40 protein-coding genes, 2 tRNA genes and 16 pseudogenes (1 of these 58 running past the window's edge) are annotated in these 57,671 nt (G+C 61.1%); 32 read left to right on the top strand and 26 right to left on the bottom strand.

The window, feature by feature from the left end; translation table 11 throughout:
* The 7 genes from OKQ63_RS25610 to OKQ63_RS25580 all read right to left on the bottom strand — a co-directional run.
* Window positions 1-141: the 5' portion of an alpha/beta fold hydrolase gene (locus OKQ63_RS25610; protein ID WP_264214698.1), read on the bottom strand. It extends 129 nt beyond the left edge of the window; the window shows 141 of its 270 coding nt (coding positions 1-141); it begins with the start codon at window positions 139-141; its stop codon lies off the left edge, out of view.
* Window positions 142-156: 15 nt separating this feature from the next.
* On the bottom strand, window positions 157-912 hold the full coding sequence (locus tag OKQ63_RS25605) for an SDR family NAD(P)-dependent oxidoreductase (RefSeq protein ID WP_264214697.1): 756 nt from the start codon (window positions 910-912) through the stop codon (window positions 157-159).
* On the bottom strand, window positions 905-2,137 hold the full coding sequence (locus tag OKQ63_RS25600; RefSeq protein WP_264214696.1) for a dienelactone hydrolase family protein: 1,233 nt from the start codon (window positions 2,135-2,137) through the stop codon (window positions 905-907). Before OKQ63_RS25600 ends, OKQ63_RS25605 begins: the two co-directional genes overlap by 8 nt.
* Before the next feature lie 22 nt (window positions 2,138-2,159).
* Window positions 2,160-3,452 carry a TRAP transporter large permease gene (locus OKQ63_RS25595; protein ID WP_264214760.1) on the bottom strand — a complete coding sequence of 431 codons (1,293 nt, stop codon included), beginning with the start codon at window positions 3,450-3,452 and terminating at the stop codon, window positions 2,160-2,162.
* A gap of 529 nt (window positions 3,453-3,981) precedes the next feature.
* On the bottom strand, window positions 3,982-4,578 hold the full coding sequence (locus OKQ63_RS25590) for a TRAP transporter small permease (RefSeq protein WP_264214759.1): 597 nt from the start codon (window positions 4,576-4,578) through the stop codon (window positions 3,982-3,984).
* Window positions 4,579-4,627: 49 nt separating this feature from the next.
* Complete coding sequence (locus tag OKQ63_RS25585; protein ID WP_264214342.1) at window positions 4,628-5,659, bottom strand: TRAP transporter substrate-binding protein; 1,032 nt, start codon at window positions 5,657-5,659, stop codon at window positions 4,628-4,630.
* Between the two features lie 119 nt (window positions 5,660-5,778).
* The gene (locus tag OKQ63_RS25580) at window positions 5,779-6,714 is read right to left on the bottom strand and encodes a LysR substrate-binding domain-containing protein (RefSeq protein ID WP_264214758.1); all 936 of its coding nucleotides are present in this window, start codon (window positions 6,712-6,714) and stop codon (window positions 5,779-5,781) included.
* A gap of 90 nt (window positions 6,715-6,804) precedes the next feature.
* Here OKQ63_RS25580 and OKQ63_RS25575 point away from each other — a divergent pair, with 90 nt between their 5' ends.
* The 6 genes and pseudogenes from OKQ63_RS25575 (at window position 6,805) to OKQ63_RS25545 (ending at window position 12,252) form a co-directional block, all read left to right on the top strand.
* Window positions 6,805-7,869, top strand: a complete 1,065-nt coding sequence (locus tag OKQ63_RS25575) for a carbon-nitrogen hydrolase family protein (RefSeq protein WP_264214339.1) — start codon at window positions 6,805-6,807, stop codon at window positions 7,867-7,869.
* Window positions 7,866-8,984 (top strand): cupin domain-containing protein, encoded by a 1,119-nt coding sequence (locus OKQ63_RS25570; RefSeq protein WP_264214757.1) that lies wholly within the window; start codon window positions 7,866-7,868, stop codon window positions 8,982-8,984. Before OKQ63_RS25575 ends, OKQ63_RS25570 begins: the two co-directional genes overlap by 4 nt.
* Window positions 8,985-9,004: 20 nt before the next feature.
* On the top strand, window positions 9,005-9,922 hold the full coding sequence (locus tag OKQ63_RS25565; protein ID WP_264214756.1) for a fumarylacetoacetate hydrolase family protein: 918 nt from the start codon (window positions 9,005-9,007) through the stop codon (window positions 9,920-9,922).
* A 54-nt stretch (window positions 9,923-9,976) separates the two neighbouring features.
* Entirely contained in the window at window positions 9,977-10,681 is a 705-nt protein-coding gene (locus OKQ63_RS25560) for a maleate cis-trans isomerase family protein (RefSeq protein WP_264214762.1), read from the top strand.
* A 147-nt stretch (window positions 10,682-10,828) separates the two neighbouring features.
* Window positions 10,829-11,316, top strand: a pseudogene (locus tag OKQ63_RS25550) (transposase); the annotation flags it as partial.
* A 227-nt stretch (window positions 11,317-11,543) separates the two neighbouring features.
* A pseudogene (locus OKQ63_RS25545) lies at window positions 11,544-12,252 on the top strand (IS6 family transposase).
* A gap of 353 nt (window positions 12,253-12,605) precedes the next feature.
* Here OKQ63_RS25545 and OKQ63_RS25535 read toward each other — a convergent pair.
* Together OKQ63_RS25535 and OKQ63_RS25530 are read right to left on the bottom strand one after the other, a co-directional pair.
* Complete coding sequence (locus tag OKQ63_RS25535; RefSeq protein WP_264214755.1) at window positions 12,606-12,809, bottom strand: MarR family winged helix-turn-helix transcriptional regulator; 204 nt, start codon at window positions 12,807-12,809, stop codon at window positions 12,606-12,608.
* Window positions 12,810-12,831: 22 nt separating this feature from the next.
* On the bottom strand, window positions 12,832-13,092 hold the full coding sequence (locus tag OKQ63_RS25530) for a MarR family transcriptional regulator (RefSeq protein ID WP_264214754.1): 261 nt from the start codon (window positions 13,090-13,092) through the stop codon (window positions 12,832-12,834).
* An 89-nt stretch (window positions 13,093-13,181) separates the two neighbouring features.
* Between OKQ63_RS25530 and OKQ63_RS25525 the strand changes: the two genes are divergently transcribed.
* The 11 genes and pseudogenes from OKQ63_RS25525 to OKQ63_RS25475 all read left to right on the top strand — a co-directional run.
* Window positions 13,182-14,072 carry an MBL fold metallo-hydrolase gene (locus OKQ63_RS25525; RefSeq protein WP_264214275.1) on the top strand — a complete coding sequence of 297 codons (891 nt, stop codon included), beginning with the start codon at window positions 13,182-13,184 and terminating at the stop codon, window positions 14,070-14,072.
* A gap of 261 nt (window positions 14,073-14,333) precedes the next feature.
* Window positions 14,334-15,179, top strand: coding sequence for a TAXI family TRAP transporter solute-binding subunit (locus OKQ63_RS25520; RefSeq protein ID WP_264214761.1), 846 nt, complete (start codon window positions 14,334-14,336; stop codon window positions 15,177-15,179).
* A gap of 154 nt (window positions 15,180-15,333) precedes the next feature.
* Window positions 15,334-17,703 carry a TRAP transporter permease gene (locus OKQ63_RS25515; RefSeq protein ID WP_264214413.1) on the top strand — a complete coding sequence of 790 codons (2,370 nt, stop codon included), beginning with the start codon at window positions 15,334-15,336 and terminating at the stop codon, window positions 17,701-17,703.
* Window positions 17,700-19,004 (top strand): amidohydrolase, encoded by a 1,305-nt coding sequence (locus tag OKQ63_RS25510; RefSeq protein WP_264214753.1) that lies wholly within the window; start codon window positions 17,700-17,702, stop codon window positions 19,002-19,004. The genes OKQ63_RS25515 and OKQ63_RS25510 overlap by 4 nt, the downstream gene beginning before the upstream one ends.
* Entirely contained in the window at window positions 18,976-19,107 is a 132-nt protein-coding gene (locus OKQ63_RS25505) for a hypothetical protein (protein ID WP_264214752.1), read from the top strand. Before OKQ63_RS25510 ends, OKQ63_RS25505 begins: the two co-directional genes overlap by 29 nt.
* 282 nt (window positions 19,108-19,389) lie before the next feature.
* Window positions 19,390-20,058: pseudogene (gene istA / locus OKQ63_RS25500) on the top strand (IS21 family transposase); the annotation flags it as partial.
* A gap of 48 nt (window positions 20,059-20,106) precedes the next feature.
* Window positions 20,107-20,487, top strand: a pseudogene (locus OKQ63_RS25495) (IS6 family transposase); the annotation flags it as partial.
* Window positions 20,488-20,595: 108 nt separating this feature from the next.
* Window positions 20,596-22,135 (top strand): annotated as a pseudogene (istA, locus tag OKQ63_RS25490) (IS21 family transposase).
* Window positions 22,125-22,587: pseudogene (locus tag OKQ63_RS25485) on the top strand (ATP-binding protein); the annotation flags it as partial. The pseudogenes istA (OKQ63_RS25490) and OKQ63_RS25485, both read left to right, overlap by 11 nt.
* Window positions 22,588-22,693: 106 nt before the next feature.
* Window positions 22,694-23,942, top strand: a pseudogene (locus OKQ63_RS25480) (IS256 family transposase).
* Window positions 23,943-23,975: 33 nt separating this feature from the next.
* Window positions 23,976-24,299: pseudogene (locus OKQ63_RS25475) on the top strand (ATP-binding protein); the annotation flags it as partial.
* 144 nt (window positions 24,300-24,443) lie between these two features.
* Here the strand turns inward: OKQ63_RS25475 and OKQ63_RS25470 are convergent.
* From OKQ63_RS25470 to OKQ63_RS25455, 4 genes are all read right to left on the bottom strand, one after another.
* Window positions 24,444-24,677, bottom strand: a complete 234-nt coding sequence (locus OKQ63_RS25470) for a DUF6429 family protein (RefSeq protein WP_264214751.1) — start codon at window positions 24,675-24,677, stop codon at window positions 24,444-24,446.
* A 135-nt stretch (window positions 24,678-24,812) separates the two neighbouring features.
* Window positions 24,813-25,022, bottom strand: a complete 210-nt coding sequence (locus OKQ63_RS25465) for a hypothetical protein (RefSeq protein WP_264214750.1) — start codon at window positions 25,020-25,022, stop codon at window positions 24,813-24,815.
* Between the two features lie 1,013 nt (window positions 25,023-26,035).
* Window positions 26,036-26,638, bottom strand: coding sequence for a TetR/AcrR family transcriptional regulator (locus OKQ63_RS25460; RefSeq protein WP_264214749.1), 603 nt, complete (start codon window positions 26,636-26,638; stop codon window positions 26,036-26,038).
* A gap of 477 nt (window positions 26,639-27,115) precedes the next feature.
* Entirely contained in the window at window positions 27,116-27,334 is a 219-nt protein-coding gene (locus OKQ63_RS25455; RefSeq protein WP_264214748.1) for a hypothetical protein, read from the bottom strand.
* A 155-nt stretch (window positions 27,335-27,489) separates the two neighbouring features.
* Here OKQ63_RS25455 and OKQ63_RS25450 point away from each other — a divergent pair.
* The 3 genes from OKQ63_RS25450 to OKQ63_RS26215 all read left to right on the top strand — a co-directional run bounded on the left by OKQ63_RS25450 (window position 27,490) and on the right by OKQ63_RS26215 (window position 28,606).
* Window positions 27,490-27,565, top strand: a tRNA-Ile gene (locus tag OKQ63_RS25450).
* A gap of 2 nt (window positions 27,566-27,567) precedes the next feature.
* A tRNA-Leu gene (locus tag OKQ63_RS25445) sits at window positions 27,568-27,654 on the top strand.
* Between the two features lie 775 nt (window positions 27,655-28,429).
* Window positions 28,430-28,606, top strand: a complete 177-nt coding sequence (locus OKQ63_RS26215; RefSeq protein ID WP_350356327.1) for a DUF1153 domain-containing protein — start codon at window positions 28,430-28,432, stop codon at window positions 28,604-28,606.
* A gap of 67 nt (window positions 28,607-28,673) precedes the next feature.
* On the opposite strand, the pseudogene OKQ63_RS25435 reads toward OKQ63_RS26215, so the two are convergent.
* A pseudogene (locus OKQ63_RS25435) lies at window positions 28,674-29,757 on the bottom strand (IS5 family transposase).
* Between the two features lie 2,110 nt (window positions 29,758-31,867).
* On the opposite strand from OKQ63_RS25435, the gene OKQ63_RS25430 reads away from it, so the two are divergent.
* The 7 genes and pseudogenes from OKQ63_RS25430 to OKQ63_RS25400 all read left to right on the top strand — a co-directional run bounded on the left by OKQ63_RS25430 (window position 31,868) and on the right by OKQ63_RS25400 (window position 38,801).
* Window positions 31,868-33,193: a Fic family protein gene (locus OKQ63_RS25430; protein WP_264214747.1), complete on the top strand. Its 1,326-nt coding sequence runs from the start codon at window positions 31,868-31,870 to the stop codon at window positions 33,191-33,193.
* Between the two features lie 194 nt (window positions 33,194-33,387).
* Window positions 33,388-33,549, top strand: a pseudogene (locus tag OKQ63_RS25425) (IS6 family transposase); the annotation flags it as partial.
* 94 nt (window positions 33,550-33,643) lie between these two features.
* On the top strand, window positions 33,644-33,973 hold the full coding sequence (locus OKQ63_RS25420; protein WP_264214745.1) for a DDE-type integrase/transposase/recombinase: 330 nt from the start codon (window positions 33,644-33,646) through the stop codon (window positions 33,971-33,973).
* A gap of 872 nt (window positions 33,974-34,845) precedes the next feature.
* Window positions 34,846-36,132, top strand: coding sequence for a sulfite oxidase (locus OKQ63_RS25415; RefSeq protein WP_264214744.1), 1,287 nt, complete (start codon window positions 34,846-34,848; stop codon window positions 36,130-36,132).
* Between the two features lie 23 nt (window positions 36,133-36,155).
* Entirely contained in the window at window positions 36,156-36,491 is a 336-nt protein-coding gene (locus OKQ63_RS25410; protein WP_264214743.1) for an aldehyde dehydrogenase, read from the top strand.
* Window positions 36,492-36,519: 28 nt separating this feature from the next.
* The gene (locus OKQ63_RS25405) at window positions 36,520-37,350 is read left to right on the top strand and encodes a universal stress protein (protein WP_264214742.1); all 831 of its coding nucleotides are present in this window, start codon (window positions 36,520-36,522) and stop codon (window positions 37,348-37,350) included.
* A gap of 68 nt (window positions 37,351-37,418) precedes the next feature.
* Window positions 37,419-38,801, top strand: a complete 1,383-nt coding sequence (locus OKQ63_RS25400) for an MBL fold metallo-hydrolase RNA specificity domain-containing protein (protein WP_264214741.1) — start codon at window positions 37,419-37,421, stop codon at window positions 38,799-38,801.
* 106 nt (window positions 38,802-38,907) lie between these two features.
* Here the strand turns inward: OKQ63_RS25400 and OKQ63_RS25395 are convergent.
* From OKQ63_RS25395 to OKQ63_RS25385, 3 genes and pseudogenes are all read right to left on the bottom strand, one after another.
* Window positions 38,908-39,590, bottom strand: a pseudogene (locus tag OKQ63_RS25395) (IS6 family transposase).
* 44 nt (window positions 39,591-39,634) lie between these two features.
* A pseudogene (locus OKQ63_RS25390) lies at window positions 39,635-39,745 on the bottom strand (P-loop NTPase); the annotation flags it as partial.
* 22 nt (window positions 39,746-39,767) lie between these two features.
* The gene (locus tag OKQ63_RS25385; protein ID WP_264214740.1) at window positions 39,768-40,370 is read right to left on the bottom strand and encodes a MarR family winged helix-turn-helix transcriptional regulator; all 603 of its coding nucleotides are present in this window, start codon (window positions 40,368-40,370) and stop codon (window positions 39,768-39,770) included.
* Window positions 40,371-40,512: 142 nt separating this feature from the next.
* On the opposite strand from OKQ63_RS25385, the gene OKQ63_RS25380 reads away from it, so the two are divergent.
* A complete protein-coding gene (locus OKQ63_RS25380; protein ID WP_264214739.1) occupies window positions 40,513-41,316 on the top strand; it encodes a sigma-70 family RNA polymerase sigma factor in 804 nt (267 codons plus the stop codon).
* Window positions 41,317-41,364: 48 nt separating this feature from the next.
* Window positions 41,365-42,076 (top strand): annotated as a pseudogene (locus OKQ63_RS25375) (IS6 family transposase).
* A 148-nt stretch (window positions 42,077-42,224) separates the two neighbouring features.
* Here OKQ63_RS25375 and OKQ63_RS25370 read toward each other — a convergent pair.
* Both OKQ63_RS25370 and OKQ63_RS25365 read right to left on the bottom strand, forming a co-directional pair.
* Entirely contained in the window at window positions 42,225-44,042 is a 1,818-nt protein-coding gene (locus OKQ63_RS25370) for a CHASE2 domain-containing protein (RefSeq protein WP_264214738.1), read from the bottom strand.
* On the bottom strand, window positions 44,039-44,563 hold the full coding sequence (locus tag OKQ63_RS25365) for a FecR domain-containing protein (protein WP_264214737.1): 525 nt from the start codon (window positions 44,561-44,563) through the stop codon (window positions 44,039-44,041). The genes OKQ63_RS25370 and OKQ63_RS25365 overlap by 4 nt, the downstream gene beginning before the upstream one ends.
* A 132-nt stretch (window positions 44,564-44,695) precedes the next feature.
* On the opposite strand from OKQ63_RS25365, the gene OKQ63_RS25360 reads away from it, so the two are divergent.
* Both OKQ63_RS25360 and OKQ63_RS25355 read left to right on the top strand, forming a co-directional pair.
* Window positions 44,696-45,388: a Crp/Fnr family transcriptional regulator gene (locus tag OKQ63_RS25360; protein WP_027233715.1), complete on the top strand. Its 693-nt coding sequence runs from the start codon at window positions 44,696-44,698 to the stop codon at window positions 45,386-45,388.
* A gap of 128 nt (window positions 45,389-45,516) precedes the next feature.
* Complete coding sequence (locus OKQ63_RS25355) at window positions 45,517-46,851, top strand: LysM peptidoglycan-binding domain-containing protein (protein ID WP_264214736.1); 1,335 nt, start codon at window positions 45,517-45,519, stop codon at window positions 46,849-46,851.
* Between the two features lie 94 nt (window positions 46,852-46,945).
* Here the strand turns inward: OKQ63_RS25355 and OKQ63_RS25350 are convergent, their stop codons facing one another.
* The 3 genes and pseudogenes from OKQ63_RS25350 to OKQ63_RS25340 form a co-directional block, all read right to left on the bottom strand.
* Complete coding sequence (locus tag OKQ63_RS25350) at window positions 46,946-47,518, bottom strand: hypothetical protein (protein ID WP_264214735.1); 573 nt, start codon at window positions 47,516-47,518, stop codon at window positions 46,946-46,948.
* Between the two features lie 182 nt (window positions 47,519-47,700).
* Window positions 47,701-50,224 (bottom strand): annotated as a pseudogene (locus tag OKQ63_RS25345) (cation:proton antiporter domain-containing protein).
* Between the two features lie 151 nt (window positions 50,225-50,375).
* Window positions 50,376-51,386 carry a hypothetical protein gene (locus OKQ63_RS25340; protein ID WP_264214734.1) on the bottom strand — a complete coding sequence of 337 codons (1,011 nt, stop codon included), beginning with the start codon at window positions 51,384-51,386 and terminating at the stop codon, window positions 50,376-50,378.
* Between the two features lie 331 nt (window positions 51,387-51,717).
* Here OKQ63_RS25340 and OKQ63_RS25335 point away from each other — a divergent pair.
* A pseudogene (locus OKQ63_RS25335) lies at window positions 51,718-52,621 on the top strand (recombinase family protein).
* Between the two features lie 138 nt (window positions 52,622-52,759).
* On the opposite strand, the pseudogene OKQ63_RS25330 reads toward OKQ63_RS25335, so the two are convergent.
* The 4 genes and pseudogenes from OKQ63_RS25330 to repA all read right to left on the bottom strand — a co-directional run.
* Window positions 52,760-53,569, bottom strand: a pseudogene (locus OKQ63_RS25330) (integrase core domain-containing protein); the annotation flags it as partial.
* Window positions 53,570-54,043: 474 nt separating this feature from the next.
* Window positions 54,044-55,207 (bottom strand): plasmid replication protein RepC, encoded by a 1,164-nt coding sequence (gene repC, locus OKQ63_RS25325; protein ID WP_264214733.1) that lies wholly within the window; start codon window positions 55,205-55,207, stop codon window positions 54,044-54,046.
* A gap of 248 nt (window positions 55,208-55,455) precedes the next feature.
* Complete coding sequence (gene repB / locus OKQ63_RS25320) at window positions 55,456-56,463, bottom strand: plasmid partitioning protein RepB (RefSeq protein WP_264214732.1); 1,008 nt, start codon at window positions 56,461-56,463, stop codon at window positions 55,456-55,458.
* Window positions 56,463-57,671, bottom strand: a complete 1,209-nt coding sequence (gene repA / locus OKQ63_RS25315) for a plasmid partitioning protein RepA (RefSeq protein ID WP_264214731.1) — start codon at window positions 57,669-57,671, stop codon at window positions 56,463-56,465. The genes repB and repA overlap by 1 nt, the downstream gene beginning before the upstream one ends.

Here is a 57,671-nt window from a genome sequence, read left to right as displayed (position 1 = left end):
GAATTCGCGGATCTGCGGCTCCCAGTAGGCCTTGCCGTGGATCTCGCCGTGGATGAAAACGACGTCCTTGTCACCTTCGCCCTCGAGCCAGCAGGAAAAATCGTTGCCGTTGGCGCGCACAACTTGAGTCTCGAATGTCATTGTTCTGTCCTTGCGTTACTTGAATTGCGGCCGTGCCGGGCCAAGCCGGTCGATCAGCATTGCCTGAAAGCCTTCCGGGTCCTGGCGCAGGGTTGCAAAAGCCTCGGTTGCCGGGCCGGGGAACAGGTCGTCCTGCCCGGCCTCGACGGCCTCGACGATCATCGCCGCAAGCGCCTCGGTGGTGAGCTTGGGAAGCGCGAGATGCCGACTCATGCCGGTGTCGACGAGCTGCGGATAGATGCCCAGCACGCCGACGCCCAGGGGGGCCAATTCGGCGCGCGCCGCGACCGTAGCCATATGGGCCGCGGCCTTGCTCGCGGAATAGCCCGCCATGCCGGGGCCGCAGACCAGCCCGACAAAGCTGACCACATTGGCGATCTGCCCGCCGCCCCGTGCCACCATGGCCGGCGCGAAATGCTGCATCATTGCCAGCGTGCCAAGGTAGTTGACCGCGATCTCGCTGTGCGCTTCGGCCAGAAGCCTGTCCGAGAACAACCGAGAATTGGCATTCACCCCGGCATTATTGATCAGGATCGTGACCCGGCCGGCATGGCGCCGGGCGGCTTCCGCTACCGCCGCCTCATCGGTGATATCAAGCGCAAGCGGCGTGACACGGGGATCGTCGAAACCCGGTGCCTGGCGGTCGCAGGCGACCACCTCGGCGGCGCCGCGCTCCAGCAGGACCGCGACCAGGGCCCGGCCGATACCGCCGCCCGCGCCGGTCACCAGAACCACCGCATCGCGGATCGCTATGCCGCCCGCGCTATTCATCTGTGCTCTCCGGCCAGTTCGGCATCAGTTCGTTCGACGGCAGGCCGGGATCAAAGACCTTCTTGGCCGTGGCCACGCCGGTGATCGGCAGCCCCTCCGGGTTTAGCAGGCCCAGCTGCACCAGGACGCTGGCCTGGTCCCAGTAGATATGTTCGTTATAGAGCTTGTCGCCGCGGAAATGGATCACGCTGACAAAGGGGATCTCAACGTATTTGCCGGTCGGTTCGACGCCCGGCAGCATCCAGTCCATCATCGTGTCGTGGGTGAAGCAGAGGATCACCTCGTTGACCACCCGGTCGGCCCCAACGGTGCGGGAAATCGGGATGCCCTTGATGTCCGCCGGGTTCTTGGGAATGAAATGGTTGGCGTAGAACCGGCGCAGCAGCTTTTGCCCGGTGCCGCCGGTCAGTGTGGGAATATGGTTGACATAGGGCTCCGCCACCATGGTCTTCATGGTCTCGTCGGCATCGCGGGTTTCGAACTCGCAGGCGCGATGCGCCTCCCACAGCGCGTTCAGGTCATACCAGGGGCCGATCACCTTGCGCAGGACGGCGAGCGAGCGGCTATAGGCCATGTCGGCGGGCGCCTTGATGAAGGTGTCGCGCCCGGGGTTGGCGAACGCATGACCGGCTTCGGGATAGGAATAGATCTCGATCTGGTGGTTGCCGGCAAAACGCTCCGCCAGAGCCTTGACTTCATCCTGCCCCATGAACGGGTCTTCGGCGCCGATATGGAACACCGCCGGCACCGGAATGTCGTCGCCGTCCTTCAGGACGCGATTCAGCCCGACCGGGTAATAGGCGACTGCACAATCCACATGCCCGGCCACGGCGGCACCAACGGCCAGCCGGACGCCCATGCATTGCCCCATGATCCCGATACCGCCCTTGCAGCAATCCAGCGCTTTCAGCGCCGCCACCACATCCGCGATATCTGCCACCGCCTGGGCATCATCGAGCCCCTGGCCCAGTGCCATGGCCCGCTTCATGTCCTCGCCGCCGTGGCTCAATTCCAGCCGCGGTTCCGCGCGCCAGAACACATCGGGGGCCGCCACGACATAGCCTTCTTCGGCATACATGTCGGCAATGGCGCGGATATCCTCGGTGACGCCGAAAATTTCCTGAAGCAGCACCAGCCCGGGGCCGCTGCCCTTTTCCGGCCGTGCCAGATAGGCTCCGAAAGTGCCACCATCCGCCGCCTGAATGTCGATCCATTCTCCAGCCATGCTGAGTTCTCCTGCTATTGGTTCAGTTCAGTAATTCCGGCAGCCAGAGGGCCATGGCGGGCAACAGCACCACCAGGGTCAGTCCGACGATATTTGCCAGAACAAAGGGTGAGACCCCGGCGAAAATCCGCCAGACCGGAACATCCGGGGCCAGGTTCTTGACGATGAAAACATTCATCCCGAGCGGCGGCGTGATCAGGCCCAGCTCAACCACGATGACCACGACAACCCCGAACCACAGCGGGTCATATCCCAGGCTCACGGCAATCGGCGTAAAGACCGGCACCGTCAGGATCATCGCCGCAAGGCTGTCGAACACGCAGCCCAGCAAGAGGTAGATCACGCAGATCACCGTGATGACGCCCAGCGGAGACACGTTCACCGAATTGATCAGCGTGACCAGTTCGGCCGTCAGGCCGGAGATCGTCAGGAAGGTGTTGAAGACCAGCGCCGAGCCGACCACCATCAGCAACGCAGCGGTGGTGAGGACGGATTCGGTCAGGGCTTCGCGGACCGCGGTGCGCGAGGCGGCGCGGCGCAGGGCCATGATGAGGAATGCCCCCGCGGCACCGACACCGGCCGCCTCGGTCGGGGTGAAAACTCCCAGGTACATGCCGCCCAGCACCACCACGAACAGGGTGCCGACGATGGCGGTGCGGCGTGAGGCGGTCAGCCGCTCGCGCCAGCTCACCGGGGCCGCGGGACGGCCCAGCTCCGGACGGAACAGCACGACAAGCCAGGCGGCGCACATGTAGAGCAGCGCCAGAAGCACCCCGGGAACCAGCGCCGCCATGAACAGGCCGGTGATGTCGGTCTCGGTCAGGATGCCGAAAATCACCAGCGGCACTGACGGCGGAATCAGAATGCCCAGCGTGCCGCCCGCCGCCACCGCGCCGCAGGCGAAACCGTCGTTGTAGTCGTAGCGTTTCATCTGCGGCAGCGAGACCCGCGACATGGTGGCCGCGGTGGCGATGGAACTGCCGCAGACCGCGGCAAAGGCGGCGCTGGCACCGATGGTGGTCTGCGCCATGCCGCCGCGGATATGGCCCAGCCAGGCCCGCGCGCCGTTGAACAGATCGTCGGCCAGCCCGGCGCGGTGGATGAAGGCGCCCATCAGGACGAACAACGGGATGACCGAGAACCCGTAGGACGAAAAGGCATCGGTGATCTGCTGTCCCACCACCGAACCAGCGGCGCCAAATCCGCGAAAGTAGCCGAAACCGACGGTGCCAACGGTCAACAGGCCGACGGCCAGCGGCACGCCCAGAAAACACAGGACGAACAGAACGGCAAATCCGATCAGGGCAACAGTCATGCTTGCGGTTCCTCTGCTTCGTCTTTCGCGGTACCGCCGGTGATGCTCTGCCAGGCTTGTTCCAGCATCACGCCGTCGCAGACAGCTGTCATGAATGTCATGAAGAGGATCATCGGGGCGCGCGGCAGTTCGAGATATCCGATAACCCGAGAATCGTGGCTTCCATCGCCGCCCGCCATAGAAACCAGGCCAGGGGCATAGGCGGCGGCCTGATCACATTGACAAGGATGCCGCCGCCGTTCGAGTGGATGCCCTTCCGCCGACCAGCAGTTCGCGCGATATGGGCCACCGTCACCGCCACAGGGCGCTCGGACACGCTACCGCGCGCCGTGGATCATCTCGTTCGACCCGCGAGCGACCGCCCGGAAGTACCGTCCGGCCACGTCGGTGACGGTGACCACCATCATCAGGAACAGGCGATCCTCTGAAACTACGGCACCACGATCATGGTCCGGTCCGGTCCGTCGGCGGCAGGGACGCGTCCATCGGCTTACTCGGCCGCCAGCTGGACAGCGTGTCGCGGTAGAAGTCAAGCGCCGCCGCACCGTCGACACCCTGTACGTGACGCTGGCAACCAGTCCTCGGAGATCAGCAAAGCGCACGCGCAGGTCCGCTTCCATCCTTCGACAGCGTCAGAAACGCACGCCATCGTACCTTCAGCCGCTCTGATGACTCGGTAACTCCCCGGATCGACTGCGCCAAGCAGCCCGGCGTAACATTCACTGAGACCGACAATATGATCGCGTCGCGGTCCGAAGAGGATCATCGGCGCGCGCGGCAGTTCGAGATATCCGATAACTTCCGAGAATTCGTGGGCTTCCATCGCCGCCTGCCATAGAAACCAGGTCAGGAAGGCATAGGCGGCGGCTCCGATCACATTGACAAGGATGCGCCGCAGCCGTTCGAGCGGATGCCCTTCCTGGCCGACCAGCAGTTCAAGCGTGATATGGGCGCCGGACTTCGTCACTGCCGGCAGGGCGCTCGACACGCTTACCGCAAGTGCCATGCGGATCATCTCGTTCGACCCGGTGAGCGACCGCCCGGAAAAGTACCGTCCGGCCACGTCGGTGACGGTGACCACCATCATCAGGAACAGGGCGATCCCCGAAATCCATACCAGGATCATGGTCAGGTTCCGGTCTGTTCGGGCGGGCTGCGGGGACGCGTCCATCGGCTTACTCGGCCGCCAGCTGGGACAGCGTGTCGCGGTAGAAGTCAAGCGCCGCCGCACCGTCGACACCCTTGGCCGTGACGCTGGCAATCCAGTCCTCGGAGATCGGGGCAAAGGCATCGCGCAGGTCCGCTTCCATCTCTTCGGACAGCGTCACGAAACGCACGCCATCGGCCTTCAGCTGCTCGATGACCTCGGAATTCCTGGCATCGACTGCGCCAAGCAGCCCGGCAAAATATTCACCGGAGACCGACATGATCGCGTCGCGGTCTTCTTCGGAAAGCCGGCGCCACTTGCGCTCGTTCATCACCAGCGAAAACGTGCCTGCGGTGCCCAGGCTGCCCATATCGGTGGCGGTCTTGGTATAGGGGGCAAGGTTGAAACCGATTACGTCGATCGGTGTCACCGCCACAAAGGCATCGACCATACCCTTGCTGACTAGCTCGAAGTAGCGGAAGGCAGGACCGGCGACGATGCCGGAACTGACCGCGCCAAACGCTTTGGCCGCGGTGCCGGGGGTCGTCGCGATGCGCGCGGATTTCATCTCCTCGACAGAAGAGATCGGCGCGCCGGTGGTGCCGAACATCATCTGCGGCGGCAGGGCGAAGAGCGACAGGAGTTGCAGGCGGTCGAACTCTTCGGCAACGTCGAAATGCGCCTCATGGGTGCGCCAGAGCGCCCGCGACATCGCCTCGCTGGTGCCGGTCGGACCGGGAACCGCGCCGACCAGAAGGGTTGTCAGGCGGTTCGGAACGACACCGGCGAATTGCACGGTCACATCGGCGATCCCGTCCTGCACCATGTCGAGCTGCTTGGGCGGCGGCGCCAGGCTGGAGGCCGCGAAGGTCACGGTGACCTCGCCATCGGTCGCCTCGGCGACCTTTTCCGCCCAGGGCACCAGCACATCCTTCACCAGAACATGCTGCGGCGGGAAAAAGGTGCTGAACAGCAATTCGGTTTCCGCCCGGGCGGTTCCGGCGAGCAGGCCCACCGCCAGGGAACCGGCGAGCGCGGTTTTCCCAAAGATCTTCTTCATCCGTTATCCTCCCCAAGAGAATGGTGACGCCACATTCTGCGTTTTGCACCTTAACTCTTGCGCAGCACGGTCTATGAAGGAAAGAAACAAAATCTTGGAGAGGTATATTCTTTTTGGTATTATTTTGACGCGTATTGCTGGGCGATTTCGCGGACGATCTCGGCAAAGCGTCCCACCGCGGGGCGCGGTTTCTCATCGGCCAGATACATCCCCATCGGGCCCAGCCCGCCGGTCATCGGCAGGCCCAGCTCGGTCAGCACGCCATGCTGGGTGTAGTAGCGCGCGACGTTTTTTGACATCAGGGTGATCATGTCGGCATTGCGCAGCAGGGTCTCGTTCACGATCACCGATCGCGATTCCAGCAGTTCGTCGGGAAACGGCACCCCGGCATTGACGAACTCGGATTCCATCCGGGTGCGCATCGGCGTGCCCGGCGGCGCCACCAGCCAGGGAAACTTGCCGGCGGCCGCCCAGCTCGGCCGCGCCGACAAGCGAAGCGGGTGGCTGGCCCGCACCACGGCCACCACCTGCTCGTCATAGAGAACCTCGGCATTAACCCCTTCCAGTACCGCTCCTTGAATACGGCCGATGATCACGTCCAGCTCGCGCCGCAACAGCGCATCAAGCAGGGGTACAAGGGTATTCTCGACCACGGTGATCCGCACCTTGGGCGCGCTCTCGCGGAATTTCAGGATTGCCGTCGGCACCAAATCCGACACCACCGCATGCAGCACGCCGATCCGCACCCGCCCGGCCCGCCCGGCGCGCATGTCCTGCAGCACTTCCGAGACATTTTCCGCCTCGCCCAGCACATGTTCGGCAAACAACAGGAATTCGGCGCCCAAGGAGGTGAGGCGCAGCGTCTTGCCACGCACAAAGAGCTGCGCGCCAATGTCCTGCTCCAGCTCGCGCAGCCATTTGGACAGGGCCGGCTGGGTCATGTTCAGCTTGTCGGCCGCTGCCGACTGGTTGCCCGCAACCACGAGGCTAGAGAAGATTTCGAGATGGCGCAGCTTCAGCCTGCGGGTCCAGGAGGCGGATTTTCGTATATCCATTACATTATACCAAGCCAAGAAATAGTTCCTAGAACTAATAGTCCAGATTTGGGACACAGGTAAAGGAACTGAATTATTCATGGTGATCCAATGAACCCCGATACCTTTCTCGGCACATTCACCGCTGCGGCGGTGCAGTCTTCACCGGTGTTTCTGGATGCCTTCGCAACGGCGCAAAAGGCTGCCGGGCTGATTGCCGAGGCAGCAGGCAACGGGGCGCAGCTCGTGGTGTTCCCCGAGGTCTACATCCCCGGCTACCCCTATTGGAGCTGGATCACCGATCCGGTGACCGGCAGCGCCTGGTTCGAGAAGCTGGTGCGCGCCTCGGTGTTCCTGCCGGGGCCGGAAATCGACATCGTCTGCAAGGCCGCGGCGAGCCACGGCGTGCATGTGGTGATCGGGGTGAACGAACGCAGCCCGGTGTCCCTGGGCACGCTGTACAACACGTTGGTGTTCATCGGCCCTGACGGGACGATCCTCGGCAAGCACCGCAAGCTGGTGCCGACCTGGGCGGAAAAGCTGACCTGGACCGGCGGCGACGGATCGAGCCTGCGTGTCCATGACACCGCGATCGGGCCGCTGGGCGGGCTGGCCTGCGGCGAGAACACCAATACGCTGGCGCGGTTCTCGCTGCTGGCGCAGGGCGAGCTGGTGCATGCCGCCAGCTACATCGCGCTGCCGGTGGCGCCGCCCGATTACGACATGGCCGATGCGATCAAACTGCGTGGCATGTCGCACAGTTTCGAGGGCAAGGTGTTCACCGTGATCTCCACCTCGACGGTATCCGAGGAGATCATCACTGCGATGGAGGAAATCCGCCCCGATGCGCGCACCCTTCTGGAGCGCAAATCCGGCGCCTATTCGGGGATCATTGGCCCGGACGGCCGGGAGGTGACCGAAGGGCTGATCGACGCCGAAGGCATCGTCTATGGCGAGATCGACCTGGCGCGCTGCATCCAGCCCAAGCAGATGCATGACATCACCGGCCATTACAACCGCTTCGATGTCTTCGCGCTGCATCTCAACAATGCGCCGCAAGCGCCGCTGACGCTTTCCGCTGCCCCGCGTCCATCGGCCAACGCACCGGAGCCGGAGACCGGCGCGCAGGCGGCCGACACTTCAAACGGATCTGATAAAGCCTGGAGGACGACATGACCACTGTTGACGAACGAGACAACCAGATGGGCCGCGCCCGGGTCAAGGACAACCCGGAGCTGGAAGCCTTCTACGAGGATCTGGCCAAGATCGACACCGGCGCGCTCTGGACCGTGGCCAACGACATCGAACCCTGGGAGCCGACCCCGGCTTCGGCACCGGTGCTTTGGAAATGGGATGAGATCCGGCCGCAGGTGCTGCGCGCCATCGACCTGGTCCGCCCCGAGGATGCGGGCCGCCGGGTGGTCTACCTGCGCAACCCCAAGCGCCGCGACGTCAGCGCCGCCTGCGGCTGGCTGTTCTCGGGCATCCAGACCATGAAGGCCGGCGAGCGGGCCGGCGCGCATAAGCACGCGGCCTCCGCGCTGCGCTTCATCATGGAGGGAACCGGCGCCTACACGATTGTCGACGGCCACAAGATGAGCCTCGGGGCGCGCGACTTCGTGCTGACGCCGAACGGGACTTGGCACGAGCACGGCATCGAGGAAGACGGCTCGACCTGCCTGTGGCAGGACGGTCTCGACATCCCGCTGACCAACGCGCTCGAGGCCAATTTCTATACCGTCCACGAGAACGACTACCAGACCACCAGCCTGCCACTGGACGACAGCCCGGCAACCTATGGCCACCCGGCGCTGATGCCCGAGCTGGACCGCTGGGACAAACCCTATTCGCCGCTGCTCAAGTTCCGCTGGGACCAGACCTACGAGGCATTGCAGAGCTACGCCAAGGTCACCGACGGCTCGCCCTATGACGGCGTGATCATGCGCTATATCAACCCCAAGACCGGCGCCGATCCGATGCTGACCATGGGCGCCAACATGCAGCTGCTGCGCCCCTCTGAACACACCAAGGCGCACCGCCACACCGGCAACGTGATCTATCAGGTGGCCAAGGGCGAAGGCTATTCGGTGATCAACGGCAAGCGGTTCGACTGGAAGGAAAAAGATATCTTCTGCGTGCCGCCCTGGATGTGGCACGAGCATTGCAACACGCAAGCCGGCGAGGACGCCTGCCTGTTCTCGTTCCACGACCTGCCGACCATGCGCAAACTGGGCTTCTATGCCGAGCAGGCGCTCGAAGACAACGACGGTCATCAGATCGTCGAAAGCTAAGCAAATCTGGAAAGACACTCATGAAACTTGTTACTTATCGCAGCTCCGCGGCGAGCGAAGGCCGTCTCGGCGCCATCCACGACGGGCTGATCATTGACGTCGAAGCTCTCGGAACCGTCGTCGGCGAGGATTTCCCCGCCACCATGCTGGACCTGATCGACCAAGGGCCGGACGCCCTTGCCGCCCTGGCACGGGCAATCGCCGAAACCGACGGCAGCCGCCCGGCCGGCATCTCGCTGGCGCAGGAAAACGCCCGCCTGCTGGCGCCGATTCCGCGGCCGCGCAAGAACATCTTTGGCATCGGCCTGAACTATGTCGAACATGTAGCGGAATCGGCGAAATCGCTGGATACCTCGGCCGATCTGCCGGACAAGCCGGTGGTGTTCTCCAAGCCGCCGACCTCGGTGATCGCCGACGGCGAACCGATCCAGCACAATGCCGCCATGACCCAGATGCTCGACTGGGAGGTCGAACTGGGTGTGATCATCGGCAAGCGCGCCACGAGGATCGCCAAGGACGACGCGATGAGCCATGTCTTCGGCTACACGGTGATCAACGACATCTCGGCCCGCGACAACCGCCGCGCCGGCCAGTGGATCTTCTCCAAGGGCCAGGACAGCTATTGCCCGATGGGCCCGGCAATCGTCACCGCCGACGAGGTGGCCGATCCGCATGACCTCACTCTTTGGCTGAAGAAGAACGGCGAAGAGAAGCAGCGCTCCAACACCAAGCACCTGCTGTTCGACATCCCGACGCTGATCGCCGACATTTCCTCGGGCATCACCCTGGAGCCCGGAGACATCATCGCCACCGGAACCCCGGCCGGCGTCGGCGCCGGCCGGGACCCACAGGAATGGATGTGGCCCGGCGACGTGATCGAATGCGGTGTCGACGGAATTGGCGTTCTGCGCAATCCCGTCATCAAGATCGGGGACTGAGCCGTGGCGAATTCCTACAAGATCGGGCAGATCGTTCCATCGTCGAACCTGACGATGGAGCGCGAGATCCCCGCGATGCTGCGCGCCCGCGAAACCATCCTGCCGGAACGCTTCTCGTTCCATTCCAGCCGGATGCGGATGAAGAAGGTCACCCCCGAGGAACTGGCCGCGATGGACCGCGACAGCGACCGTTGCGCGCTGGAACTCAGCGATGCCGATGTCGATGTGATGGGCTACGCCTGCCTGGTGGCGATCATGTCGATGGGCAAGGGCTACCACCGCGAAAGCCAGAAGCGCCTGCATGAGGTCACGGTGGAAAACGGCCATCCGGCCCCGGTGGTTTCCTCGGCCGGCGCGCTGGTCGACGGGCTGCACCTGATGGGTGCGAAACGCATCTCCATCGTCGCGCCCTACATGAAACCGCTGACCCAGATGGTTGCCGATTACATCGAGGCCGAGGGCGTCGAGGTCAGCGATTACGTGGCGCTGGAGATCCCCGACAATCTGGAAGTGGCCGCGCAGGATCCGCTGAACCTGCTGGATATCTACAAGCGCGTGAACCTCAAGAACATCGACGCGCTGGTGCTCTCGGCCTGCGTTCAGATGCCCTCGCTGGCGGCGATCCAGAAAGTCGAGGACGAATGCGGCATCCCGGTGCTCTCGGCCGCGGTCGCGACCACGCACCAGATGCTCAAGGCGCTCGGCCTCGAAGCCCGCGTGCCGGATGCCGGAACGCTGCTGTCAGGAAAATTTGCCTGAACACCTGAGAGCACAGGGGAGCGCGCAGCTGTGACTGCGCGCCATTTCACTGCAAAAAAAGCGGTCAGTTGTTTATCGGCTGACCGAGCTTGAGGACGATCCGGGCGAAGGCGACTTGGACTCTGGTGGCAATCTCACATTAACTTCCCGTGGGTGCGCCAGTCCGGCCTCGGGCCTGCCTACCATGGCCGGATCAGCAAGGCCGGACGCAGCCATGCCCGCGCCATGCTGGTCGAGGCGGCCTGGGCCGCGGCGAAAGCGCCGGGTCCGCTGCGGGCCTATTTCATCCGCATCCGGTCGCGGCGCGGACATCAGATCGCCGCCGTTGCCGTGGCGCGCAAGCTCGCCACGCTGTGCTGGTATATGCTGACGAAAGGCGAGGACTATCGCTGGGCCCGACCCAGCCTGGTCGCCCACAAGTGCCTTGCCATGGAACTGGCGGCCGGTCAGCCGCAGAAGAAGGGCAATCGGCGTGGTGCAACCTATGCCTACAATGTGAAGGAGTTGCGCCACCAGGAAGCCAAGATCGCTGAGCAAGCGGAGAAAAGCTACGAGCACGTCGTGGCGGCCTGGCGGCCACACCCTCCAAAACAGGGCGGGTGTGCGGCCGCCTCAAACCGGCAGGGACTGAATAGGCCGCCCGGTGACGCTTCCAGCCGACACGCCACGCTTCGCCCCGAGGTCGACCGCACTGCCGAAGATTAGAGGAATCCGGCAGAAATGTCTTGTCGATCTCATCCGTGGTGTAAATGATTTTCCGGATCGCCGGATCGAAGGCAAAGAACGGGATTACCTCCTGCCATGCCCGGCGCCGGCACCGTAAAGTTAAAGCGGCTGCCCGCGTAAAATGCGACATGGCGGCATGACCAACGCCCGTCTCTATCGCCGCCACCGTTTCCCGCCCAAAGTGATTGCTTACGCTGTCTGGCTGTATTTCCGGTTTCCGCTGAGCCTTCGGATGGTTGAAGATCTTCTTGCCGAGCGCGGCATCATCGTATCGCATCAGACAGTGCGGGCCTGGGCCGAAAAGTTCGGAAGGGAATTCGCAAAAACAATCCGCCGCCGGTCGGCTGGCAAGCTCGGCGACAAGTGGCATCTGGACGAAGTTGTCGTCTCGATCGGGGGACGCAAGCATTGGCTTTGGCGGGCCGTTGATCAGGAAGGGTTTGTGCTGGATGTCCTGGTCCAAGCCCGTCGCGACCGGCGGGCTGCTCTTCGCCTGATGCGCAAGCTGTTAACCCGGCAAGGCCATCCGCCGCGTGTTGTGATCACCGACAAGCTTCGCGCATACCCAGCGGCAAGGCGTGCGATCATGCCGGGGGGTTGAACATCGCTCGCACAAGGGTCTGAACAACCGGGCCGAAAACTCCCACCAGCCTATCCGAAAGCGTAAACGCATTATGAAACGCTTCAAGTCGCCTCGGCAAATGCAGCGCTTCGTCTCCATCCACGATCCGATTGCAAACCTGTTTCACCTGCCCCGCCACGAGATGACATCCGCAGAATTTCGCGAGCTCCGCACCGCCGCCATGGATGTGTGGCGCGATATCGCTAATCTCCGAGCCGCGTGAACATCGCAGCCAGCCCCAGTTTCGGGCAAGGCCGGTTAACTTTACAGTGCCGCTCAGAGGTTTCTAGCAGCCCACGACCAGATCAACACCGTCTTTCGTCCCCGCCGCTATCAACTTTCCGCTGTCTCGTACCGCCACGCCAGGGCCGATGCTTTCGACCTCTGGAACGGCTATGCTGCCGCAATAAGCGCCTGACACGCCGAGGTCTCGCCTTTCTCAATCACACCCAGACAACTTGGCAATCCCCCTTGACAGACATGACCGGATTGAACGGGGCTGGTGTGCACGGGGACCACACTGGAAATGGCAACTCTGCTGGGAGTGGGTCATCCGACCGGCGGATTTGCGTGATCCTAGTATTTCTCAACGTGAAAGACATTGTCTCTGATCCGCCTGACAAGTCGCATCAATTGTTCAAACTCATCGTCTGAAAGCCCCTCGAAATTCGCCAGATAGACTTGAGCGACAAGGGTAAATGCCTCTTTATATTTCTTCTGCCCGCTCTCGGACAGGATCAAGCGCCGTTTACGGCCATCGCGGGCGCTTGGATCTGGCACTACAAGCCCCTGTTTGATCAGATCATTGGCCCCCCCGGCTGACCTTGAAGCGGTCGAACACGGTTATTTCTGCAAGATCATTGATTGCCATGGAGCCGTTTTCCCGCAGTGCGGCGAGGATGCGCCAGTCCAGCGGTGTCAGCCCGATCATTTCTAGTTTGCGCCCGAGATTGACCTGATTACGTTTCTGGATGGCTGCAAAGTAGTGCATTGGAAAATCGAACAGGCGGAATGCGCCTTCGAACTGTTCTGGATCCTCCAGATATTGCCTCCAAGTCGTCACGCCGCCCCCGGGGTTGCATAGAATCTCCAACAAGTGTAGCGTAAATTAAATGAGTAAACAAGGTGCATCTGCACATTTAGGGGTGAGCTTTGAAAATTACGATACTTGGCAGCGGCGCAGCACTACTTGATCCGGATCGGGGGCATACGTCGATTGCCGTTCAGATCCGGGAAAAGACCTACCTGCTGGACATGGGGACGGGTGCGACCCGGAAGATGATCGAGAGCGCCATCCACCCGCTGTCGGTCGAGGCCATCTTTCTGACCCATCTGCATTTCGACCATACGGCGGACCTACCGGTTTTTGTGATCGGGTCCTGGATGGCTGATCGTCAAGGAGCGATCCCGATCTACGGCCCCCCGGGGACGTCGGAGTCGGTTGCACACCTGTTCGAAGATGGCGCATTTGACACCGATATCAAAGCGCGGGCGAAATACCCGCAGCGGCAGGGCAATCTGGAAGTGCTGCGCCCGGATGTCCACACGATCAAACCCGGCGTGATCTTTGTGGACGACCGGCTGAAGGTCACCGCGATGCCGGTAGACCACATTCCGCCCGAGACTTGCGAATGCTATGGGTTGAAGCTGGAAAGCGAAGGCAAGACCTTGGTGTTCAGCAGCGACACGACCGCGTTACCGGAAATGGTGGATTTTGCCAAAGATGCCGATGTGTTGATCCACGAGGCGACGTTCCACGAAGCCGCCATCGAATTCCGTTCCAAGAACGGCATCGGCACCTTTTCCCATACCAGCCCACGCGAATTGGGCCGGATCGCCCGGGATGCCGGGGTCAAATTCTTGGTCCCAACGCATATCGGCCATTGGGACAGCACCAATCCGATAGTGCGAAATCTGGCATCCAAACATATGCCGGTAGAGGTCATGGGGCCGGACCAGCTAGACAAGGTCGTGGAAAACATTCGCGAGGCCTATGGCGGGCCGGTGCAGATCGCAAAGGATCTGCTGACGATCCATGTGTGAAACCTTAACCGGCAGAATCGGCGATACAACAAATCCAAAGGGAGAAAAGCCAATGCAATCAAAGTTCAAAGCCACTCTGATGGCCTGCGTGTTGGCGGCAGGGCTTGTCCCGGCGCAGGTTGGCGCACAATCTATCACGCTGTCCCTGGAAACCTCGACTCCGACGGGCGCTGGCGGTCTGGTGGCAAGCCATATGGCCGAGGTCGCAGCTGAACGCGGCATTGCCACTATCCAGGTTCAGACCGGTAAGACGTTGACCAAATCGATTCAGCAGGTCGCCGAGGGCCAGACCGACATCGTGAGCACGCCGCTGGTTCTCTATGCGCTCTTGTCGCGGGGCCTTGGACCTTACGGCAAGCTGGGCAAGGAAAAGGGCGCTGCACTGGCCGCCAACCTGCGACTGCTCTACCCTACCACTTCAGCTCGTTCCAGCTATTTGCTTACGAAAGCACCGGGATCGACAGCTGGGACAAGCTGGAAGGTCGCAACGTGTTCAACGGCCCGCCCCGTGGTGGCGCGTTGACTATGGCGCGCACCATGATCCAGTTGACGACCGGGTTGAAGGATGGCGAAAACTATAATGGCAAGCAGGTTGCTTGGGGGCAGGCGGATTCGCTGTTCATGGATGGCAGTGTCGATGCGGCCGTTCGCAACGCGACCTTCCCGGCCGAATTCATGCCGCTTTATTCTTCTGCAGGCCGCATGAACATCGTCTCGGTGCCCGTGGCCACGTTCGAAAGTGAAGCGTTCCAAAAATGGGCAAAGGGCCCCGGTCAATCTCCGATGATCATGGCGATCTCGGAGATGGGTTATGGCGACGATGTGAGTGTCATCTCGGAAGACAATATGTTCCGGGCTGTTGCGGCAACCGGTGGCGACACCGTCCACAAGGACATGCCCAACGATCTGGCAAAGGCGCTAACGGCGGCCTTTATCGAAACCAATTCCGAACTGCTGGCCAAAACGCCGTGGGCGCCGGGCAACCGCTATGGCAAAATCGACAACGAAACCATGGGCATTTGCAATGCCGGAATCAAACTGCACCCCGGTGCGCTCATGGCCTGGGAAGAAGCCGGTTTCGACGTGCCGGATTGCGCCAAGCCGTGATCGGCCGGTTATGAACAACTGAGCTACAAAAAAAAGGCGGTGTGCGTCCCAGTATGCACCCTCTTTGTTTAGTACCGGCGGCACCGTCGCTGTTTAAGACAGTCCATTGTGGAGACCTTGGCAAAGGCTCTACCCTGATGCAGAAAGGCGTGCCATGACGGTTCTTGATGAAGGCGGGCAGTTTAACGAGAGACGGATTACGGTTTGGCTCGGCCTGGTTCTGGTTCTGTTGGTGATGGTCAACAACTTGCCGAATATTCCCGGCCTGCTTGACCTTGTCCGGTCCATTCCGGGCTTCGCCGACATTCAGCAAATCAGCAAATTCGATCCGTCGGTGTTCTTTCCGATGGTCTTTTTCCTGATGATGATTATTGCGCTGACCGTTAGCTCTTTTTCGAGCTCCTGGCGCCTTGAGTCGCGTCCGAAATTCTATTTGGGGGTCTTCCTTGATACGCTGATGTTTGTCACCACCGTGGCGCTCTGTCTCGTATATTGGATCGAGCATCCCGATATCTGCCTGATCGACCAGTTGAACGGTGAACGGGCGCGGTTGATGGCGGAAAACCTGGCGCGCGCCGAGGAGTACCGGGAGTTGTTCGGCACCGACCCCGTCGCAGACATGCCGGAATGCGTGACCACACTGGGCAACTGGATTCTACCGTTTTTCCTAGTTTGCACCGCGGTTTTTTTCCTGTTCATCATCAAGATGTGGGGTTTCCCCATCGTGGTCGTGGCGCTGCTGGCCCTTGCTTATACGGTGATCACCTCGCTGATCTGGTATTTCGGCCTTTCGGACAATCCATACCTGACCACCGCCATCGGATCAGCCATTGAGGAAGAACGCAGCTATTCCACTGCGATCGCGGCGGCGCGCAATGCGATCATACTTGAATCGAACGGTGTTCTGGGCCAGTTCCTGAACATTATTGTCAACACAGTCTTCCCCTACATCGTCCTGGGTGCTCTGTTCGGTGCATCGGCGGGCGGGCAGTCGTTGATCCGGATGGCGGTGGCCGCGACATACCGACTGCGCGGCGGCAGTGCCCATGCGGCCATCGTCGGATCGGCGGCATTCGGGACAATTTCGGGCGGACCAGTGGTCAATGTGCTGGGTACAGGCACCCTGACCATTCCGATGATGCAGAAGGCAGGTTACTCTGGCCGGTTTGCTGGCGGGGTCGAAGCCGCAGCGTCAACCGGCGGCCAGATCATGCCACCGGTCATGGGGGTCGCGGCCTTTGTTCTGGCCTCGCTGTCAGGCGTTCCCTATTCCGAAGTGATCGTGGCAGCATTCCTACCCGCTGTTGCCTATTTCCTGTCCATGTTTCTGACCGTGATGTTCCAGGCCCGCAAATCCGGGATTGAGGCCATTGGAGAGCTCACCGAGGATCAGAAAATCAACCGGCAGGACTTGCTTAACCTCGTGATGATCTTTGTGCCGATCCTGATCATCCTGTTCCTGCTACTGACCGGCAAGGACGAGGTCTCCACTGGGTTTCTGGCTCGTTTGATCGGCTATGATGCAGCTTCTGGCGCGCCGATGCCTTGGATTCTCGAACTGATCCGCAACGGAGCCGGAGACCCAGACAGCACAGGATTTTGGGCGGTTGTCGTGCTGTTCGGCTTGTTGTTCCTTGACCCCGGTGTCCGGGCCGTCCCGGCCAAATTGCTGGACGCGCTGTCGCAGGCGGGGATTCTGGCCGCACGCATGTATCTGTTGCTGATCGCAGTCACGGTGATCGACATCTGCAACAACTTCACCAACTTCACAGGGCTTTTGACAATCGACGTGCTGAACTGGCTGAAAACCGCAGATGTGTTCCAAGTGTTCGGTCTGGAAGTCCATATGGGGGGGTCGGCATATCTAATGTTGGTTCTTGTGGTAGCGATGTGCGTGACCATCCTCCTGGGTATGGGGATGCCCACATTGCCCGCCTATGTGAACGTTATCTTGCTGGTCGGTCCGCTGCTGGTGGCGCTTGGGACCTCGGTGTTCACGGCGCATCTATTTGTGTTCTACTTCGCTGTCGCCTCGGCCATTACCCCGCCAGTGGCCATCGCAGCCTATGCGGCTTCAACCATTTCGAAGTCCGAGCCCATGGCCACCGGCATCGCCGCTGTCCGCGCTGGCATTGTCGTGTTCACCATTCCCTTTGTTTTCGCTTTCTACCCTGAGATTCTACTGATTGACTATGCCCAGCTTGCCCCAGGGACGGGATCGGAGACAGGTTCAGTCTATCTCGACGGCTATGACGGAACGATCGACACCCTGTCGTTGGTGTGGTTGCTGCTGCGTCTCGTACTGGCGCTCTATCTGGTGTCCAGCGCCTTGGCAGGGTTCGAGCGGGCAAAGCTGGCGCGCTGGGAAATCTGGCTCCGTCTTGCGGTAGCTGGTGCCGTCCTATTCAAAACGCACGAGATACAGATTGCTGCTCTGATTCTCGCAGGGCTGGCACTTGCCTGGCATTGGAGGCAGGCTGGCAAGACATCGAATACCGGCCAAAACAGATGGGAGGCCCCATGACCGAGCAACATGACATCGCCCGGTGGCTGATCGACAACAGCAGTCGGTTCATCGGCGTAGCTGACGATATCTGGGCGACCCCGGAGATTTGCTTTCAGGAGATCAAATCGTCAAAGATCCAGGCTGACGATCTGGAAGCGGACGGGTTCGACATCACTTGGGGTGCGGGCGGACTGCCCACCGCTTTTGTGGCCAGCTGGTCCAACGGATCCGGTCCGGTCATCGGATTTATCGGCGAATATGACGCACTGCCGGGACTGTCACAGAAAATTCAGCAGTCGAAGGAGGCGCTGGAGGACGGCGCAAACGGTCATGGCTGTGGCCACAACCTACTCGGCACGGGCGCGCTTGCCTCTGCTGCGGCGCTGAAGGCTTGGATGATTTCCACCGGGCAAACAGGGACGCTCCGCTATTACGGCTGCCCTGCGGAAGAGGTGGGGTTCGGTAAGGTTTACATGGCCCGCGACGGCGCCTTTGACGATCTGGACGCGGCGTTCAACTTCCACCCCGGCTGGTCCAACTACCCGGTGCGGGGCACCTTCCTGGGCGCGCGGTCGATCCACTACCGGTTTAAGGGGCGGGCTTCCCATGCAGGCACCGCGCCGCATCTGGGACGCTCCGCGCTCGACGCGGTGGAGTTGATGAATATCGGCACGAACTACCTGCGCGAACATGTCGAGGATTATGTGCGCCTGCATTACCAGATCACCGATGGCGGCAAGTCCCCGAATATCGTGCCGGATACCGCATCCGTCCTTTACCTCGCCAAATCGCTCTACCCGGCGGAGGTCGAGGATTTGGTGTCTCGGCTGAACGATATCGCCAAAGGTGCCGCGCTGATGACCGGCACCCGTTTCGAGGCCGAGGTGGAAAGCGGCACTTCCTGCCTCATCAACAATCAGGCACTGGCCGATCTGCAATATGAGAAGATGCAGGAGCTTGGTACGATTGATTTCAATGAGGCGGAAATGGAATTCGCCGCCAAGATCAACTCAGATTATCCGCCCGGTGGCGCCGATTTCCAGCGCCGGATCCTGAACCTGCCCCCTGCGTCAAACTATGCGCCGCTAATTTGGGAGACATACGATCAGGTCGATACCGGCAAAATCCACCATGCCTCCACCGACGTGGCTGAGGTCGGCTGGAGAACGCCGCTTTTGCATGATCCGCACCACCTGCTGGCCCCTGAACGCATCGCCGCATTCCTGGGGGGTCGTCGCATCGGGCGGCATGAGCATCGGGCACAAGGGCATGATGTATGCGGCAACGGTGATGGCGCTGGCCGCAGCCGAGCTGATTGAAAACACGGCACGGCTGGAGAAGGTACGGCAGGAGTTCATTGAAACGGTCGGCAGCATGCCCTATGTCGATCCGATCCCCCCCGAAAAAATGCCGCCGGTCTGAAGTGGAGGAGATTTCACGTTAACTCGATGCACTTGGAAGAGTTGGAAACTTGGCGTAGTGACCGCGCATGCAGGCGACGACTATCAGCTACAAACGCCATCGCTTCCCAGCCGGGTTGTGTCGCAAATATATCCGCAGGCTGAACGCAAGCGTTTTGCTGGACTGAGAACGGCGGTGAGAAAGTCGACCACGGTAGCGGCGGGATGATTCTGCTGCAGGCGGCGTAAAAGTCGTCCACCTTTGCCCTTCTTTTAACGGAGGGAGGGCGGGAGGATCTTCACCGTGGATTTATATCGCAAGGTTCGACTGGCGTACGCAGAGGGCATGAGCCAGCGTGAAGCGGCGCGGCATTTCGGGATATCTCGTGACAGCGTTCGGAAGATTTTGGCGTTTTCGATTCCGCCTGGCTATCGGCGCTCAGCGCCGATCCGGCGGCCCAAACTGGATGGGTTCACCGGAATCATCGATCAATGGCTTTCAGAAGACCGGGAGAGACCACGCAAGCAGCGGCATACGGCCAAGCGGATTTTCGAGCGGCTTCGCGACGAGCATGGCTTCGAGGGCGGCTATGCCATCATCAAGGACTATGTAAGGGAGCACGGTCGGCGGCATCGCGAAGTGTTCGTTCCTCTGACGCACGCGCCAGGCCCTGCTCAAGCCGATTTCGGCGAGGCAGTGGTAGTGATCGGCGGTGTTAAACAGAAGACCCATTTCTTTGCCCTGGATCTGCCGCACAGCGATGCTTGCTACATCCGGGCCTATCCGGCGGCGACAGCGGAAGCCTGGATGGATGGCCACGTCCATGCCTTTGGGTTCTTCGGGGCCGTTCCGCAGTCGATCCTGTACGACAACGACCGGTGCCTTGTGGCGAAGATCGAGCCTGACGGAACCCGCAAGCGCGCGCGGCTGTTCAGCGAGATGCTGTCCCACTACGTGATCCGGGACCGCTACGGGCTTTGTCAGGTTGCTGACGCCGCATCGGCTGGGTAGTTCTCTGTCATGCTGAACATCGAAGATTTGTCCCGGATCAAAGGCTTCCGGTTTCCACGGAGCGTGATTGGTTACGCCGTTTGGGCCTACCATCGGTTCGCTCTGAGCCTGCGCGACGTTGAGGATCTGTTGGCGGAACGCGGTGTCTCAGTTTCGTACGAGACGATCCGTGACTGGGTGAACCGGTTCGGGCATCAGTTTGCCGCAAAGATCCGCCGGGACCGTTCAGCGCCGGCGGACAAATGGCATCTCGATGAAGTCGTGATCCGGATCAAGGGCCGGAGCCACTGGCTTTGGCGGGCCGTTGACGCCAAGGGCGATGTGCTCGAAATCCTGATCCAGTCGCGCCGCAACAAGGCCGCCGCCCACCGTTTTTTGCGGAAACTGTTGATTTCCGCTGAGATCTGACCCGGGACAGGCGAAAGTTTTCATCGAGAATTGACCCATGTGTGACCGTGCCCCTGGCTTTTATCGGCAGGGGTTATTGGAGTGATCGACATGGCATTTTTGAGTGTGATCCGACGCTGGGCGCTTCGGGATCAGATGTCTATTCGGGAGATAGCGAGGCGAACGGGCCTCTCCCGCAACACCATTCGCAAGTATTTACGTTCGGGAGCTGTTGAGCCTCGGTTTCATGTCCCGCAGCGTCCGAGCAAGCTGGACCCTTTCGCGGACAAGCTGTCTGCTTGGCTTGCCGCGGAATTGCGCAAACCCCCGCAAGCAGCGGCGCACGGTCAAGCAGCTGCATGCGGACCTGGCGGCTCTTGGCTTTACCGGCTCGTACGGGCGGGTGGCGGCCTTCGCGCGGGCATGGCGCGCGGAACGTCAGCGCATTCAGCAGTCGACAGGCCGCGGGACGTTTGTTCCTCTGGCGTTTCAGCCGGGCGAAGCCTTCCAATTCGACTGGAGCGAAGACTGGGCGATCCTCGGTGGAGAGCGCACCAAGCTCCAGGTTGCCCATATCAAGCTGTCGCACAGCCGGGCCTTCCTGGTCCGGGCCTACCTTCTGCAAACCCATGAGATGCTGTTTGACGCGCATTGGCATGCGTTCCGGGTCTTCGGCGGCGTGCCCCAGCGCGGGATTTATGACAATATGCGCACAGCGGTTGACCGGGTCGGCAAAGGCAAGAACCGCCAGATCAATGCGCGCTTCCTGGCAATGGCCAGCCACTATGTCTTCGAGCCGGAATTCTGCAACCCGGCGGCGGGGTGGGAGAAAGGCCAAGTCGAGAAGAATGTCCGGGATTCCCGCCACCGGCTCTGGCAGCCGGTGCCGAACCATCCAGACCTGGCGGCCTTGAATGCTTGGCTGGAGGGCCGCTGCATAGAGCTTTGGAGCGAGATCCCGCACGGCTCGCGCCCGGGCTCCGTCGCTGACGTCTGGGCCGAGGAGACGTCCGTGCTGATGCCGTCTCCTCCAGCCTTCGACGGCTTTGTCGAACAGAGCAAACGTGTATCCCCAACCTGTCTGATCACCTTTGAGCGGAACCGTTACAGCGTCCCCGCCTCTTTTGCGAACCGGCCTGTCAGCTTGAGGGTCTATCCGGAACGGATCGTGGTCGCCGCAGAGGGGCAGATTCTTTGCGAACACCATAGGGTTATCGAGAGATCGCATAGCGCGCCGGGAAAAACGGTCTACGACTGGCGGCATTACCTGGCAGTTGTGCAGCGAAAGCCCGGAGCGCTGCGCAATGGAGCCCCCTTCACGGAAATGCCCCAAGCCTTCCGGTCGCTCCAGACACTGATGCTCAAGCGCCCGGGCGGTGACAGGGAAATGGCGGATGTCTTGTCTCTCGTTTTGCACCACGACGAGCAGGCCGTCCTCCAAGCTGTAGAGCTCGCTTTGGAAGCCGGTGTGCCGACCAAGACGCATGTGCTGAACCTCCTGCACCGGTTGGTTGATGGGAAGCCGCTTGCGGCGCCGGAGGTGGAGACCCCGCAGGCCTTGACGCTGCACAAGGAGCCCAAGGCCGACGTCCATCGCTATGATGGTTTGCGCAGCCATGCCCGCGAGGGGGAGAACCGCCATGCGTCATGACCCAGCCGGCGCCGCAATCGTCATCATGCTGCGCAGTCTCAAGATGTACGGGATGTCCCAGGCCGTCACCGACCTGATGGAGCAGGGCTCGCCAGCCTTCGATGCCGCCCAGCCGATGCTGGCTCAGCTGCTGAAGGCTGAAATGGCCGAGCGCGAAGTGCGGTCTATCGCCTACCACATGAAGGTGGCCCGCTTTCCGGCCTACAAGGACCTATCCGGGTTTGATTTTGCATCCAGTGAGGTGAACGAGGCCCCTGGTCCGCCAGCTGCACCGCTGCGAATTCCTCGATGGTGCTCACAATATCGTCCTGATCGGCGGGCCGGGAACGGGGAAAAGCCATATTGCCACCGCCATCGGCGTTCAGGCCATCGAGCACCACCGCAAGAAGGTCCGCTTCTTCTCAACCGTTGAGCTGGTCAACGCCCTTGAACAGGAAAAGGCCGCAGGCAAGGCGCAGCTATGGCTGAATCTGGTGTTTGGGCGGTTTGAAAGCTGGCGGTGCATCTGGTTGGTTTGATGTCGCCAAACAAACCACCAACCATCGAGGACGCACCACCATGAATGACGCTACCATCATCGAATTTGCCGGTCGAGACACCGTGTCGGACCCGCTGACGGATCTTCTGCGCAAGGGCGCGCGGGAGCTTCTGCAAACGGCGGTCGAGGCGGAGCTGGACGCTTTTCCTGGCCGAATTTGCGAAACACCGCACCCCGGAGGGCCGGGCCGCGGTTGTTCGGAACGGACACCACCCCGAACGCGCCGTGCAGACCGGGATCGGCCCGGTCACGGTGCAGATCCCGAAGGTGCGCTCGAAGACGGGCGCGCCTGTGGCGTTCCGCTCGGCGCTGGTCCCGCCTTACGTCCGCAAGGCGAAGTCGATCGAGGCGGCGCTGCCCTGGCTGTACCTCAAGGGCATCTCTACGGGCGAGATGGGCGCAGCACTCAAGGCGCTCCTGGGCCCGGACGCGACCGGCTTCTCGGCCAAGACAGTGGCGCGGCTGAAGGCGCAATGGGCGGAGGAGTACGACGCCTGGCGCAAGGCCGATCTTGGCCGTGATGAATGGGTCTATGTCTGGGCCGACGGGATCTACAGCGGCTTGCGCGGCACAGATGACCGGCTCTGCGCCCTGGTCGTGATCGGCGTCAATGCGCGCGGCGAGAAGCATTTCCTGGCCATCGAGGACGGCGTGCGGGAAAGCACCCAAAGCTGGCGCGAGGTCCTGCTGGGGCTCAAAAGCCGCGGCCTCAACGCTCCGAAACTGGCGGTCGGCGACGGGGCCATGGGATTTTGGGCGGCTCTTGAGGAAGTCTATCCCTCCACCCGGCAACAGCGCTGCTGGGTGCATAAGACGGGCAACGTTCTGAACTATCTGCCAAAGCGCAGTCAGCCCAAGGCAAAGAAGGCGCTGCACGACATCTGGCAGGCCGAGACCCGTGAAGATGCCCGCAAGGAGTTTGACTTGTTCGTCGGCACCTACGAAGCGAAATACCCCAAGGCGGTCGAATGCCTGGTCAAGGACCGCGACGAACTGCTGACCTTCTACGACTTCCCCGCCCAGCACTGGCAGAGCATCAGGACGTCAAATCCCATCGAGAGCGCGTTCGCCACCATCCGCCACCGCACGAAACGCACCAAGGGATGCCTGAGCCGGGACGGGATGCTCCACATGATGTTCAAGCTCGGCCAATGCGCTGAGAAAAGCTGGCGCAAGCTGCGCGGCTTCGCTCATCTCGCAGACGTCATCGAAGGCGTCGATTTCATCAACGGCATCAAGCCATCAACACAAGATCAGGCCGCCGCTTGATGACCGCCCAAACACCAGATTTGACAATAGCTCGGCAAGGCGGGCAAGATTGCCGAAAGCCTGGTGAGAGCCGATTTGGTCATCCTTGATGAGCTAGGCTACCTGCCATTCAGTGCATCCGGAGGCGCATTGCTCTTCCACCTGCTGAGCAAGCTGTACGAGCGCACCAGCGTGATCATCACGACAAACCTCAGCTTCAGCGAATGGGCCGCCGTCTTCGGGGATGCCAAGATGACCACGGCGCTCCTCGACCGGCTCACCCACCGCTGCCACATCCTGGAAACCGGAAACGACAGCTACCGCTTCAAAGCCAGTTCCGCCGCCGCAAAATCAGAACAGGAGGGAAAGAGCCGTTGACCCAGACATAACCACCAGAACATAACTATCAGGCGGGTCAGTTCTCGATGAAAATCCCGGGTCAGATCTCAGCGGAAATCAACACCATGCCCGTCTCGCGCGTGCCGGAACTTCTGCCCTGGAACTGGAAAGCCCGTGAGGGCGTTACTGCGGCGGCCGCGTGAACAACCGTTGAAACAGGGCTTTTGAGCGCTGTAGCCCTTCATCGGTCAGCACTACAGATTTGGCCCGGTTAACCGGGTCATGGATCAAACCCTTCCGATGCAATCGATCCAGTGCCGACCAGTCCATTCCCTTCCAGGCGCGACACTCATCATGCAGCGTCAACCAGAGCAGTCCCAGAACCGCGTCGTCAACCTTGTCCTCGTCGATCTCCATGAACAACGGGTATCACATCACAGAGCCAATGGGACCGCGGTCTTCGCCGGAGCCTTACGGTCTATCTAGACTACGTAACGCTCCAAAGGTCTATCTAGATTAAGCCTCTGTGGGCGCCTTATGGCGCCCACTCTCCTATTTCGGATTACTCTGAACCCAGTCCTGCACGTCGCCGTCATAAAACCACTCTTGAGTGGGGGTGGGCAATGTGGCCCCGTGGCCGATGGCAACAATCCGGCACGAACGCTGTTTGCAAATTTCCTCATCGGCATACGCCTTAGCTTCGTCCAGTGTTCTGCAACCCTTCGCGACAAGAGCGCCGTCAACAAACAATTGGTAAATCAAATACGTTCCTCCTTACTTGGATACCGATTGTCCGCATCTTGGACAGACAGGCTTCATCGCTTTTATTGCCTCCTTGAGGCTACAATGAGGTGTTGCGTAGTGCGTGCCACCCTCGAACCCCAACAGGCTATAATCTTCTTAGGGCGTTGAAAATGGAGCATCATTTTCCTTGATTAGGATTTCACCCTTGTGGCCACAGGCGCACTTAAGATCAAACCTCACTCTGTTTGCCATGCCATTGCTCCTTACTTGGATTTTGCGCTGGCGTCTTCGCCCTCAAAAAAAAACTGCTTCGGAAGCACCAAACACTCTTGCCCGCCCCCGCAGCTAGGACAAACAAAGACCGCGCACCCATTATAGCTCTGAAGCGCCTCGTATCTGGTCGGCACCGCCTCCACATGGCCGCATTCACACTCGAACTCTGTCACGTTCGTCATGCATTGCACTCCTATCCAGACCAGCCGTACTTTCGGCACCAATCCTCACCTGCAGCGATACCTTCGACGCGGCTGGTATAGCCTTGGGGCAACACAACCTTTATGCCTCTAAAGCACACAGTCACAGTTCCCGTTAGCTCATCGTAGCTAATCGACATCCCATCCTCATACGGCATCGCGCCTCCTCCTTTGATGCATGTGGCCAGTAACTGATCAACAACCCCGACAATTCCCCGTTAAAGACGAAAACCTTGCCATAACGTCAGCTTCCCCCCTTTCCCTTGCCCGCTGCAGCAAGCTTCTGTCGATGATAGGTGGGATCCTGGGTGATACCCTTCCGACCAAATTCATCTTCGCAGCACGCTCAGTTGCAACGGCTTGCAGAAGGGACCGCGGTCGCCAGCAGAAAAGTAGTCCGGCTTTGAATAAGCGCTTTGATCGGCCGGCAGGTTCTTCCGGTTGGCGTCGTATTGTAATCAAAAACGCACCGCGCCACATTGAACCGATTAAGCCCTTAGGTCCGATGTGAAATACCGTGCGAATAAGAACTTCAACAACTGGCATTGCCAAATTCGGTCACCCTGACCTTGGCACATAAATGGCGAGAAAAGCGTTCACCGCCAGTTCCGCGCGCTTTGCAGCCTCGGCGGCACTGGACTGGCCTGCGGTGGCAAGCAGCCTGTCCACCATCAAGCCGGAAAAGCTGAGCTGAATGAACTGCTCTGCCGCTGCAGCCGCGCAGTCAAGCAAAAGCGCCCCGCTTTGGGCTTGTCGTTCCAGGTATCGTTCAATAAGGCCGCGGGCGAAGCCGGGGCCCGCAGCATGGAACGCTTGGGCGATCTTCGGTTGGCGATGCGCTTCGGCAATGCAGATACGGTAAAGCGACAGAAAGTCTTCATCGAGCGTAAAGTTAATCAAGCGGGCAGCCAGTTTATTCAGGGTCAGCCGCATGTCATCGCAATCGGAAACGATTCCTTCAACATCACTCATCAGTTTTTTGCAGTCTCGTTCAACAATCGCCGTGAACAATGCTTCCTTGCTGTCGTGGTAAGCATAGATGGTGGCCTTGGACACACCGGCGGTGTCAGCAATCTCGTCCATGCTCGCCCCAGCGTAACCGCGCGCAAAGAAAACCGCACGGCCCCCATCCAGAACGGCTTTCCGCTTTCTGAATACCATATTGCTTCTGTCCACTCGAACTCAACGGCCTAAGGGGATGGCGAGTGGCCTGGCTGGACACTTGGCCACGTCTTTTCCATGATGCCTTGTTTGTTACCCCAGCACCAGCAGCGTGCACTCACCACAAAGCCCGGGGTACATGCAATCCTCTCACAGCTCGAATTATCTACGCACCAGATTTCTAGCCTAGCGCGCATTAGCGATCAGGGCTGCTGATTTCCAGGCAAGCGAGCGCTAACCCAACCGCCATCCCCCTTTTCTTGAGACCGGATTGCTGGGCAGGCGGCGATGACTACGGTGCGCTGACACCGCCCACCGCTCCCCTGCCCTGTCAACTAAAGCATCCAATCCGCACAACTCACGCGGATTTCGTCACTCTCAAAAACCGGCCCTCAGGTGAGAAAATACAGTCAAGCTCGGTGGCGGCAACCATTCCGCCTCCCGGGAGCCCGGGTGGCATCAGCGCACGTGCCCTAGTTACTGAACGGCCTGATTGGCCACGCCCAGCAAGGTACGCCCCCATGCCGTGACACGGTAAACAGTTGAACCGGCATCGCCCGCAGGATCCCGGCCGCGTTCAATTAAGCCGTTCTCTAGTAAAGTCCTGATTGATGCAGGCATCCGATCTGGTTGAACGCTGAACTCCAGCCCTCTCCCATAAATGAAACGCAGAACCTGCCGCTCGTGCTCTGTCATTCAGACGGCCCTCTTCAAGATACATACTCAGTTGCTTCTGTGGCGCTGCGGAAGGTAATCTCACCTTGGTTCTGCAACATAAATAGCTCATTGAACCGAAATGCATGCTTCCTGTTGCAGCCCGGCTTACCTGACCATAACCTGCGCGAGTATCTGCGTGTGTAGCTCAACGGTTAGAGCAGAGCGCTCATAACGCTTTGGTTGGGGGTTCAAATCCCTCCACACGCACCAGAGCCCGCGTGGTGGAATAGGTAGACACCGGAGACTTAAAATCTCCTGGCCACATGGCCGTGCCGGTTCGAGTCCGGCCGCGGGCACCATATTTTCCATGAAAAATACATAAAACCATCATCTTGACTGACTACCACCTTCGCTGGCCCCACTAGAAGTCCCACTTACGAGTTTTGATACCTCAGCATTCCGAGGCCATCCGTAAGGACAGCAATCCCCTCCACGTTTCGAGGCATTTGTCCTAGTGGTCAGGCAAGCACTGCCTGTCAGCGTTAGGTAAGATTCACGGAAATAACCTGTTCTCAAACTGCCTCATCTCCGCGAGACTGCGAGTAATTTATTGTGAGGCCTTTCATGAAGAATGTAATTTGCGGGATTTCAGCGATTGCTCTGTGCTTGGGTGCTGCGCTGCCAGGTGCAGCAGGGCAGCAACCGCATCAAACGTCGCCAAGCCCGGCAGAGACTTTTTGGAGCACAGTCAACCAGCAGCGCGAGGGAACTGTGTACCTCGCTGCCTGCTGCAAGGTGTGCCGAAAAGGGAAAGCCTGCGGCAATAGCTGCATCTCGAGGTCGTACACCTGCCACAAGGGTAAGGGATGCGCTTGCAATGGTTAGCGCCGGATGGAAAGGAGTAAATTCCCCTCAAATCCCGCGGGTCCCTTAACGGAAAATAGACCCTGTCTGTGCAAACATCCGGGCCAAGTTGAGTTAACATGGAACCGAGAAGTTGTCGAAGTTCAGCATCATTCAGGGGCAAAGCGCAACACTGCCAAACGGTGAGCGCATCAGCACCAAAGACCTCCCCCCCCCGCCCAAACCGCCCGCTGGGTCGCATCCCGCAAGGCTGCCGTTGCAAAGGCGGTTATTTCCGGTCTGATTGAAGAGGGTGAGGCCATTGCCCGCTACCAGCTTTCCAAAGAAGAATTGAAGGGGTGGGTTTCGGCTTATCAACGGAACGGCGAGGTAGACTTGAGAGTTACCCGGCGTAACAAGCAGGAGACCTCCGAGAACTTGCTGTGTTGCCTGACGCGAGCCCTTTGAACGGCCTGATGTGTCCGCTGCCGCGGTTGAGCTTGAGAGGATGAGTTGTTTTTTCAGCCCTTGGGTGTCAGGCGGGCGCACTTCGGCTGAGCAGCCACCGCAATCGCCCCATGTTGTAGACCATGTTGGCAAGCGTGATCGTCGCCTTGGCGCGGGCTAGGCCGATGGTGCGTATGAAGAGACCCATGCGATCCTTCTGGTGCCCGAAGACATGCTCGACCTTTGAGCGGACGACGGCCTTCCGGCCGTTCGCCCGGGATGTTGGTTTCGACATGGGGCGGCCTCGGGGCTTCTTGCGATGGATTTCGCTCACCATGCCGTTGGCGTCGAGCCAGGCTTCGTTCTCGGCGGACCGGTAGACGGTATCCGCCCAGACCCGGCGCCCCGTGTTGGCTGTCTGGATCAGACCTTCGCGCAGGCGGGCGCCATCATGCTGAGCCGCGTCGGTGATGATCTGACGGCGGATGATCCCGTTCTGGCGATCGATGGAGATATGGCTCTTGTAGCCGAAGGTCGGGATGGCGAGGTCCACGGGCTTGCTACCGTCGGCTCGCGTCTTGGCCTTGGAATACTTGACGGTCCAGCGCGCATTGGTGTCTTTCTGCGCCGCCTTCGCAGGCTTGTCCGACCAAATCTCCTGCGCGGTCTTGCCCGACTTGATGGCTGCTTTTTTCGCCATCCGAGTTGCGCTGGCGGGGGGCCGCAATGAGGCTGGCATCGATGATTTGCCCGGCGCGCGGAATGAAACCCGCTTGGTTGATTGCGCGGTCTAGTTCTTGGAAAAGCTCATCGAGGGCACCGGCCTTGATGAGCGCCTCACGAAAATCCCAAAGGGTGTTTGCATCCGGCACGGTGTCGGCGATGCCGAGCCCGCAGAACCGCATCCAGCTCAACCTGTCTCGGACCATCCGTTCGGTCGCATCAAGGCTGAGGCCGTGAAGGCTCTGCAGCACCAGCATCCGGAACTTCAGCACCACGTCCAGCGAGGGGCGGCCCCCTTTCGGACTACGAGGCCTGCCAGCCGAGCGCTCCAGGATTGGCCGAAAACGTTCGAAATCTACCGTGGCATTCAGGGTCTCAAGCGGGTCACCACCCGCCGAGATTGCCGCCAACCGGTCATCGACACTCCAGAACCCTGCTTGCTGCGCCATGATCCCCTCCACCCAACAGGAACAGTGAATCACGCCATCCGCGTATCGGCCAGAAGTTTTCGGAGGCCTCCAGCATTGAACCATCGAAAGGCCTTGCTGGCCTGCGGGCCTTTCGATGGTTCAATGCGCTGTGCGTGCGGCTGTGGCGCCGCATGCCCTTACAGGTGCACCTTGCAAAAACGCCCTGCGGGTCTTGTGTTAAGTTGTTGTCATTTCGACCTCCTGGTTGGTCTTGTAGTTGCGTTGACTTGATTGCCGAAACGTCAGCTCAAAGCTGACCGGCGGCGGTTTGGGTGCAGTGATGTATGTCGGCTGCGGGCGAGGACGCTGCCACATGGCGGGCGCCTTTTAATCTGCCGCATCTCTAGCCCACCGCCCGGCATGAAGAACGACAGGTCCAGGATCGGTACGCCTTGCTTCCGAACGACGCATGTCGCCAAGCCGGTTGCACCAACTTTTGTGGCTCCGTTTCCCGGCGTCGGTCCTGGCATTTGCCCCTCCTGCCGCAAGTCAAATCAAAGTCTGCTTTGCATACAGCATGATAACCCGTTTATGTGTTGGGAAGTAGAGGCGCTTGCCTCCTGAAAAAGCCTGAAATCCACTGGTCCCAAATGCTCTCGAACGCACTCATCGCAAACACGGTTTTCGCAGTCTTTCTTGCTGCCTTGTCGGCATGCAACTTAACCGAGGACGATGCCAACACACTCACTGGCCCTGTAACCCACGTCCGGGACGGTGACACGATTGAGGTGTCTGGCGTACCCGTGCGGCTGCAAGGGCTGAATTGCAACGAGCGCGGAACAGCTCTCGGAGAGAGCGCAACCGCCGCTGTCACGCGGCTTGTGCATCAGGGGCCTGTCTCCTGCGCTCTGACGGGCGAAAAGACCCATGACAGAGAGGTTGGCCGCTGCAGCTTGCCTGATGGGCGTGACATTGGTGCTGTGCTGATTTCTGAGGGACAGTGCGGGCGTTGCGAGCGCTACGACCCGCAGGGGGTCTATATCGAGCCTCAGCGGCACGCAGGGCCATTCAAGGGGCGGACGCCAGGGTATTGCGGATCCTGAACACTTCCCCTCACATTTGCCGCCTGCCCCGTTTTGGTGCTGACAGCACTTGTTACTAAAAAGGGATACCTTCGGATAGACTTGTCTCTTTACTCCCACCTGCCTCGGCCGAAGTTGGTAGGCGCCTTCATCCTACTGGTTTTCGGGTTGAACACACAAAGCCTGGACTTGTACGAACTTCCAATCTTGTCAAAGCCGGCTTCGACTACGATCCGGCCATCTTTCTCCCAGCGGTCGACAGCGAAAGAACCAAATCCGCCTAAGCTCCTGTCCTCTTCAAACCATGATACGCAGTTGTTCTCCGCCTGGACAGCAAGATCACTCTTCTCTTTTGACTACCTGGCATAAAGGCCGCCCCCGACTGCAAGACCCATCACCAGCCCAGCCGCTAGATAACTCGGATCGAGCTCTAACAGTAATTGAATCGTCACATTTCACTATTCCCATTGGGGTAGTGTGCATTCCTCAGGCGGCCACTTCTTGGATTGTGTCCTCATGCTACGCCGCCCTAACGGCAAAGTAGTTCCCCCCTGCCCTACTTCCACTACAAGAACTTCGTAACAAAGCAGACCGACTGGGACAGAAGGGGCACCGTAAAGTTTGTGTGGTTGCAGCAGGTTACGTGGCACGACATCGCTCAACTCGAAGCCGTCTGAACATAAAAAAACCAGCCCGGATTTTGCGCCTCGTCGGTTAACTTTTCGGTGCCCAAGCGGCGGATGCAGTGAAGAAATCCGACAAGATGGTACAAGTAGTGAAGAAAAACGACATGCAGTGAAGGTTTTCTTCACGGGTGATCTTGCCACGAAGGTGAAGAAAATCTAAGCGTTTTCTCAGTCAGTGACTGATTTCGAGGCCCGGTGATGAATTTCTATGGACGGAAACTTCCCGGCCCAGGCCGGATTGCAGGATATGGCTGGCTGGTCAGCGAGCTCGGCCTTCGCGTGCCCATGCCACGCCGCCTGTCTCTTGTCTCCGATCGCCACGAACGACGATCCGAGCCTGAGTGGGAGATATTCCGATCGCAGCAATGGCCAGGTGAGACCATGTTCGATCATCTTATGTTTGCCATCAAGAACGAAGGCATTGATCTGTGGGTCATGCATGAGACCACCAGGGTTGCGGACTCTTCCGAAATCTCCCGGGCCTTGGCGGGAGCGACTGGCCTCTTTGCGCGTCGGCTTTGGTTCTTCTGGGAATGGCTGACGGACGAGAAGCTGGACCTGCCCGATCTGGGGAAGGTGAAGTATGAGCCAGCGCTCGACCCAGACATCTATTTCACCATAAACTCCGGAGAGCGATCGGCGCGCCACAAAATCATCGACAACCTGCCTGGCACTCCGGCCTTTTGTCCGCTCGTGCAGAGGTCTTCGAGGCTCAACCAACTGATCGCGCTTCAATTGCCGGCTCGGGCAAGGGAGGTTACCGAAAAGGCGCCCCAACATATCGTGTCGCGCGCCGCGGCCTTCTTGCTGCTGGACGATTCCAAGGCCTCCTTTGCGATCGAGCAGGAGAAGCCCGGCCCCCAGCGTGCCGCCCGCTGGGCGCGTGCGATCGGAGAGGCAGGAAGCCATCAGCTATCGAACGGCGAGCTTGAGCGCCTCCAACAGATTGTCTTGAAAGATGCGCGCTTCGTGAAGATGGGTGTTCGAAAGGAGGGCGGATTTATTGGTGGTCACACCCGTGACGGAAAGTTCCCGGAACCGGTGCATATCAGCGCCCGGCATGAGGATCTGGCAGACCTTTTGGACGGAATTGCGCTCTATGAAGCCCGGGCTCTCAAGGGCGGCGTTGATCCGATGGTGGTGGCGGCCGCGGTGGCGTTTGGCTTTGTCTATATCCACCCCTTCGAGGATGGGAACGGTCGTCTTCACCGGTATCTGCTGCACCATGTCTTGGCCCGTGGCGGGTTCAATCCAGCGGGCCTGGTCTTCCCGATCAGCGTCGTGGTTTACCGGCGCATCGAGGAATACAGCGAAGTCCTAAAGTCCGTGTCGGGGCCGATGATGGAGTTCATCGACTGGAAGCCCACTGCCCAAGGTAATGTGAAGGTCCTGTCAGACACGGCGGTATTTTACCGCTTCTTCGACAGCACCATGCATGCCGAGTTCGTCGCCGATTGCGTCAGAGAAACGGTTGAACAGGATCTCCCCAAAGAAATCGACTACATCGAGCGCTATGACCGGTTCAAATCCAGTGTCGATGAGATACTGGATTTGCCGGCACGCATGGTGGATCTGCTGCGAGGATTTCTGGAACAAGGCAATGGTAAGCTATCCAGGCGCGCCTTGCGCAAGGAATTCTCGGCACTAACCGAAGAGGAAGTCGTCCTCATCGAAGAGGCCTACGAAGCAGCCTGGTCTTCCGAGTGAATTCCTCCACCCCAGCACAGACTATCTAGATCTGCACGACCGGGCTACAAACTAGTTTCATGTTTCTTTTCCTGAACCGCTCGGTTCCCCGTGCGGTTCAGACGGGCTTGGATGCTGTATGTGCCTCTGCACGGGTCCATTGCATTAACCATCGAGATGTCAGTGACATCGTTGCCCTAGCTGAGGAGTGAGCGATGTCCCGGCGCAATCCGTTCAAGCGGCACCGGTTTCCGCGCGAGGTCATCCTGCTGGCGGTGCGCTGGTACTGCCGCTACCCGCTGTCGTGCCGGGACGTACGGGATATGCTTGCTGAGCGGGGCGTTGCAGTTGATGCCTCGACGGTTCACCGATGGGTGTAAAGTTTGGTCCCGAAATCCGGAAGCGGGCCCAAGCCCGACACCGCTCCTGCCGCGGACTGCAAGGGCATTTCTGCGCCAAGCGCGGGACACCGTGCGCTGTTATCAGCCGCTTACAATCGTCACCGACAAGGCGCACAGCTATGCAAAGGTGATCGGCGAGATCAACGGCCGCCTCGGGCCTGAAAATGCTATCCGCAACGTTGACCGCAAGTATTTGAGCAATCGAATCGAGAGTGATCATGCCGCACTGAAGCAGCGATTGCGTCCCATTCGCGGGTTCCAGACGCTGGCCGGAGCCAAGGCCGCGCTCGCTGGCATCGAAACCTTCCGCACCATTCGAAAAGGCCAATTTGAGAATTGTGAAACCGGGGTGATCAACGAGATCACCTTCATCTCCAAACTGTTCCAGAAGGCTGCGTGACAGGCGAGCACAGCCGGCGATAAACACACCCCTCTGCCGTTATAACAACGGACCCGGAAATCCTGACCATAGGACGATGGTAACAGCTTGACCGCCTCCGGGGGAAACCGGCCCGGAAGAATTCTTTCAAACAGTGTCGGGCATAGGGCCAGCGCTTGCTGGCAGATTCACCGGACAGTTCGACGCCCAGACGCTGGAGGACTTGGAAATTGCTTTGCGAGATTCCAGGATGAAAGTCTCCGGTCTCGGCCCGCGACGCCGCAGTGCAATTCTTGCCGCACTGTCCGACCCGCTTGAAGCAATCCGCCGGATCAGGACTCCGCGCCGCGGCGTGCACGAACCTCCAGTTCAGCTGCTACTTGAAGCAGATGCCATTTACCGGGAAAAGCTGCGCAAGATAGCGCCGCGCCGTTTCAACCCTGCAGAAGAGGCCTGGCTGCCCGTCCTCCACCTCACGTGCGGCGGCTGGCATTTGACCTTACTGTTTTCCAACTCTGCGCGAGCATGCGCTTGGGCGGACCGCGGACTGGGTGCTTGTCTTCTGCAACTTCAAGGATGAGCCCGAAATGCAATTCGCCGTGGTGACACAGCGGCAGGGGTGTCGGAAGGCCGCCGAGTGGTGAGAGGCCGTGAAAGCGAATGGGCCCGCTATTGGACCGGCCTGCCGGTGCTAAAATGACAGCTTGCACCGATTTAAGCCCATTAACCGCCATCAATGCACCGGAGACAGGCGCGTGGTCAAATATCTGCAATGGTCTCCGCGGCGGCGCAGCACGGGTGTGTGGAGCGGTATCCCGGATGCGGCCCAGGCACACCTTCGTGCGGCTGACACCCGGTGGTCCAGCCTTCATCTGAAAAAAGGGAGAAAACTCATGGCCTCGGAAATCAAGCTGAAACCTGATGCAGTAAAACGGCCTGCGGCCCAGCGGGACGCCGAAAAAGCGGGTGTGGCGCCCGGCCCTGGCCGCCGCCGCTTCCTGAAAACCGCAGGCCTGGCTGGCCTTGGCGCCGTGGCAGGCATGGCGGTTCCGTTTCACCGCAACCTTCCGAACGGGTTTTTCCCGGCCGCGATGGCCAGCGAAAACGGGCTGGCGGGCAAGGACGGTCTCACCCTGCTGAATGACCGCCCGCTGAATGCCGAGACGCCGCCGGAGCTGCTGGATGACCCAATCACCCCGACAGAACGCCATTTCATCCGCAACAACGGGCTCGCGCCAGATGACACAAGCCCCGAAGGCTGGATGCTGTCGGTTGACGGCTTCGTAGACAGCCCGCTGGAACTTTCGATTGCGGACCTCAGAGACCGCTTCGAAGTGGTCACGCTGGCGCTGACTCTGGAATGCGGCGGCAACGGGCGGGCCTTCTTCGACCCGCCGGCCAGCGGCAACCAGTGGACCTACGGCGCGGTAGCCTGCTCGGAATGGACCGGGGTGCGGCTGCGCGATGTGCTGCAGGCGGCTGGCGTCCAGGACAACGTGGTCTATACCGCGCACTACGGGGCGGACGGGCATCTTTCTGGCGATCCGGACAAGCTGCCGATCTCGCGCGGGCTGCCGATTGCCAAGGCACTGACGGACAACGTGCTGATCGCCTTTGCGATGAACGGGGTGGACCTGCACCCGATGAACGGTGCCCCGCTGCGGCTGGTGGTGCCGGGCTGGCCCGGCTCCTGCTCGCAGAAATGGCTGACCCGGATCGAGCTGCGCGACCAGGTGCATGACGGTCCCAAGATGACCGGCACTTCCTACCGCGTGCCCGCGTACCCGGTGGCCCCGGGCGACGACGTGCCCAAGGAGGATTTCCGGATTATCGAGCGGATGCCGGTAAAATCGCTGATCACCTTCCCCGCCAACGGCGCCGCGTCCGGGATGGAGACAGAGGTGCGCGGCCACGCCTGGTCCGGCGACCGCACGGTGGACCGGCTCGACATCTCCTATGACTTCGGGGCCAGCTGGCAGGCAGCAGAGCTGGACCCGCCGGTCAATGAAGGCGCCTGGCAGAACTGGCGCAGCACCGTGCGCTTCCCGGTTGCCGGCTATTACGAGATCTGGGCCCGCGCCATCGACAGCGCCGACGAAATGCAGCGTTTCGCCATCGACTGGAATCCCAAGGGCTATCTGAACAACCGGATGCACCGTGTCGGCCTGCGGGTCAGCTGATGCCCGGGCATCCGGCATCAGGGATGGGCTCTCGCCAAGCTCGGCTCAGGCTTGCAGCCGCCTGTGCCGCCCTGTGCAGCGCGCTTTCACAGGCACAGGCCCAAGTTTCTGAGGACAGCGAATTCGGCCAGCTGGTCGCGGCAGAGGGAGCGGAGGAAACCTACTATGCCTGTACCGCCTGCCATTCCGAGATGATCGTCGCCCAGCAGGGCAAGACGCGCGAAGGCTGGAGCGGTTTGCTGGACTGGATGACCGAGGAGCAGGGCATGTCCGAACTCGACCCTGACGAGCGAAGGATCATCCTGGATTACCTCTCTGCCCACTACAACACGGACCGGCCAAATTTCCCGCTCCGCTGAGAGCGACCCAGCAGCAAGGAGTAAAGCGATGACAATCAAATCCCTGGCGGTTGCGCTGTTTTCGGCAAAAGAGGCGCAGTGGCTCATCCCTGCAGCCGCGGATATGGCCAGCCGCACCGGCGCCCATCTGACCGGCGTACTGCCGATGGAAGCCCAGGTACCCTTTGCCGGCACCGAAGGCAGTCTTGTAAGCTATGGCGCGGCATTCATCCCCGAATGGCAGCGGCAGGAAGCAGTGGCAATCGCCGAGGCCTTTCAGGCTGCCGTGGCGGGGCGGGATTTCCTGTCCGATTTCCGCCAGCAGCCGCTGGGCAGCGAAAGCGCGGAGAACTTTCTGCTCGAGAATGTGGCCGCTGCGGACCTTGTGCTGGCGGGGCAATGCCCGAAGAAGGGCTCGAGGCACAGCAATCGGCAGTTGCAGGAACAGCTGATCCGCCATTCCGGGCGCCCAGTTCTGATCCTCCCGGACGGCTGGCCCCCCGCCCCCATCGGCACAAACATCCTGATCGGCTGGAGCAATACCCGCGAGGCTATCCGCGCCGCTCACTATGCCCGCGCTCTGGCGCAGCCCGGTGCCAGTATTTCGATCCTCCACATCGGCGACGGCGGCCTTGGGCTCGCCTGCCGCGAGGACATAGCTGCGGCTTTTGACAGGCACGGGCATGCCGTGACCCTGATCGACCGCGAGCGGACCGCGCTGGACACCGGCTCCATGCTGGTCAAGGTGGCGGTGGAATGCGGCGCCGACATGCTGGCGGCGGGCGCCTTCGGGCATTCCTGGGCCTATGACTTCGTGATCGGTGCCGCCACGCGCGAACTGCTGGAACGTTCGAAGCTGCCGGTCCTGTTTTCCAAGTAAGCCACGGACCGGACCGGCTGGCGGGGCACCCAGGCGCCCCGCTCGTCACACAAATTCAGGAGCGGGCCATGTCATCACAGAACAGTGTCAGGCTGCGTTTCCTCGGGGCCACCGGAACAGTCACCGGCTCCCGCTACCTGATCGAATCCGGGCGCCAGCGGGTGCTGATCGATTGCGGCCTCTATCAGGGCTACAAGCATCTCAGGAGGCGCAACCGCAAGCCATTCCCGGTCCGCCCCGGATCCATCACCGCCATCCTGCTGACGCATGCCCATCTCGATCATTCCGGCTACCTTCCGGCTCTGATCCGCTCGGGCTGCCAGGCATCGGTCTACTGCACCCCGCCGACCCGCGACCTTTGCGGGCTGCTGCTGCCGGACAGCGGCCGCCTGCAGGAGGAAGAGGCGCAGCATGCGCGGCGCAAAGGCTATTCCAAGCACAAGCGCCCGGCTCCGCTCTACACTGAAGCAGACGCCCGGGCGGCGCTGCGCCGGTTCCGGGCCCACCCCTTCGGCAAGCAACTGGATCTCGGCGGCGGCCTGAGCGCCGAATTCATCCGGGCGGGCCACCTGCTGGGGGCTGGTCAGATCCGGGTCAGGGCTGGCGGCAAGACGGTGCATTTCAGCGGCGACCTCGGCCAGGACCGCGATCCGCTGATGCCGCCGCCGGAACCTTTTGCAGGCGCCGATGTGCTGGTCTGCGAGTCGACCTACGGCGACCGCCTGCACCCTGCCATTTCCCCAGAAGACGAACTGGCTGGTATCCTGGCCCCGTTCCTGAAGCAGAAGGGCATCGTGCTGATCCCCGCCTTTGCCGTCGGCCGCGCGCAGGGCATCATATACTTGCTCTCCCGCCTGATGACGGCTGGCCGCATTCCGCGGGTTCCCGTATTCCTCGACAGCCCGATGGCGACGGATGCCACGGACATTTATGCCCGCCACTGCGCCGAGCACCGGATTGCCCAGCAGGACTGCGCGGCGGTGTTCCAGCTCCCTGTCCGGATCAATTCAGTAGCTCAGTCCAGGGAACTGAACACGCGCGAAGGCCCGATGGTCATCATCTCGGCCAGCGGCATGATCACCGGCGGGCGCATCCTGCATCACGTGGTGAACTTCGGCCGCCGCCTTCGGACCATGATTGTGCTTTCCGGCTATCAGGCGGGCGGCACTCGCGGCGCCTCTCTGGCCGCAGGCGAGCGCCGCCTGCGCATATTCGGGCAGGACTACCACATCAGTGCCCAGGTCGCCCAGCTCCAGACCTTCTCGGGCCATGCCGACGCCGATGAGCTGCTGCGCTGGATGGCTTCTGGCCCGGCGCCTGCCATGACATATCTGACGCATGGCGAGCCCGAAGCCTCTGACGCGCTCCGGCGGCGTCTCGCGCATGAACTGGGCCGCCCGTCGCGGGTGCCCGAACACCTGGAAGTCATCCGCATCGGAAACCCGGCCTGACCCGGCTGCACCCGCTGCAGCGCGTCTTGCCTGGCACCCCGTCGACCTCAGCCAGGGATTGCCAACTTATTTTCGGATGATTGAAAAGTTGTGGGACCCTTGTCAATCAGGCGGCTATTTCAGTCGCATAGGTATTCCAGAGGTCGAAAGCATCGGTCCTGGCGTGGAGGTAAGAGATGGTGGAGAGTCGATAGCGGCGGGGGCGGAAGATCGTGTTGATTTGATCGTGAGCGGCGAGGAACCTCTGGGATTGCCCGGGTGACTTGAAGCGGCCCATCAACTTCTCGCGTATCCGGGTTGGCCTGTGCGATCCCTCAATCCGGTTGTTCAGGCCCTTGTGCGCACGATGATCGGCACCCAATGCAAGGTCCTGGATCGGCTTGAAATAGCTGCGCAACTTGTCCGTGATCATGACACGCGCCTCACCGAACCGGTTGATCAGCCTTGCCAGAAACCGCCTTGCAGCCTTGGCGTTCCTCTGCGGCTGAACGAAAATGTCCAGCACGTTGCCGCTCGCGTCGATCGCCCGCCAGAGCCAGTATTTCCGGCCGCAGATCGGGATGACCACCTCATCGAGATGCCATTTGTCGGCTGCACCGGGCCTGTCTCGCCGGATGCAATCGGCAAAATGGTGGCCAAAGCGGTTCAACCGTTGCCGGATTGTTTCCCGACTGACCAGCACGCACGTGCGGCGAGGAGATGCTCGACATCGGCAGTGCTGAGCGCAAAGCGATGGTAGACCCAGACGGCATAGGCGCTGATCTCGCGCGGGAAACGAAAACCCTTCATGCGTGAGGCGTAACCAGTTCAGAACGCGCAAAGAAGTTGGCAATCACGCCAGCATCCACGATGCCGACAGACAGACCAGCATCGGCCATGGCAACGGCGATGTTCGCGGTGACGGTGGATTTGCCTACGCCGCCCTTGCCGCTGCTGATGGGGATCATGCGGGGGAGTGAGGTTTGTTCACGTTGCGCCATGACGGTCTTCTTCATTCTGTGCGCCGAACGCCGGACCACGATAACTGCCACACAGCTTGTCGATATCAGCGGTTGCCAACTGCACCGCCATGCAAGCGCAATAGGCCGTGCCCCCTGAGGTCCCAAAGTGGCTGCAGTCCCGGCAAGTGCCAAACGCGGGCACACCCCTTTGGCCAGCCAGCGCGGAGGCCAGTCTCGACAGCGTGTCAAGAAACCGATCGCGCTCTGCAGTTTCCAATTGCTTGATCACGCCTACTAGATCGCGGAGCGGATCGTAGGCCAGCATCTCATAGGCCGTTTCGGTCAAGTCGAAGCACACGCTGCGGCCGTCTCTCTCCGAGCGCCGCCGCGTAATCAGACCCCGGCTCTCGAGCGACTTGATGATCTGAGAGGCTGTGCCCCGCGTCGTCGCCTGGAAGCTGGCGAAGCTCGATGGGGTGCGCGTGCTGCCATTGGCACGCGCAAAGAAGCGTAAGCAGGTCCACTGCGCTGCTGTTAGTTCGGAGCGCCCATCTTCGATCCTTGTCGACCGGCCGACATGGGTTAGCAGTTCCGCAATGCGATCCGGTGTCTGGAACTCATCAATCATGCCATACTGGTATCGAATCTAAACTATTTTGACAATAGCGATGCGGTTATAATAGTATCGTTTCAAAATCAAATGACGGTAACCTATGGACAAGCATATACGGAACTGGGGAAGCCGCGCGCACCGCGTACGTAGTACGGACATGCTGACTGCGGACGAGGAGCGCTATCTGGTCCGAGCCTGGCAGGAACATGGCGACAGCCGCGCGCGCGACAGGTTGATCAACGCTTTCGCGCCCATGGCTGCATCAGTTGCAAAGCGGTTTAAGCCGGGTTCCGGAGAGGCCGACCCGGATTTGGTCCAGCAGGCAAACATTGGACTGTTGAAAGCCGCAGATCGCTTTGATCCTGATCGCGAAAATCGCTTCGCGACCTATGCGGTCTGGTGGGTGCGTGCGGAGGTGCAAGCCTACAAAAGGGCGAACATGTCTATTGTCAAGCCGCCCAATTCCCCGCAAATGCGCAGGGCGGCCGTACAAATTGCGGCCCTTGATGCGGAGACGGCAGCCAATCCCCGGATCGACCGCGCGGAAGCCGACGCGCGGCTCGCCGCTTCGCTTGGCGTCGACGCCAAGCGGGTGGATGAGTTGCGAGCACAAGTCACGAGACGGGACCACTCCCTGAATGTCCCCACCTTCGGTGATGAGAGCGAGGATCGTATCGCCCTCCTGGTCGATCCGGAAAGTCTCCAAGATCCGGCTCCCCTGCAGAGGTTGGAGACAGCGGTGCTGCGCCGCAAGCTCGTCGAATTGCTATCCGCCTTGCCAGATCGTGAACGCGACATCGTCGTCGCGACGCAGCTCCACGACCCTCCTGCAACCTTGGAAAGTCTCAGTACGCGATACGGTATTTCGAGGGAACGCGTCCGGCAGCTGCGCGAACGTGGTTTCGAGAAATTGCGGAAGGCCATGCGCCAACGAGACCTGACGCCGAAGAGCTTCTTGTAGGGGGATTGCCAACTTGTTTGCAGAGCGGTGCCTGGTCAGGCGTTGAGTATGAATATACCGTCCGCCATGCCCCGCCTGAAAGGCTACCGTTTTCCTCGTGAGGTCGTGGCATATGCCGTCTGGGTCTACCATCGCTTCGCGCTCAGCACTGCGGATGTCGAGGATCTTCTCGCCGCTCGGGGTATGATGGTCAGCCGGGAAACGATCGGGAAATGGGTAAACCGTTTGGGGGGTCCACTTCGCCGGTTGCATCAGGCGTGACAGACCGGTCGCAGCCGACAAATGGCATCTCGATGAGGTCGTCATCCCGATCTGCGGCCGGAAATACTGGCTCTGGCGGGCGATCGACGCGAGCGGCAACGTGCTGGACATTTTCGTTCAGCCGCAGAGGAACGCCAAGGCTGCAAGGCGGTTTCTGGCAAGGCTGATCAACCGGTTCGGTGAGGCGCGTGTCATGATCACGGACAAGTTGCGCAGCTATTTCAAGCCGATCCAGGACCTTGCATTGGGTGCCGATCATCGTGCGCACAAGGGCCTGAACAACCGGATTGAGGGATCGCACAGGCCAACCCGGATACGCGAGAAGTTGATGGGCCGCTTCAAGTCACCCGGGCAATCCCAGAGGTTCCTCGCCGCTCACGATCAAATCAACACGATCTTCCGCCCCCGCCGCTATCGACTCTCCACCATCTCTTACCTCCACGCCAGGACCGATGCTTTCGACCTCTGGAATACCTATGCGACTGAAATAGCCGCCTGATTGACAAGGGTCCCACAACTTTTCAATCATCCGAAAATAAGTTGGCAATCCCAGACAAAGGGATACGCGCTTGCATCCCCGGCCGAAAGTCTTCCTCTCAGCCATCGCCCTCGCAGCAACCGTCATCTACTGGTTATGATTCCTGATCCTAGGCCGGCATCCACATTACAACTTCGATGTCTCCGCGGCGCCCCCGGATCTTGACCGGCTTCGTCACATCCGGCCGGGGCAGGTCTGCCGCCGTCCGGCCTGCACGCGACAGCAGGCGGGACGACGCGGTGATCGCCGCCCCATGCGCTTTTCCGACCTCCATGAGACGGCTGGCCACATTCACGCAATCGCCGGAGGCCGAAATCTGCTGCTGCCGTTCATGACCCAGCCGCGACAGGATGATTGGGCCGCAATGCACCCCCACCCGCATTCCCTTCAGGCTTGCGCATTCCGGCGAATCCGCAATCCAGGACCGGATACGGCTTGCCAGGCCGAAGCTTGCCCGCAGCGCCTGCTCCGCATCCTCCGCCCCCGGGTCCGGAATGCCAAAGCCGATCATGGCGCCGTCGCCCATGAAATCCAGCACAACGCCGCCCAGCCGGTCGGCTTCCTCCACGACAAGCTGGTGAAACTCCTTCAGCAGGTCGCGGGTCGCGGCCGGCCCGAGGCGCTCGGAGGTGCCGGTAAACCCGCCCAGATCGACGAACATGATCGCGGCGTCCTGCGCGCGCGGCGATTTGAGAAAACCCGGATCATCCGCAATCCGGCGGGACAGAGCCGGAGCGTGAAACAGGCCCAGGGCCTGCCGGGCCATCACCTGCAGCTTGGCCTGTCTCCGGTCGAACATCTGGCGCACCAGAACCAGGCACAAAACCGGCGGCACCGCACCGGCAAGCGGCAGCGCCAGGCTGAACCAGTAGCCATTGCCGAAGAGGAGCGCGGCCGCAGCAGCCCAACCCGCCAGCAGGCCCAGGAAAACCGTGCTTCCCGCCGCCAGCGGCAGCAGCGATACCGCCAGAACGCCGCAGGCCGCCAGCGCCAGCGTGGCCGCCGCATCCAGCCGCCGCACCCGGCCGTCGCGCACCAGCTGAGAGCCGTGCAGCAAATTGGCAATGCCGGTCGCCAGAATCTCGACCCCCGGCATGACCTGGTCAAAGGGCACGCTGAAACGGTCGCCGACCGCAGTTGCCGTCGCCCCCAGCAGCACCAGCTGCCCGTCCAGGCCGGCTTCCGCCCCGTCCAAGAGCGCCTGCGCGCTGACTGTCCTGACCGTGCCGCGCGCCCCGTAGTACCGGAGCGGCAGATGCCAGGCGATGTCCATCGGCCGGACCTCCCCCGCCACCCGCGCGCCGCCTGGCACCAGCGGCACGGCATCGCCGAGGAACAGCGAAACCGCCTGCAGGACAAAGGACGGGGAAAGGCCTTCACTAGTTTCGAACACCAATGGCAGGTGCCGCGGCGTGCCGCCTGCATCGGCCGAGATATTGGCAAGCCCCACCGAGGCGGCGGCGGCAAACTCCGGCCGCGGCCTGATTTCACCGGAGGTCTTCGGCACCGCCGGCCGGTCGGCTTCGTCCGGGCCGAACAGCCCGGCTGACGCGATCACCGCCGGAAGGCTCTCCAATGCCCGCGCCAGCTCGCCGTCAGCTTCGGTCCCGTCGGCCAGCAGCAGGTCCAGCGCCACCACCCTGGCGCCGCCCGCTGCAATCGCGCGGACCAGCTCCGCCAGCGCCCTGCGGCTGACAGGGTATCCGCCGGCCGCCGCCACGGTGGTATCATCCAGCGCAACAACCGTCACGTCCCGGGGCGCGGGGCGCGGCCCGGCGATCAGCAGCCGCCAGTCGGCGAACACCGCCTCGGCCCGGTCTAGGGCGCTGGCGCGCGCCGCGATATGGTGAACCCCCAGCAGCCCGGCCCAGGCCCAGGCCGCGATCACCGCCGCCGCTGCAGCCCAAAGCGGCAGCCGCGACTTCATCGCCCAAAGCGCATCAGGAGTGCCGAAACCTTCTCAGCGGGCCATTGCTTCACCTCCATCGGCGTTCCCGCCGACACCGTGACCCCGTCGCCCCCGCCCAGCTCCACCGGATCGCTGCCATCCAGGCGGCGTACTTCGACCAGCCCTTCAACGACGAAAACCGCCGTGCCGGCTGCAGTGACGTCCACAACGAACAGGGTGCCGCGCGCCGAAACGATGGCGTGCGGGGTCATGATCTGAAATGGCCCCTTGCCGGGCGGCAGCGTGACCAACACGCCCCGGCTGGTCACATCGACCGACACGGGCGGCGCCTGCAGGGCCGGCAGCCGGAATCCGGATGCGCCTGCGCCCGGGGCTTCCGCCTCAATGACCAGCCCGTTCGCGCAGCTCAGAATGACCCGCGGCGGATCGCTCGCTTCGGTTGTTTGGCAGGACCCGCCCTGCTGGCCCACAGCTGCGCTGCTCACCGCAACGGCAGCAGCCAGAACACTGGCAAAAATCAGAAACGCTTTCCTCAACATGCACCCCCCGCGTTTTCGCCAAGACCGCTTCAGCATGATGATCAGATACCCATAATGGCCTAGTTTTAGGGGATGACCAAATGAAATGCGGAATCGCCGGATTTCCGGCGCCAAACGCGGATTGTGACGACCATGACGGAGGAAAGCCTCGCCGCCAAAGCTGCGCTGCTGGCACAAAGCGCCCTGTTTGCCGGGCTCGACAGGACGGTGCTGCACGGCCTGGCCGCCCGCGCGCATCTGCGCCGGCATGAGGCCGGCGCGCAGATCTTCCGCTGCGGCTCGCCAGGCGACAGCATGATGGCGATCGCCCGCGGCACCGTACGGATCAGCGCGATGGCGCCCACCGCACGCGATGTCGTCCTGACCGATCTCAACCAGGGCGACGTCTTCGGCGAAATCGCCCTGCTGGACGGCGGCGGGCGCAGCGCAGACGCGCATGCCCTGACCAATTGCACGCTGCTCATTCTCGAACGGCACGCCTTTCTGCAAGTCCTGCAGACCGCTCCGGACCTAGCCGTCAGGCTGATCGAACTGCTGTGCGCGCGGATGCGCCGCTCGGACGAACGGATGATGGAAATCGCCTTTCTCCAGCTGCCGCCCCGGCTGGCCCGGACCCTGCTGCGCCTGGCGTCCGGCGGCGGCGCCAGGCCGGCAAAACGGCTGGCCCAGTCGCAATCCGAGATCGCAGACATGATCGGCGGATCGCGGGAGAACGTGAACCGCTGCCTGCGCAAATGGCAGAAGGCGGGATTGATCGGCCTGGCTGACGGCTGGATCATCCTTCTGGACCCGGCCGGGCTGGCAAGAATTGCCGCGGCGGGCTGACGCCCTTCTCCGCATATGCCCGCGCTGTGACGCGCGTCACAGGCCCGCGGCCGCCAAGGGGCTAGACTGCGGACCCGGCGGCCTCCTGTACCGCAGAGCGGTCAGCCGCCGGCGGAAGGAGCCCGGTCATGTGGATTCAGCACAAAGTCAAGGAAGGCGAAACGCTCGAGGATATTGCAAAGAAGTACAAGGTCAAGGACCTGAAAGTCCTCCTCCAGCACCCCAAGAACAAACCCGCGGCGGCGGCGTACCGGAAAAAGCAGCCGCTCAAGAAAGGCATGGTCGTGCATACGCCGGACCCAAAGGCGAAATGCTATGTCATGAAGGTCGGCAACAAGCAGTACCCGCTGTCCGAAAAGGAATGGAAGCAGTCCACAGCGGCGCTGAACAGGGCCATGGACCTGAGCCTGAAGCGGATGAAGCGGGAGCTGGACAGCGCCAAATACCGGCACAAAATGCAAAACGATCTGGACGACGAGCATTTTATCATCTCGTTTCTGATCAGATCCGGCGACGGCCCGGTGGCCTTGCAGGCGATGGCCAACGGCGCTGTCGCCAACCTGGAAAAAACCGTCAAAAGGCGGGATTACAAGCACTTCGAATTCAGCATGAAGCTTGCTGAAAAGCAGATCAACATGTACCGCACCGGTCTCGGCAACTGGCTCAGTGATGTGGTTGGCACCGCCGAAGGCTGGAAAACCGGCCTTTCCCTCGTGCGAGACATCAATTTCGTCATATTCGGCGCCGCGGCGATGACCCTTGCCGCTCCGGCCACCGCTGTGGCGACAGTTGCCTGGGGCACCGGAATCGGCGCCGGCACGGCGGTCGTTGCCGAGAGTGCAAACCAGATCGGCAAGGTAATCGCTGGCGACCCGGTGACCAACAAGAGCTCAGCAAAGGCTATCGGCAAAGCCATGCTCCGGGGCGGAATCGCCGGCGGTGCGGGCGCAACTATAGCGAGGTTCATCAGCGGATATGTCGCTCCCAAACTGGCTGAATACATCCTCCGCAACAGAGTCGCAGCAAGATTGGCGACGAGGCTGATCTCGAAATCGCCCCTGATACCTAAATTGACCGACCGCCTCTTGGAGCAGGAGATTAAAGCGCTTGGCGAGAACGTGGTGAAGCGGTTTTCCTCGCAAGCTTACAAGGAACTCGCCAGCAAAGTCCTGGTCAAGCTGTTCGTGCGGTCTGGCGTCAGCGGAACCAGCAAAATTCTCCAAAAGATCCTGCTGTCTGACAGCAGTCGCAGACCTGTTCACGTGTATCTCGAACAGAATGCCACCACGCTCAAAGGGAAAATGGACCAGAAAAAACTTGGGGAACGCATTGCCAAGTTACTGCAGCGCGATCCGGTAACTGATATGGCCTTCGAGACCTTCTGCAGAAGCAACGTGAAGAAAATCGAGGGCGAACTGCGCGCCGAGGTCAGGAAGGGGCTGAAGGCCAAGACCTGGGAATGACCGTTCCCAGGCATTGCAGGCCGGTCACGGCGTTCCGCCGGAATGGCCGGCCATCATTAGGCTCCCTCAGCCGCGGGCGCGGTCCTCTGCACCGTCACCCGAATTGCGAGCAGTGGGGCGAGATCTTGGCGTAATTCGATGCGGTGTCGATCGACAGGCTCTTGACGGCGACCTTGTAGAACGGCCCGTCATCGATTTCCTTGTAGGCATCGATCGCCACCTTCCGGGCGGCTTTCGCCTCGGCCTGGGCAAAGGCGTCATAGTCGTCCTTGTACTTGCGCAGCATCGCATCGGTGTGTTTCTGCAGGATCTTCTGGCAGGCGGAATTCATCGCCTTGACGCCCTTGACGCAGATCTTCTGGTGCTCCTCCTCATGCGCCTTGACCAGGGAAAAGCACTTGGATTTCTTATCTATGGCTTTGCTCAGGTAGATCTGGCCGGTGTAGCGGATCGACAGGGTGACCGAAGACAGGCCGACGGCTTTCTTGGTCTTCCCGTCCATATCCCATTCGAAACTGGCGTTCATCAGCTTCAAATCCGGCGAGTGCTTTCCGAACAGGACGCCTTTCTCCCCCTTCCTCATCTTTTGCAGCTTGGCATGATCAATGATCGTGACCTTCGCCTTGGCCTGAATGTCGGTATCGATAAAGTATTTGGTCTTAGCCATCGGGGCGCTCCGCAATAAAGGCCCAGCCGGGGCCGGTATGACTTGCTGCCATGCGGCCCCCGGGCGGCGGGCCATGCGAACCCGCAACCGCCGCCAGGGCCCGTTGATGAAATCTTAGCCCGGATGATTGGGCTGGCAAAGCGGACAGGCCCCGGTCCCAGGCGCTGAAGCGTCCGTGCCGGTCAGTCCGCCGGGTTCTGAACGGTCCCCGGCAGGAAAACCGGGCCGGGCCTCTGACCGCTCAGGCTCGCCTGCACGGCCTCCCGCAAGGCCTCGCTGCGGTCCAGCAGCTTGCGGAACTCCGTCTCGCGCAGTTCCAGCAGCACAGACGGGACGATGGCGCGGGCCTGCGCCTGGGCCAAGCGGGCACCGGGGGTCAGCAGAGCGGCATGGCCGAACATGTCGCCCCGCCCCAGCCGGGTCACCCGGCCCGCCCGCCTGAGCTCCAGCGCGCCGGAGGCGATGAAATGGACGCTCCCGCCGCCGGCGCCCTGGCCCGGCAGCTGGCCGCCCGCATTGACATGGACGGTCTTCAGGCTGCGCAGCAGCTGCCGGCGGCTGCGCCGGTCCAGCGCTTCGAAGAAGGGGAAGCCTGCGGATCAGCTCGGCGCGCTGCACCGCCACGTCCAGCCGCGGGCGGCTGTCCAGCTGCGCCCGGCGGGCAAGCAAGTCCTGCAGCAGGGCCGTCAGAACTTCGGTGCCGATCAGCCCGTCTTCATGCAGGGTCCGGTACTCGCGCTCCTCAAACCGCAGCGCCGCGCGCCGGATGAACAGCCGCTCCAGCTCTTCGGCATAGCCGGGATACTGCAGCCGCAGCCCCTCCAGGGCCGCCTCCAGCGCTTCCGACCGCCGGGCCAGCATCCCGTGCAGCAGCTGGGCCACGCGTTTGCCGTGGATCCGGCGGATGCGGCTGTCGACAAAGGCATCGAGGTCGCCAAGAATGACCCGCTGCGCCAGCATGTATTCAAACCGGTCCGCCGTCAGCCTGCCCAGCAGCACCGGCACCCGCAGGCGGTTGTGCAGCGCCAGCGCCAGGCGGAAGCCGCGGCCATAGGCCAGCATGCCCCGCGCCCGCCTGCGGTAGCCGGAGCGGCCCTGGGGTCCGGACGGCTTCGATCAGCCGGTCGGCGCCGGTGATCAGCTGCTCCGTCACGCGGGCGGAAATCAGCCGCTCCCGCAGCTGGCGCAGCGCCGCTTCGCGCTCCGCCGCGGCCAGCGAAATCAGCCCCAGCTTGACCCGGTCCTTGTCCAGAATGCCGGTGGTTTCCTCCGCCGCCCGCACCGCCTCGTCCAGCCAGGTGCCGAACTGCTTGGCCTCGTCGCGCACGGTTTCATGGTTCAGCCGGTAGCTTTGGGTGACGCCGGCCACCTCTTCGCGCACGGTCTGCAGCGCGACCGCAACCGCCTGCTGCGACAGCGCCGCATCAAAGGCAGAGAGCCGGTCCAGCCCGAGCTGGCCGACCACCCAGCGCAGGGTCGTGCCCTGAACAAGCAGGGTGAACAGGACGAAGCCGGTGGCGAGAATGCCGACAAGGCGCTTGGTCTCATGCGGGATCAGAGCGTTTTCGGTCACCGCCAGCGCCAGCGCCAGCGTCAGCGCCCCTCGCAGGCCGCCCCACAGGATGGCTGCGCGGTAGCTGCGGTCGATGGCGGGCGACAGCCGCGACCAGCTCAGCGCCGGCATCAGCACAAACAGGATCAGCGCGCGGGCCGCGATGGCGGCCGCAATCACCACCAGGATCAGGCCGAAATCCGCCAGCCGGATTTCCTGCAGCAGGCGCGGAATGAACAGCGCCGCCAGCACAAAGATCATCGCCCCCGCCCAATGCGCCAGCAAGTCCCAGCTCTCGCACAGCTTGGTCCAAGCCTGCGGCGTCAGCCGCCCCGGCGCCGCCAGATGCAGTGACAGCCCCGCCGCCACCACCGCAATGACCCCGGAGGCGCCCAGCACCTGCTCGGCAATGACATAGGCCAGATAGGGCAAGGCGACCGAAACCGACAGTTGCGCCAGGATGAAATCCGCAAACAGGCTCATGACCCAGACCGCAGCTCTTGTTGCCAGCCAGCCGGTCAGCGCGCCGCCCAGGATCAGCATTGGAAAGCCCGCCAGCGCCTCCTGCATCGAGGGGTCGGGAACGCCGACCATCACGAAGCCGAGGAACAGGCCAAACAGCGCAATTGCCGCCGCATCGTTCAGCAGGCTTTCGCCTTCGACGATCCGGGTCAGGCGCTGGGGCGCGGCAATCGAGCGGAAGATAGTGACCACCGCCGACGGGTCGGTGGTCGAGACGATGGAGCCGATCAGCAGGCAGGCGGTCAGCGGCAGGCTGCTTACCCAGTGCAGCGAATAGCCCACCAGCCCGGTCGCCGCCACAACGGCGATCACCGCCAGAACGATGATGGGCACGCCGTCGCCGACCATCTCGCGCAGGTCCATTCCGATGGTGGCCTGGAACAGCAGGGTCGGCAGGAAAACATAGATAAAGATCTCGGCCTGGATCGGCAGCCCCAGGATCGCCTCCGCCACGGGATTGAGCGCATCGGTCAGTTCGGTGCGCAAAAAGAAGCTGGCGCCAAGGCCAGCACGATGCCGATCACGGCAATGATGGCGCTGTACGGCAGCCGCAGCCGCGCGGCCAAAGGCTCCGCCGTGCCGATCAGGAAAAACAGCACGGCAATGAAGGAGATGACAACCCAGGTATCCATAATCTGCCGATAGCGGTTTTCAGAAGGCGAAGGAACGCAATAGTGCAGCCCCACTGCCCGGCCGCATAAACCCGCCATTGCGGCGGCTTGGGAATTCGCAGCCAAATCCGGTGCTGTTGGGCAGCTGCGGCGCTCCGGCCCGCAAACCCGCTCAGGCCGCGCCGCTCAGGGACGCCCGCCAGACGCGGAAACGCCCCTGCCCCGTCACCTCCTGCACCAGGTTCTTCGCCTCGAACCAGGCAATGTTCCTTTGCACAGCGGCGCGGCTGGCGCCGCTCAGTTCTTCGGCCAGCGGGGCTGTTACCAGCGGCCAGCTGCGGAACACCTCGATCAATCGCGGCGGTGTGCGGCCCGACAGGGATTTGGCGCGGCTGCGGGCGTCGCTCTCCCACTGGTCCAGCTGATCCAGATGCCGCATTGCCCGGAGAACTCCCTGGTCCACCGCCTGCAGCCAGCGGTGCAGCCGCTCCTGCGGCTCGCCGCCGCCGCGCAGCCCGCCTGCCCCGCTCATCAGCACCGGCGCAAACAGGGCGCCGCCCTGCCCTTCGCCGGCCGACATGCGCGCAGCGATCACCGCGCCCTCCAGAACGTCGCCCTCCGGCCCGATCCCCGCCATCCGCCAGAGGTGAAAGGCAAAGCACGCGCGGACGATCGGATGCAGGGCGGATGCGGTTTTCATGATGGCATTCCACCCGGCGATCCTGTCGGACAAGGGATCTTCACCCGGGGCGTCATGGCGGCCCAGAAACCCGGCAATATCCGCCCCCGGGCCGGGGCCGCCCGACAGGCGGCGGAACGCCCAGGCGGTGCGCTGCAGCGCCGCGGTATCATCGCCGGCCGCGCTGACCCGCATCGCCTGCCACAGCCCCAGCCTGTCGGGGGAGATCCGGTCGCCGGACAGCCAGCTGAGCCCGGACGCCTCGAAAAGCGCCAGCCTGTGGCGCCAGCCTTCGGGCCCGCGCCGCAACCGCTCATCCAGCGCCCCGAACCGCGCCGCCGTCTGCGCCAGATGCAGCGCCTCCGCCGCCTGCGCCTGTTGCCACTTGGCGACCTGCGCCCGCTCATCCGGCTCGGCGCGCGGCAGCGGCGGCAGAAAGTCCGGCTCCTCCTCCGGCGGTCCGGGCAGGAACCACAGGTCCTCCTCCCCCGGTTTCACCATCATAGGGGCCTTTTCCGGCATCTGTGCCGCTGCCTTTGGTTTCAGATAGGGTCCGGATCATATGTGCAAATTGTAGTCATTTTGCACATTACTCAAGCGATTTCGTCTTTCCCGGCGGGCCTCCGCGCGAGAACTGCGCTCAGCGCCACTGCACCCGCCCCTGCCGCACCGTCCGGAACAAGGAAACAAGAAGGACAACGGGCAACCGGGGCGAATGGCTAAAAATCGCACTCGCCTTCAAACCTCCATTTAATAGTGACATATTAAATTGAAAATTACTCCGGATCAGGCAAACTTGTGAACGATCGCCAATAGACAGCTTCAAGAATCCACCATGCCCTTCATCGGCTATGCCCGTGTCTCTACCGATGACCAGTCCACCGCCGCCCAGGCTGAAGATCTCCGGGCTGCAGGTTGCGCACGGGTGCATCAGGAACAGGCGTCCGGCGGCGACCGGACGCGACCGGTCCTGAACCGACTTTTTGAAACGCTCCGCCCAGGTGATACGTTGGTAGTCGTTCGTCTGGACCGGCTTGCCCGCTCGCTCTCCCACTTGCTGGAGGTGGTCGAGGGGCTGGAGGCCAAAGGCGTCCACTTCAAGTCCCTGCGCGACCCGGTCGACACCTCCAGCCCACAGGGGAAATTCACCCTCCAGGTGCTGGGCGCCGCGGCAGAACTGGAACGCGCGCTGATCCGGGAGCGCACCTTGGTTGGTCTAAAATCGGCGCGGGCGAAGGGCCGGATCGGTGGCAATCCCGGACTGCGCAGCAAGGACCCCGGCGCCCTCCGTAAAGTACAGGCTGCCCGCGATGAGGCCCTGTTCCGGCGGCTGGAGGAAAGCGCGCAGGACTGGGTTCCTGAAGTGCGCCGCCTGCGGCCCGATCTGCCGTGGGAGAACGTGGTTGGGATCATCAATGCCCGGCTTCCATCCGGCTCGCGGCAATGGTCGCGGGATAGACTGATCCGAGCGGCAAAACGCTATGTCCGCGAAGGTTTCCTGGAAAGCCATGTCCTTGAGCGCGCCCGGCGCAGGGGAGCCCGATGACCGGCTGATGACGATTGTTGCCGCTATTGCAGGCTCGGCTCCGGACATCACGCTGCAGCAGATTGCAGACCGGCTGGAGGCCATGCGCGAGCGGACACCACGTGGGCGGGCAAAATGGTCTGTGTCTTCCGTCAAGATGCTGCTGGACCGGGCCAAGACCCAGGGCCTGTTTCCGGCCGAGCTGCCCGAATAGGATGAGCCGGAAACACAGGATGCCCCCCTGCCCTAGACCTTGGGAACCTGTCCTGTCGAATTTGTTCCAAAAGAGATCTTGCTGAAAGTTTTAGCTTCATAACTGTAGTCATATGCGGCAATTCGGTTGTGTTGGTAACTAGGTGTTCAGTCCGGATATCTGGTGGATCGGATCGGCAATGAAACTGTCTGGTTCTGAAGTCCAGACTTTGCAGTTGTATTGGTAGGGCTTGAGCCCGCTAAGGCTCTTGAGCCTTTGGGCGAAGTTAAAAGCGGCCATGAAATCGGCGAAGAAGGTGAGAAGTTGATCGTGGTTGTCGCAGTGGAAGCGTTTGACGATGGCGTCCTTGATTGTTCGGTTCATCCGCTCGACTTGACCATTTGTCCACGGATGGTTGGGTTTGGTCTGCCGATACTCGCTCGCATTCGCTTCGCACACTATGTCAAAGCGCATATGCCGGGAACTGATCGTGTTGTGGCTACGGTCTGGTCGGCGAACTAAACCCAGTTGTCGGTCAGGATCGCGTGGATCCGGTAAGGGGTCACCCCCAATAGGTGTTCCAAGGTTTCACATTCCGTCCGCTTGACGGCTTTCTCGTCCAGTTGGGCGGCCGTTTACTTGTTGGTCTTGCCGATAGCAATGAAGAGATGGAGCTTATCCTCGGCGGTCTGTAATATCTGCGATGTCCATGTGAAAGAAGCCGATGGCGTAAAGATTAATGCGCTGACGCTTGGGATTGTCCTCTTCGACATCCGGTAGCCGTGAGATGCCATTCTGCTGAAGGTAGTGGTGCAGCGCTGACCGGGTCAGGTGCGGGATCGAGGGCTGGAAGGCGTATAGACAATCATCCATAGGAAGGAGCGTGCGCCGACGGAAAGCTACCACCATAGCCTCCTAAGTCTCGTTGAGAACGGTCGAGCGAGGTTCCTTGGGATCGGTCTTGCGATCGTTTTATTGCAGCTCGAATAGGCGTGCTTAGTCGTGGCGCCGCTGTGACGAACTTGTCCCTTAGTGCTTCCTTCCCTTCCACAGAATGGATCGCACTATCAAGTTGTGGGATTAAACATCTAGCTAAACAAAGTCGCTTTCAAGCGACCTGAATGCTGTCACGTGAGTGTGTAGATATCGACTGAATTTACGTCACACCGCCTTTCCGGTTTACCCGGGTAAACCCTTTTGTGGACTTACCGTACCTGAGACAGAGTGTTGTAGCGGTTTTTACTTCCTAAGCTCTGAAGCGGCAAAATCTGAAAGTCGAGTAATGAATGCCGTTTGACTAGATTGCGGAACGCATCAATCTACCTCGCTAAGGTGTTACTAGCCTGAGGGACAACCGACCTGAACAGGTCTGAGGTAGTGTCTTCGAAGAATCCCCATTCACTCAATTTTGTAGGCAGGGCAAACCGGAATGTTATTGATGGTTTACCCGGGTAAACCATCAAGGGATGAACAGTTGCCTACTTTCTTGGTAAGGTTCTGGATCAACCGAACTGGATCGAAGCGGCCAGTTGCAGAACCGTTAGTAAGGCTTCGCAAATAGGCGCCAGGAGATCGAATGTTCTTGTGCATTTCTGTCATAGCCAAAAGAGTCAAAGTCAAGCCTCCCTGCCCCAATTCCCGCTCAGCGCTGTCCAATACGTTTCGGCTCAACCCAAGCATTGGTGCGAGAAATCGCGACAACTGATGCAAATCTACCCAATTCCGTACTGGTGACTGTGCGAAACTTAGAGCCTCGGGACAAGCTGCTAAGACGTCAGCCATAGTGAGCGAAAGTACATCCTTGTGGCCTGTCTTAGTTTTTTTTGCTTTGCTAAGTGTTTCAGCTTCGACCTTGGACTCTTCAGATTCAATTATTTTCTGTATTGATCTCTGATGGTGGCGGACATTTTGACTGTCATCGGGGGACAAAACTTCAGCCTCAAGCAGATCTTCGCCAGCAGACACGGACTCGGAGCAGGGCGGAGGAGGGGTATCATCCGAGGGTGTGAACCGCCCAATGAGGGCTTCCAGTTCAACACGGTTTAGGCGGCGGCGAAGTGCGAGGCGGATGATGTTGTCTTCTTCCGAACCAATGGGCCACTGTCGCCGCAGCGTGGAAAGGCGGTCGCGCAGCAGGCGGACGCGCATGGCCTCTTCTTCGGCCTCTGCCGCAAGCGCTGCGATCTCCCTAGCGCGTTCTAGAAGCGGACCCAGATCAAAGCCATAGGCCTGCAAAATGCTGCCGTCGCGAGCGCGGTGCACATAGCGTTTGCCGTTGGGGGATTGAGTTCGGCGCAGAAGGCCGACCTCGAGCAACCGGGCAATCTGGCGTCGCATTGTGCGCTCTCCCATGCAATTGGCTCGCTCGCAAAGCTTTTCGTTCGAGGCAAACACCACCCAGGTGCCGGTTGCCCCGCGCTCGCGGACGAAAGAGACCAACGCTTGCAGTAGGCTGAAATGCCGGTCCTTGAGGTTGAAGGTGTCCTTGGCTGCTTTGAGATTAGTAATCACGTCCCAAAACATTTGCCGTGGATCGCCGCCGTCCAGGCATGGGAGATCGGCCGGGGAAGGGACCCCGGTTGCCGGAATAAGCTGTTTGAATGCCATCTGCTCTTCACGAGGGACCAGGAAGCCACACCTTATCCTTCCTGTACCCTGCCTAACGGCAATTTTTGGCACAAGTTACCTGTCAACCGGATGGGTTGTTGTTGACAGTTCAGAAGAGAGCGGGGTACATCTTAGGTGCAAACATAGATGGGGCTCTCTGGGATTACGGTCTTGGGGAGCTTCTCTTTTTTGGTCTCCTGTATTGTGCCTCCTTGCTGGTGTTGCCTGTTATGCCTCGGGCGCCCTTTTCAGGACGCCTGTTCCTCTTGCCACTGCGCATGCAGGCGCAGCAGGGCTTCTTCTCCGTGCCAGTCAAGCCATTCAGAGAATTCCTGTTGTTTCGGGTGTGTCCGCAGAATGGTGCGTCCTCCGGTCGTAAGAACCTCCCCAATCTTGGCGCCGCCTTCCGGTGCGCGCACGGCCCGTGCCGGTTTCGGGGCAGGGGCTTCGGGTTTCTTCGGCGCCAGTTGCGCCTCCACTCTCCGGGCAAAAGCGTCGAACCGCTTGGCCGACTCCAGCTTGGCATCTGCCTCGGTCACCGGCACAGTGGCCGGGTTGATTTCATGATCCAGTACTTTCTCCGCCAGCGCGTGCCAACGTTTCCAGCCAACACCCGGTGCTTCGCCAATCCACTCGATCACATTGCGCGGGATCGCCTGGCGCACCTTGCGCATGTGCGACAGGTGGCTCTTGCTTACCGCTAGCGCTTCGCGGATCACCGCGGGGGCGTATCCGGCTTCTTCTAAGTCACCCGCAAACACGGCCTTTTCGATGAAGGAAGGATCCTTGCGGTGGTTATTCTCCTGGCCCTGGGCAAGGATCGCTTCCTCATCCGACAGGGTGCGCACCAGTGCTTTGACCGGGATACCCAGCTGCTTGATCGCGGCGAGGCGGCGGCGGCCGTAGACGACCTGGTAGCGTCCGCTCAGCCGCGGATGCGGCCTGAGCAGGATCGGCACTTGCTGGCCGTGCTGGCCGATGCTTTGCTTCAGCTCCTCTAGATCGTTGCCGTCCAGCTGGAACCGGTCGCGCATGCCGGTATCCTCGATCTGCTCCGGATCGATCTCCTGCACACTGCGCTGCGCGGTTGAGCGGATGTCATTTTCCAGGGCTGCTACGGGACCGCGGCGGAAGGCTTGAGGAATGGGCGCCTCGCGGGCGGCTTCGACAGGATCGCGTTCAGCCGGGGAGACCGCTTCCTCAGCCTCGGCGCCGAATTCGGCCATCAGCCCTTCAAAGACGTTTTTGCGCGCCATCAACTTCTCCCCCAGGCCGCCTGAACAGCGGTTTCGAATTCATCCGCCACGTGGTTTACTGATTCCATCGCTCGCTCCAGCGTGGCGCGGTTCATTTCGGCTCTATTGGCTTCGTAGAGCGTTTTTTGTGACAGGCCCGCATCGGAAACTGCAGTGGACTTCAGGAACGGTTCCGTCATCAGCCGCTGCCCGAAATGCATCCGGAGGAATGATGCCATCTGCGATTGCGGCATGTCCGAAGGTTCGTAGCGGCACAGGAGATAACGCTGGAAATCATAGTCCAGCCGCTGATCGTTGCGCTGCACCACTTTGAGAAGTGAGGTGGCCATTGTGAGATACTGGCTGAGGCTGGCCACGTCGATCATATTCGGGATCACGGTGATCAAAAGGCCGGTGGCGGCCACTAGCGCCGACATGGTGAGAAAGCCCAGCTGCGGCGGACAGTCGATGAACACCACGTCATAGCGGTCCTCGACCTGGTCGATCGCCGCCTTCAGCCTAAGGTAGAAGGGCGGCTGTATGCCCTTACGAATCGCATGTGGGGTCTCTGTCTCGTATTCTGACAGGATCAGCCCGCCAGGCGCCAGGTCGAGGTTCTGGAAGTAGGTCTTTCGGACTACATCTTCCATCGGGGCCGGATCCTGGTACCGCACGGCGTCATAGATTGTGCCGGAATCTGTCAGATCGAGTTCGGGGTGCAGACCCAGCATAGTGGTAAGCGACGCCTGCGGGTCCATGTCAACTGCCAGGACCCTATACCCCTTGAGCGCGAAGCGCTGCGCAAGATGAACGGCGCTGGTTGTCTTAGCCGAGCCGCCTTTGAAGGTCGAAACCGCAATCACCTGCAAATGGTCGCTACCTACCCGGCCGGGCAGGAACTGCAGCGGGTCCTTTGCTGTCCGCGCCATCGCTAGGCGGATCTCCTGAATGTTTTTGCCGGTATAGAGCCTGTGCCCGCGCCCGTCTGTATTCACATCGGGAATCTTGCCGTCGAAATGCAGCTTGCGCAGATGCGACTGGCTCAGACCGAGCAGCGTGGCCACTTCACCCGAAGTGAACGGTCTAAGCTCTTTCTTCGCTTCCGGAGCGAAGACGTTGCGCATATGCTTGTCCAAGGACTGGCGCAGCCGAGCTTCATCCTTAAGCAGATCGTCAAAGACATCTGCCCCTGGCGGCATCCCAATAGCGGGTTCGATTTGTGCCGTCAT

The sequence above is a fragment of the Leisingera thetidis genome (genome assembly GCF_025857195.1).
GTDB classification, from domain to species: Bacteria; Pseudomonadota; Alphaproteobacteria; order Rhodobacterales; family Rhodobacteraceae; genus Leisingera; species Leisingera thetidis.
This window is presented reverse-complemented; position numbering and strand designations above follow the sequence as displayed.

Coding starts and splice junctions, on each gene's coding strand:
- OKQ63_RS25585 (WP_264214342.1), bottom strand. CDS start 5,659: ATGAAGAAGATCTTTGGGAAAACCGCGCTCGCCGGTTCCCTGGCGGTG.
- repB (WP_264214732.1), bottom strand. CDS start 56,463: ATGGCGCGCAAAAACGTCTTTGAAGGGCTGATGGCCGAATTCGGCGCC.
- OKQ63_RS25405 (WP_264214742.1), top strand. CDS start 36,520: ATGACAATCAAATCCCTGGCGGTTGCGCTGTTTTCGGCAAAAGAGGCG.
- OKQ63_RS25370 (WP_264214738.1), bottom strand. CDS start 44,042: ATGAAGTCGCGGCTGCCGCTTTGGGCTGCAGCGGCGGCGGTGATCGCG.
- OKQ63_RS25570 (WP_264214757.1), top strand. CDS start 7,866: ATGACCACTGTTGACGAACGAGACAACCAGATGGGCCGCGCCCGGGTC.
- OKQ63_RS25605 (WP_264214697.1), bottom strand. CDS start 912: ATGAATAGCGCGGGCGGCATAGCGATCCGCGATGCGGTGGTTCTGGTG.
- OKQ63_RS25515 (WP_264214413.1), top strand. CDS start 15,334: ATGACGGTTCTTGATGAAGGCGGGCAGTTTAACGAGAGACGGATTACG.
- OKQ63_RS25470 (WP_264214751.1), bottom strand. CDS start 24,677: ATGGAGATCGACGAGGACAAGGTTGACGACGCGGTTCTGGGACTGCTC.
- OKQ63_RS25340 (WP_264214734.1), bottom strand. CDS start 51,386: ATGATGGTGAAACCGGGGGAGGAGGACCTGTGGTTCCTGCCCGGACCG.
- OKQ63_RS25455 (WP_264214748.1), bottom strand. CDS start 27,334: ATGACAGAGCACGAGCGGCAGGTTCTGCGTTTCATTTATGGGAGAGGG.
- OKQ63_RS25380 (WP_264214739.1), top strand. CDS start 40,513: ATGCTGACTGCGGACGAGGAGCGCTATCTGGTCCGAGCCTGGCAGGAA.
- OKQ63_RS25575 (WP_264214339.1), top strand. CDS start 6,805: ATGAACCCCGATACCTTTCTCGGCACATTCACCGCTGCGGCGGTGCAG.
- OKQ63_RS25400 (WP_264214741.1), top strand. CDS start 37,419: ATGTCATCACAGAACAGTGTCAGGCTGCGTTTCCTCGGGGCCACCGGA.
- OKQ63_RS25360 (WP_027233715.1), top strand. CDS start 44,696: ATGACGGAGGAAAGCCTCGCCGCCAAAGCTGCGCTGCTGGCACAAAGC.
- OKQ63_RS25365 (WP_264214737.1), bottom strand. CDS start 44,563: ATGTTGAGGAAAGCGTTTCTGATTTTTGCCAGTGTTCTGGCTGCTGCC.
- OKQ63_RS25510 (WP_264214753.1), top strand. CDS start 17,700: ATGACCGAGCAACATGACATCGCCCGGTGGCTGATCGACAACAGCAGT.
- repA (WP_264214731.1), bottom strand. CDS start 57,671: ATGACGGCACAAATCGAACCCGCTATTGGGATGCCGCCAGGGGCAGAT.
- OKQ63_RS25590 (WP_264214759.1), bottom strand. CDS start 4,578: ATGATCCTGGTATGGATTTCGGGGATCGCCCTGTTCCTGATGATGGTG.
- OKQ63_RS25565 (WP_264214756.1), top strand. CDS start 9,005: ATGAAACTTGTTACTTATCGCAGCTCCGCGGCGAGCGAAGGCCGTCTC.
- OKQ63_RS25355 (WP_264214736.1), top strand. CDS start 45,517: ATGTGGATTCAGCACAAAGTCAAGGAAGGCGAAACGCTCGAGGATATT.
- OKQ63_RS25505 (WP_264214752.1), top strand. CDS start 18,976: ATGGCGCTGGCCGCAGCCGAGCTGATTGAAAACACGGCACGGCTGGAG.
- OKQ63_RS25560 (WP_264214762.1), top strand. CDS start 9,977: ATGGAGCGCGAGATCCCCGCGATGCTGCGCGCCCGCGAAACCATCCTG.
- repC (WP_264214733.1), bottom strand. CDS start 55,207: ATGGCATTCAAACAGCTTATTCCGGCAACCGGGGTCCCTTCCCCGGCC.
- OKQ63_RS25410 (WP_264214743.1), top strand. CDS start 36,156: ATGGGCTCTCGCCAAGCTCGGCTCAGGCTTGCAGCCGCCTGTGCCGCC.
- OKQ63_RS25415 (WP_264214744.1), top strand. CDS start 34,846: ATGGCCTCGGAAATCAAGCTGAAACCTGATGCAGTAAAACGGCCTGCG.
- OKQ63_RS25580 (WP_264214758.1), bottom strand. CDS start 6,714: ATGGATATACGAAAATCCGCCTCCTGGACCCGCAGGCTGAAGCTGCGC.
- OKQ63_RS25595 (WP_264214760.1), bottom strand. CDS start 3,452: ATGACTGTTGCCCTGATCGGATTTGCCGTTCTGTTCGTCCTGTGTTTT.
- OKQ63_RS25600 (WP_264214696.1), bottom strand. CDS start 2,137: ATGGCTGGAGAATGGATCGACATTCAGGCGGCGGATGGTGGCACTTTC.
- OKQ63_RS25460 (WP_264214749.1), bottom strand. CDS start 26,638: ATGGTATTCAGAAAGCGGAAAGCCGTTCTGGATGGGGGCCGTGCGGTT.
- OKQ63_RS25430 (WP_264214747.1), top strand. CDS start 31,868: ATGTTCGATCATCTTATGTTTGCCATCAAGAACGAAGGCATTGATCTG.
- OKQ63_RS25385 (WP_264214740.1), bottom strand. CDS start 40,370: ATGATTGATGAGTTCCAGACACCGGATCGCATTGCGGAACTGCTAACC.
- OKQ63_RS25350 (WP_264214735.1), bottom strand. CDS start 47,518: ATGGCTAAGACCAAATACTTTATCGATACCGACATTCAGGCCAAGGCG.